Raw genomic sequence first — 56,406 nt, 5'->3', positions numbered from 1 at the left:
TGAGCGTAGGTCAGTCCGCCGGCCTTGAGGTTCTCCAGCACGCCGGCGTAGTCGCTGGCGTTGACCACGATGGCGACGTCCTTGTGGTTCTTGGCCGCCGAGCGGACCATGGTCGGGCCGCCGATGTCGATGTTCTCGATGGCGGTCGGCAGGTCGCAGCCCGGCTTGCTGATGGTGGCTTCGAACGGGTAGAGGTTGACCGCCACCAGGTCGATCGGCTTGATGCCATGTTCGTTCATGATGGCGTCGTCGATGCCACGACGACCCAGGATCCCACCATGAATCTTCGGATGCAGGGTCTTGACCCGACCGTCCATCATTTCCGCAAAACCGGTGTAGTCCGCGACTTCCACTGCGGCGACACCATTGTCCTGCAGCAGCTTGAAGGTCCCGCCGGTGGAGAGGATCTCGACGCCCAGCTGTTGCAGCTCGCGGGCGAATTCGAGGATCCCGGTCTTGTCGGAGACGCTGATCAAGGCGCGGCGGATCGGCTGGCGGGTGGTCTGGTCGGTCATTTCAATTTCCATCAAAAGCAAGGGAAGTCAGCAAAAAAGGCGACCGTTTTTTATGCGGGCGCCTTTCTGGTTTGATTGAATGCTTACAGCAGATCGTACTGCTTGAGTTTCTTGCGCAGGGTGCCGCGGTTTAGGCCCAGCATCTCACTGGCCTTGGTCTGGTTGCCCTTGACGTAGTTCATCACGCTTTCGAGCAGTGGCGCCTCGACTTCGGAAAGCACCAGGTTGTACACATCCGTGACGGCAGCGCCCTCAAGGTGGGCGAAATAATTGTGCAGCGCCTTCTCGACACTCCCGCGAAGGGTCTGACCCTCTTCGCTTGGCGTATTGAGGTGCTGTTTCAAATTCACGTTGTCGCTCACGGGTGTTATTCCACTCACTAAAGTCTCGGTCATCATCGTCATGCGGCCACCCCTTCGTCCCCTGTCAGGCTCTTGTAACGTTCAGCGAAGAAGGCCTGAACGTCGGCGCATTGTGCTTGCGTACCATCCAAACGATTGAAGCGGGCGCGAAACTCCCTGGCGCCCGGCAGGGTTGCGAGATACCAGCCCACATGCTTGCGCGCGATGCGCACGCCCATGACTTCTCCGTAGAAGGCATGCAGCGCGGCCAGATGCTCCAGCAGAATTCGTTCCACCTCGGACATTTGCGGCGCAGGCAGCTTTTCGCCGGTGCGCAGGAAGTGTTCGATCTCACGGAAAATCCAGGGCCGCCCCTGGGCAGCCCGGCCGATCAACAGGCCGTCGGCACCGGTCGCGTCCAGCACGTACCGCGCCTTCTCTGGCGAGTCGACGTCGCCGTTGGCGAACACCGGTATCGACACCGCCTGCTTGATCGCGGCGATGGTGTCGTACTCGGCCTCGCCGGTATACAGGTCGGCACGGGTGCGGCCATGGACCGCCAACGCCGTGATTCCCGCTTGTTCGGCGATCTTCGCCACCGTCAGGCCATTCCTGTTCTCCCGGTCCCACCCGGTGCGGATCTTCAACGTCACCGGCACATCGACTGCAGCGACGACCGCCTGCAGGATCTCGGTAACCAGGGCCTCATCCTTCAACAGCGCCGAGCCGGCAGCCTTGTTGCAGACCTTCTTCGCCGGACAGCCCATGTTGATGTCGATGATCTGTGCCCCCAACGCCACGTTGGCCCGGGCCGCTTCCGCCAGCATCTGTGCATCGCCACCGGCGATCTGCACCGAGCGGGGCTCGGGATCGCCTTCGTGGATCATGCGCAGACGTGACTTGCGGGTGTTCCACAGGCTCATGTCGCTGGTGACCATTTCCGAAACCACAAGACCGGCGCCCAGCCGTTTGCATAACTGACGAAAGGGCTGATCGGTGACACCCGCCATGGGGGCGAGAATCAGACCGTTCTGCAGTGTATATGGGCCGATGCGTACCGCCGACATAGGACTTCCCTGAAGTGGGGCCGGATCATGAGACTTCGAAAAAGGGTTGGCATGATACCCGCTCTCGATGACTGGATAAAGATGGAATTGGATAAAATCTGAACAGCTACTTTGTTATCGCCAGCGGTTTGGTCCGGCTGGGGTGGGTCAGAAACCCGCCGTCAATCGACTGGCCCCGGTGGCTTCACTCGGGCGAGTGGAAGCTCAGGCTGTAGTTCACTGCCTTGGGGCCTGGGTCGAGGATGTCCAGGGCGATGTGAATAGGGGTCTGGGGCGGCATTTCCCCCAGGCCCTCGAGATCGCCACCCAGGTACTCTCCGGGCTTGAAGCGGCGGCTGGCGATCAAGTGCCCGTTAAGGTCGGCGAAGCGCAGTTCCAGCAGCGGAAAAGGTTGGGAGAAGGGCGCACGATTGTAGATGATCGCGTCCACCACCAGGGCGCCGCTGAAGTCCGGATGACTGCGTACCACCAGGTTGCTGCTCTTGATCTTGGCGATGTCGACTTTGGATGGCACGTCGCAGCCGATGGTCGGGCAAATCTGCAGGAACCACGGGCGGTACTGGTCCTGGCGGGCCAATTCCTCGAAATGGTAAGCGATGTACTGGCCCGCCAAGGCCCCGGCGGCCAGCAGGATCAACAGGCTCCACAGCAGGCGCCGACCCCAGGGCGAGCGGCGCTTGCGCCAGTCCAGTTGCAACGGATCGTCGTCAAGGTCCTGGAGAACTTCGGCGCGTATTCCGGGTTCCTGACGTTCGCGTTTCTTGCGCGGCAGGGCCGGTTCTTCGTCGATATCGTCAATATCGTCGGTGGCGGACAGGCGCTCGAGGCGTTCGTCGGGTTCATCGTCCGGCGCCAGGTGCAGCGGCGCGCCAGGCACTTCGTCCGGCTCCAGTGGTTCAAGCGTCAGGGGCAGCGACAGGGACGGCTCGGTACGGGGTGGCCGGACCGGCTCATGGGGGGCGAAAGGCTCGATGGGGACCTGGGCCACTGCTTGCGCGCGCTCAGCGGGAGTGTCGCTGTACAGGCTGTCGGACCAGGGCTCCTGCTCGCTGGAGAGGTGGTCCCGCTGTGCGCTCAGGTTATCTTCACGGCGTCGCCCGAAGGAGTCCGGTGCGCGTTTGTCACGCCGTTCCAGGCGCGCCAGTTCCTTGTCCAGGTCATCCAGGTCCAGCTCCGCGGCGGTCCACTGTTTCTGGCTGATCGCCCTGGGCGGTGTTTCGACGGCTGCGGGCCGCAGGGGTGCGGCGACGGTGGGGGCGGGCTCCCTGGCGGTCCGTTGTTCCAGCAATTGCCGTGCGGCATTGAAGACTTGCAGGCACGAGCCGCAGCGAACCACCCCGCGGGCCACGCTCAATTGAGCATGGCTGACGCGAAAACTGGTGTGGCAATGCGGGCACTGGGTGACGAAACTGTCAGTCATGCGGCAATCCGGTGGATACAGGCGGCCATTCTAGCGCCGACGTCCGGTGATGCGCACCCAGCCATCACGATTGGCAATAGGGTCCAGGTCAAAGTCGGCGGCATAAGCGGCGGCGACTTCCTCGCCCTGTTCAGCCAGGATGCCCGACAGCGCCAGTCGCCCGCCCGGCTTGACCAGGCCCGACAGTTGCGGCGCCAGGGAGACCAACGGTCCGGCGAGGATGTTGGCCACCAGTACGTCGGCCTGGACCTGAGGCAGGTCCTGCGGCAGATAGAGAGGGAACAGCGCTTCGGCAATGTTGTTGCGCCCGGCGTTGTCGCGGGACGCTTCCAGGGCCTGGACGTCGATGTCGGTGCCGACCGCCTGTTTGGCACCCAGCAGCAGCGCGGCAATGGCCAGGATGCCCGACCCGCAGCCGAAGTCGAGCACATCGCAGCCCTTGAGGTCCTGCCCGTCGAGCCATTCCAGGCACAGCGCGGTGGTCGGGTGGGTACCGGTGCCGAACGCCAGGCCCGGGTCCAGCAGCAGGTTGACGGCGTCCGGCTCCGGCGCCGCATGCCAGCTCGGTACGATCCACAGCCGCTGGCCAAAGCGCATCGGCTGGAAATTGTCCATCCAGCTGCGTTCCCAGTCCTGATCTTCGATCACTTCGCTGTGATGTTCGGGCAATGGGCTGCCGGTCAGCAGTTCCAGATGGGCCAGCACGCTGGCCGCTTCGGTGCCACCTTCGAACAACGCCAGCAAGTGGGTGTGGGACCACAACGGAGTGGTGTTGAGTTCCGGTTCGAAGATCGGCTGGTCTTCGGCGTCCATGAAGGTGACCGATACGGCGCCTACTTCAAGAAACGCGTCTTCGTAGGTTTCGGCTTGTTCCGGGCTGATGGCCAGACGTACTTGCAGCCAAGGCATGGCGGGCACCTTTGGAAATAAATCTACAGGAAGCAGACTGGGTGGCCTGTGTGGCCACCAGGCTGCGAAAGCTGCGCAGTGTACGCCAGGTCGCCGTCAAAGTGGATAAGCGAGTCAGCGCGCCTGGCGTGGTGTTTCGGAATATATATGTATGACATGCGTGCGCTGGCGGGCGGATAAGGTGCGGGTTCACACAACAGGGAGGAATGTGATGGACAACACGGCCGAGCGGCAAAGAAACGTGAGCAGTACAGGGCCGGTACCTTCCCCGAAGGCGGCAACGGTACATACCATTCTGGAGCGACTGGCTCGTTGGCAAGCGGCCATCGATGCGCGATTGCAAACCCAGATGGGCGTGCTGGAGGTGCTGGAAGAGTACCTGCTGGTTGAACTGCGTACCCATTATTACCAAGGCAACATCGATCCACGCTTCATCGACACCCTGCTCGATACCGTGCTGCAACGCATGATCGACCAGCAGCCAGTCATGCCCGACGAAGAACAGGACGCGCCTTATCGTTGGCCGGGGGCGGCTGATCGGGGGATAGCGGTCGAGCGACAGGAGGTCATTACCCAAGTGGTGGAGAGCGTCGCTTCGAACTTTATCGACCACTACGGGGATTATCTGCGACGGCACTGGAAAATGGCCGGGGAGGAGACTTCTTTGGTGGCAGTGGTCCAGCGCAGGCTTGAGGATCACCTGAGCAGTGCCACCACAATGTTCCAGCCGGAGCGATTGGCGGGCCTGGAGGTCGATGACCTGCGGGGTAAACTGGAAACACTCCAGGATGGTTGGCGGCGGATGAGTGCGTTGACGGCGTTGGCGAGCGCTTCGGAGCGTCAGGCGCTGCAAGCGATCGCTCGTTTGCAACTGCCTGACTGGTTGCGTGGGTTGGGCGAAGCTGACCGCAGACGGCTGAAAGTTTTCCAGGACCAGACTTCTCAGGCACGGGCGCAGGTGGACAGCTTGCTCGATGGCCTGGGGTCGTTGCAGGCGTTTGCCCGGCAATTGGCCAAGGACTATGTCAGGCAGGAATTGGATATGGAGGTTGAGCCTGACAGCATCCGGGTGCAATTGCAGTGGCGTAGCGTGATGGGCCAACCGGTACACGCCCACAACTTGAGCGAGCTGCTGGCGGCCGGGCCGGTCAGGTCGGACGCTGTCTCGGTGTTCCTGGTGGAAAACGGCGCGATGCTGCGCAACCAGCCGCTTTCGCCAGCGTTCATCACCCAATTGCTGGCGGACATCGATGCTCCGGCGGGGTATTTGCCAGCGCTGGTCGAGCGTTATGGCCAAGAGGACTTGAAAGATGCTCTGCTCGATTGGTTCATGGCGCGGCTGCAGCAAAGTGCGTTCATTGCCCGTTGCGCAGGTCACCTCAAGGCGGCCAACCACGAGGCGGTCATGGCGCTGTGGGAGGGGCAGGTAGCCAGCGCTTTGCGGGTCAGCAGCCTGATACTTCCGAACGCTTTACGGTGTGACGATCTTCTTTTGTTCCATCGCCACGATCTGCAAGGCGACCTGCTGCTGTATGCCCCCGATAAGCCGGATGGCCAGGAGTGGGTCGAGCTGCCTTCGTTGCGGGCGGTGAACTTGGAAATAGGCGGATGGACACGTAGCGAAGCCGGTCGCGAGTACCTGCTGCAACGGATTTCTCCCGTTGAGCGGGGCAGGACCCGGGAATACTTTGCCGGCGTAGCGGACCAGCCGACGACCTGGGACTCGAGCCGCGATCCACGGGGAGCGGTGACCGGTTTCAGGGCTTGCCTTGAAAGCCTCGTTGCAATGGGGCTGGACAACAATCTGGCACAGGTGGAACGGGACGAATCGCCGCGCTGGTACTCTGCGTTGCCGCTCGATGCGCGGCGCAACATCAGTAGCCTGAGCCAAGAGGTCCTGCTCCATCAGGAGGTTTTCAACCAGCAGATTGCCGATTACGAAATCTTCGCGGACTACGCCAAGCGTGTCGTCACCCAGGCCATTGCCCCCTATATGCGCAGCAAGGGGGTGCAGGAGCCGGTCGACCCCGCAACGGTACTCATCGACTACAACCCGGGATTGGCGGATGGCAAAGCCAAGGTCGCCAGCCTGCTGGACCTTGCCATCTACGGGTACGACGATAATTCGGGTATCGACCGGCCCGAAAAGGGTGTGCGTTCGTCGGTAGGGCAGGACCTGGGGCAAGTCCGCAGTGCGGAGCTGGCGTCCTATCTTCGACGGGCGTACCTGGGCGAGCAGTATGCACGGGAGATCCGTGCCAAATTTCTCGATGCCGGTGCTCCTGAATACTCCGCGCGCCGCGCCGCTTACCGCAACCTGCTGCTGACCCGGATGGACCGTGACCTGCGGGTCGCCATGGGGCAACTCCAGTTAAGTGCGAGCGAATTCTGGTGGCTCACTCGACAAGTCACCCTCCTGAGCGAATCGGTGCCGGCGTCGGGCCCGGTGTATCCAGGGGCCGTCGTACAGCACGAGGGGGTGATCAGGTTTTCCATCGCTGGTCATATCGTGATGGGCGTATACGTCTTCACTTATTTCGATCCGAAGAGCGTGTATTGGTTGTACACGCCAGACGCGCCGGACGGTGTCACGTTTCGCCGATACCAGGATTTCTCCGCAAGCGTCGCCGCGCGCCTGCAGGACTATATGTTGGCGCGTGTCGCGCTGGGCGCCCGCACGGCCGTCAGGCGCTCGTTGATGGAGCTGGCGAAGACACGCTCCAGCGTCGACACCTTGCGCGAGTTCAATCGAGTACGCGATATCCAGACAGAGTTCGATGCTTACATCGAGCGTGCTGTCACCGATGTGGAAAGCATCACCCGCAGTCGTGCCGAAGTCATCCGGCAGCAGGTCATCAAGGGGTTGCTGTTTGCTTCGGCGCCTGTTTGCCTGGTCTATCCGCCTTTTGCCCTGCTGCTGGATGCCGCCTTGATCGCCGCCAGCGTCAAGCAGGCCGCCGAGGTTCATTGGCAGGGAGATACGAATCGTGCGCTGGGCCATTGGCTGATGGCCTCCTGGGGCACCTTGTTCGCCGCGCTGGGAGCCGGGGTCGCCGCTACGCTAGTGGGATGGGCGGCGAGTAACCTGAAGCTTGTGGTGCAGAGCCTGTCTCTTTCCAGGCAGCGCTTGAGAAGCGTGGCGTCGCTCGCCCGGGAGGCAGGGCCAATCATCCCGCCCATTCGCTTCAAGCCGCAGCAGGCGGTGGCCAAGCCCCCCGGGCATCTGGAGCGGGTAACCACGGAGGGGATTTACCAGGGCACCTATCGCAGCCCGTCCAGCGCATCGCAGCCGTTCGAGACCTATTACATACGCAGTCGGGGCCGGTATTACCAGGTGAAGCAAGATCGTCGTTTCGGCGGTTTGTGTCTGGTGGATTCCAGTCGTCCCGGGGCGTTGTATAACTTGCCCATCCGCAGGCTGGGCAATGGCAAGTGGGTGCACAACGCGGTCGGCTTGCGAGGGGGAAATGAGCAAGCGGTTTTCCTTGGGCGAGTGAGCGATCTGCGGGAGGCGTTTCCCGGCCATGTTTTCCCGGATGTATCGAGGGGCGCGTTGCAGGGTGAGGTGGTGGTGGCGAGGTTCAACGCGGCTGTGGCGGACAACTATCTGTTCTCCCTGAACGCGCAGACATGTGTGATCGCGTCGTTGTACAACCCCACCACAAGGGCGGGGGCGGTCATTCATTTCGATCACAATATCCGTGCGCTTATCGAGCGCAGCCTTCGCGATGTCATGCCGCGCCTGGGCGGGACCGCGCAGGATGTCCGCGTCACCCTGGTGGGCGGGGACTGGCTGACGGGGGCCGACATTGGCGGGCGGGTCAGGTCGGCAATGAGGCGCCAGGGCCTGCAACCTACCTGGGACCATTGGTCTTACTCGTCCTGCTTCGGCAATACCTATGGAGTTTCACTGGATCTGAACAGTGGCCTCACATCGGTCTTCAAGACCTCCCGCAGCCAGGTCGAGCGCTACTATATACCGGTGCTGGCACGGGCGAAGAAGAGTATGGACCCGGTATCGATGCGCGCGCGCGGGTTCATGACGCGCGTGCGCAACGATCCTCTGGTCGCCAATGCCAATGGTGTCGTCAGCACGCCCCAGGGCAGGCCGGCGACGGCGGCGCAGATCGAAGCCCAGGCGTTTTCCGTGGTGACGCTGAGCTGAGCCATTGCGGCTTTTCTGAAAGCAGGCAAAAAAAGACCCCGGCCAATGGACCGGGGTCTTTTACATCACTTGGGGCATCAGTGCTGGTTGCCCAGCTTGTGTTCCAGGTAATGGATGTTGACGCCGCCTTCGCAGAAGCCTTTGTCACGTACCAGATCGCGGTGCAGCGGGATGTTGGTCTTGATCCCGTCAACCACGATTTCTTCCAGCGCATTGCGCATGCGCGCCATGGCTTCGTCGCGGGTCGCCCCGTAGGTGATCAGCTTGCCGATCAACGAATCGTAGTTCGGTGGAACGGCATAACCGCTGTACAGGTGCGAGTCGACGCGAACGCCGTTGCCGCCCGGTGCATGGAAGTGCTTGACCGTGCCTGGGCTTGGCATGAAGGTTTTCGGGTCTTCGGCGTTGATCCGGCATTCCAGCGCGTGACCGCGGATGACCACGTCATCCTGGGTGAACGACAGCTTGTTGCCGGCGGCGATGCTGAGCATCTCCTTGACGATGTCGATACCCGTGACCATTTCCGAAACCGGGTGCTCCACCTGAACACGGGTGTTCATTTCGATGAAGTAGAAGCGACCGTTCTCGTACAGGAACTCGAAGGTACCGGCGCCGCGGTAGCCGATGTCGATGCAGGCCTTGACGCAACGCGCCAGGACTTCCTGACGGGCCTTCTCGTCGATGCCCGGTGCTGGCGCTTCTTCGAGGACCTTCTGGTGGCGACGTTGCAGCGAGCAGTCGCGGTCGCCCAGATGGATGGCCTGGCCCTGGCCGTCGGACAGCACCTGGACTTCGACGTGGCGTGGGTTGGTGAGGAATTTTTCCAGGTAGACCATCGGGTTACCGAACGCCGCGCCTGCTTCGGAGCGGGTCAGCTTCGCCGAGGAAATCAGGTCTTCTTCCTTGTGTACCACGCGCATGCCACGACCGCCGCCGCCGCCGGCGGCCTTGATGATCACTGGGTAACCGACTTCGCGACCGATGCGCAGAGCGGTTTCTTCGTCTTCAGGCAGCGGGCCGTCGGAACCCGGAACGGTCGGTACGCCGGCTGCGATCATGGCGTGCTTGGCCGACACCTTGTCGCCCATCAGGCGGATGGTCTCGGCTTTCGGGCCGATGAAGGCAAAGCCGGAATTCTCGACCTGTTCGGCGAAGTCGGCGTTTTCCGCCAGGAACCCGTAGCCTGGGTGAATGGCGGTGGCGCCGGTCACTTCGGCAGCGGCAATGATCGCCGGGATGTGCAGGTAGGAGTGCGCGGCAGAAGCCGGGCCGATGCAGACGGATTCGTCCGCCAGGCCCAGGTGCATCAGCTCTTTGTCGGCCTTGGAGTAAACGGCGACGGTCTTGATGCCCATCTCTTTGCAGGCACGCAGGATCCGCAGGGCGATCTCACCGCGGTTCGCGATCAGGACTTTTTCCAGCTTCGCAGTCATCAAAGGCTCTCCGCGGTTCAAACGATGGTGAACAGCGGTTGGTCGTACTCAACCGGCTGGCCGTCTTCAACGAGGATGGACTCGATCACACCGCTGGTTTCAGCTTCGATGTGGTTCATCATCTTCATGGCTTCGACGATGCACAGGGTGTCGCCTTTCTTCACGGTCTGGCCCACTTCAACGAAGGATGGCGAGGTTGGCGAAGACTTGCGATAGAAGGTGCCCACCATTGGCGAACGAGCGACAGTGCCGTTGAGCGCTGGAGCGGCGGCCGCAGCTGGAGCAGCGGCCGGAGCAGCAGCGGCCGGAGCGGCTGGCGCTGCGGCGGCTGGAGCCTGCATCGGTGCCGGAGCGTAGAACTGCTGGGCTGGAGTCTTGCTATGACGACTGATGCGTACGGACTCTTCGCCTTCCTTGATCTCCAGCTCGTCGATGCCGGACTCTTCCAGCAATTCGATCAGTTTCTTAACTTTACGGATATCCATGAATCATCAACTCCCAAGGGTCGGTCAGGGGCGTTTAACGCTTGTTGTTCAAGCTGTTGCCTGTTTTTCAAGCTGCTCTAGGGCGGCCTCCAGGGCCAGTCGGTAACCGCTGGCGCCAAGGCCGCAGATCACTCCCACCGCTACATCGGAGAAGTAGGAATGATGGCGGAAAGGTTCGCGTTTGTGCACGTTGGACAAATGCACTTCGATGAATGGGATGCTCACTGCCAGCAACGCGTCACGTAATGCGACACTTGTATGCGTAAAAGCTGCTGGATTGATCAAAATGAAGTCCACGCCTTCGCTACGGGCGGCATGGATGCGGTCGATCAATTCGTATTCGGCGTTGCTTTGCAGATAGAGCAGATGATGGCCGCCGGCGCGGGCCCGCTGCTCCAGGTCCTGGTTGATCTGGGCCAGTGTTACGGCTCCATAGACGCCCGGTTCACGGGTGCCCAGCAGGTTCAGGTTGGGTCCGTGCAGGACTAAAAGGGTCGCCATCTGCTGTTCCTTATTATCTGTGAGCAGGTATCAGAACCCGGCGACTATGCCGCAAACCCTTAATGACTGTCCAGTTCTCGGCAATAGCCGGCACGATGAGCGATGTTTGCGAAAAATTTATGACCATGGTTCTGGGTTTGGTCACCGTGGCCCTGTGGGAGCTTGCTCGGGCTGTACGGATTTTTGACCGGGTACATATCCATTGCTGCGGTAACGGCGGCTTAGGGTTCCGCCCTGACGGCGGGTTACTTTGAAAAGCGCAAAAGTAACGAAAACGCTCTTGCCCCACCACTACGCAATGCCTGCGTTCGGCCTTCGTGGTTAACGGGGCATCCAAGATCAAGATCAAAAGCCAAAGCGAGGCAGCTTGCCGACCTATTTCCCCAGCTGTACCTGAGGACACACCACCTGTGGGAGCAAAGCTCGCTCGCGATGGCTGTGGCACATTCGACACTCATGCAAGCTGACCCACCGCTATCGCGAGCAGGCTCGCTCCCACAGGAGATTGGCGGTGAGTATGGATGTTGTGTTCAGCCTGGATCTGGGGTGGGAGCGGGCTTGCTCGCGAAGAGGGCGGCACATTCGACGCCTATGCAAGCTGACCCACCGCAATCGCGAGCAAGCCCGCTCCCACAGGAGATTGGTGGTGGCCGTTGAGTCAAACACGAAACGCCTGCACCGCCGTGTGCAGGCGCCCACCCAGCATCAGTAGGTTTTCGCCCTGTTCCCGTCCCTGGCCGATACGCAGCAGGTTCTCCCCGCCCAACTGGTGAATGCGCTCGCTGTGATCGCGGATTTCGCTGACGGCGCCGCTCTGTTGGGCGGTGACTTCGGCGATGCGCACGGCGGTGTCGGCGATGGTCTGGATGGCGTCGACGATTTTATCCAGTGCGCCGTCGGCCGCTTGTGCCTGGTTGGCGGTGGCTTCGGCGTGTTCGACTTGGGCGCGCATGCCATCGACTGATTGACGCGCGGCCTGTTGCAGGCGGGCGATCAACGCCTGGATTTCGGCCGTGGCTCCCGCCGTGCGTTGGGCCAGGGAACGGACTTCCTCGGCCACCACCGCAAAGCCCCGGCCCATCTCGCCGGCGCGGGCGGCTTCGATGGCGGCATTGAGGGCCAGCAGGTTGGTCTGGTCGGCAATCGAGCGAATCACCGTCAGCACACCGCCGATGGTGGCCGATTCTTCCGCCAACTGTTCGATCATCTGCGCGTTGCCTTGTACTTCGCCCACCAGTGCATGCAGTCCGGTAAGGCTCAAACCTATGACTTTCTGCCCTTGCTCCACCGCATGCCCGGCGCGGCGGCTGGCGTCGGCGGCCTGGCTGGCATCGCCGGCCACTTGCTGAATCGTCGCTTCGAGTTCGCTGAGGGAGTCGCGGATCAGCGCCGTATCGTCGGCCTGATATTCCGCGCCGCTGTGCATGTCGGCGCTGAGATCGGCCAGGGCCCGGCTGCTGCCGGCGACCTGCTCGGCGTTCAGGTGAATGGTACCCACCAGATCCGCCAGATAGGCCCGCAGCCGATTGAGTGACGCTTGGATGTCTTGCAGCTCACGGTTGCTGGCGCCCACATGGATGTCGCGGCTGAAGTCGCCTTCGGCCCAGGTCGACAGGGCTGGCGCGAGGTGCGTCAGGGTCCGCGCCAGGCGTCGTTGCAAGGTGTCGATAAGCAGTGCGATCAACAGAATCAAGCCAATCATCAGTCCCTGGATCAATCGGACCTCGCCTTGGATCTGCCCGTGTTGGGTACGCACCACTGGTTCCAGGGCGTTGATCGCCTGTTGCACGTCGGCGGTTTTCACATGGGTTGCATTGCTCAGTTCGGTGCGCTTCTGGATCAACTCGCGGGTGCGCGCCAGTTCCGTGGGGTAGCGACCGAGCAGGCTGTTGAGTTCGCGCTTGAGAGCGATGCCGGCGTCTTCGGCGACGGCTTTTTCCTGGTTTTCCAGGCCCATCAGCGCGGCGAAATCATCGCCGGCGGAATCACTGCTGCTTGTCACCCCCAGCAATGGCAGGCTGTCCAGTTGACCGGCCTGCGCACGGATACTGGCCACTTCCCGCTCGACATCAGTGGCCAGTTCGCTGCGCCCGCTGCTGACCAGCTTGTCCCGTGCCAGGGACAGCCGCCCCAGGTGCTGCGATGCGCTGAACAGCAAAGGCAGGTAGCTCGGGGCACCGTTGGCGTACCGGGCGAGCTGGTCCAGGTTGGCGCCCAGTTCACGCTCGGCCTGCAACAGCAGGGCTTGGGGATCGCCGGCCAGCTTGCCGGCGGCCAGCAGGTCGGTCTTGCTGAAGTCTTCCAGGCTCGACAGGCTTGGCCTGAGGGTTCGGGCCAACGCCGGGGGAAATTGATCCAGTTCTTTTTGCAGGGTGTCGAGGGACTGGCTGGCGGCGCTGAGGCGCAAGGTGTCGCCACTGGCCAGATAATCCTCGATGTTGCGCGTCACCTCACCCTGGAATTGCCGGGACAGGCCCAGGTAGCGCTCCATCAACAGGTAAGGACGTTCCAGGGCGACTTGGGACCACCATAGCGTGGCGCCGAGGCCCAGGCAGACGGCCAATAAGAGCAGGGTATTGAGGTTGGTCAGCAGTTTCAGGCGCATTCAAGGTCTACCGGGGGCAGAATCGTAAGTGCCTGAATTTATTGCGCTTGGGTTACAAGTTTATGACTGAATCGGTTGATTCCGATGAAAAGGTGGCACTTTGCCTTGCGTTTTGTACCCGGTTGCGACCGGCGTGCTTGGCGCGATACAGGGCTTCATCCGCCTCACTGGCCATCATCAGGCTGTCGGACTCCTGGCTCATCTCTACTACACCGGCACTGAACGTGCACCACAGGTCCTGGGGCTGGGCCGGGTAGTGGATTTCAGCAAAGCGTTGGCGGATTTCATCCAGCACCGAGCAAGCGTCGTTGATGTTGGTGTCCGGCATGACAATGGCGAACTCTTCGCCACCATAACGGCCGATGAAATCGGTCTTGCGCAGACGCTGCTTGAGAAACAACGCCAGGCTCTTGATCACCCGGTCCCCCATGGGATGGCCATGGCTGTCGTTGACCCGTTTGAAATGGTCGATGTCCAGCATGGCGAAGCTCAGCGGCTTGCCTTCGCGGCGGGCTCGGAAGCAGCAGTCTTCGAGCAGTTGCAGGATGTGGGTGTGGTTGTACAGGCCGGTGAGGCTGTCACGCACCATCCGCGCCTTGAGGTTGCGGGCCCGGGCCGCGCGATTGCGCACGGTGGTGATCAGGTGGCGGGGCTTGATCGGTTTGGTCAGGAAGTCGTCGCCGCCTTCGCTCATGGCATCGAGCTGCTTGTCCAGGTCGTCTTCGGCGGACAGGTAGATGATCGGTACGCTGACATAGCGGTCATTGTGACGGATCACCTTCGCCAGTTCCGTACCGGTGCAGGCGGGCATGTACATGTCGAGAATGATCAGGTCGGGCTGGAAATCAGCCAGTTCGGCCATGGCCTGGATCGGTTCGATCAACGTGCGGGTCACGATGCCGGCACTGTTGAGCAGGCGCTCGGTGTGCAGGGCCTGGGCGCGGGAGTCATCGATGATCAGCACTTTATAGGGTTCGTACTGGGCGACGCAGGTCAGCACCTCGATCTTTTCCAGCAGGCTCGAGGCCTCGAGGGTGCCGGTGAGGAATTCCTGCCCGCCGGCGCGCACGGCCGCCAGACGGGTCGGGGTATCGGTTTCCAGCAGGCTGAAGAACAACAGGGGCAACGGCTGTTCCAGGCCTTGCTGGGCTTCGGCCGCCAGTTTCAGACCGATGCCGGGGCCACTGAAGTCCACGTCCATGACAATCGCCGCCGGCAGCCGCTCGACCATCGAGGCACGAAATGCCGCGACACTGTCCAGCGCCTGGGCGCTGAGGCCGAAGAACTCCAGTTGCTTGGCCAGGCGCTCGGCACGGTCATGGTCTTGCAGCAACACATAGATGGGTTTGCGCAACGGTGGCAGAAAGGTCTGTTCGAGCTGGTCCCCATGACGCAGGCCGGTACGGGACAGGCGCTGCATCAGACGATTGATCTCGGTGATCAGTTGACTGCTCAACCGCCCGCGATTGGCATCCACCGCTTGCAGTGACTGGCTGATGCCGTGGGCCAGTTGGGAGTGCTCCGGCTGTTCGAAACGCTCGGCAAAACGCAGCAGGCGCAGATTGGCCTCGCTGAGCTCCAACAGGTCGGTGCTGGACCACTCGCTGCGTTGCAGGCGCTGCCAGATCTCCAGGATCTGACGAGCCTGATGAATTACCCGCTGGGCAAAGTGGTGCTTGAGGCGCTCACGGCTGGGGTCTTCTGGCTCGGTCATTATCCTGACTACTTAGTTAGATACATGCTGAGGTCGACTGGTGGCTCTATGCTAGCATCTCTTTTCATACGCATGAGTGTCGTACGTCAATAATCTACCCGGCAGCGACATTCAGTTTATGACCGGTCGGTTTCGTAGGCCGATGGCCGCGCTTCCTTTATAGTTGCCATCCGACTGCCTTGCCTGGGCCAGCATGATTTACGCGGGATTTATCGCGTTTCAAATCAGGCACGATGGCGTAGGGTTGTGGTCGAACCGTGAACTCAAGTGATTGAAGGGACATCGCCATGCTGGACTGGAAAAACCGCGCGGGCAGCGCACCTGAACGTGCCGCCGAGCCGAAATCGGCCGCCCGCAGCTACCTGGGTGGGCTGTTTTTCAGCCGCGCGCTGGCCACGCTGATCGGCCTGTATCTGCTGGTGACCATTGCCATCGGCTGGTATTGGAGCCAGGAGCCTGCGCTGTTTCCCGTGCAGCAGAATGCCCAGGCGGCAGCCGAGAGGGATGGCCGGCAAATGGTGGTCGGCTACACCACCGTCGAGACTCTCAAGACGGTGGCCGGTACCTTGCTGACCAAGCCGGGCGGCTACATTTCCAACGACCGTTTTCCACCCGGCCTGTGGATGGACAACATGCCGAGCTGGGAGTACGGCGTGCTGGTGCAGGTCCGTGACCTGAGTCGCGCCTTGCGCAAGGACTTCGCCCGTTCCCAGTCCCAGTCCGCCGAGGACGCCGACCTGGCCAAGGCCGAGCCGCGTTTCAACTTCGATAACCGCAGTTGGGTGCTGCCCTCCAGCGAGTCGGAGTACCAGGAAGGCATCAATTCCCTGAGCCGCTATCAGGCGCGCCTGTCCGATCCAGCCCAGAAAAGCGCGTTGTTCTATGCCCGTGCCGACAACCTGAACAACTGGCTGGGGGATGTCGGTACTCGCCTGGGGTCGCTGTCCCAGCGCCTGTCGGCCAGTGTCGGCCGGGTCAAGCTCAACACTTCGCTGAAAACCGAAGTCCCGGCCCCGGGCCAGGTACCGCAGGTGGATGAAGAAGTGGTCGAGACCCCATGGCTGCAGATTGATAACGTGTTCTACGAAGCACGCGGCCAGGCCTGGGCCTTGTCCCATCTGCTACGCGCCATCGAAGTCGACTTCGCCGATGTGTTGGCGAAGAAGAACGCCACGGTCAGCGTGCGGCAGATCATTCGTGAGCTGGAGGCCTCCCAGGAGCCGGTCTGGAGTCCGATGATCCTCAACGGCAGCGGTTTCGGTGTCTTGGCGAACCACTCTCTGGTCATGGCCAACTACATCTCCCGGGCCAACGCGGCGGTGATCGATTTGCGGCAATTGCTGAACCAGGGCTGACCCATGAGCGAAAGTCCCCGGGAGGCCGCTCACCGAGTGGCCTCGGATGCCGAGCTGATCGCTTGGGTCGATGAACACGACAACCTGCTTGGCAGCCTGGTGCGTTCGGACTTGCGCGAGCGTGGCCTGATCGGGCGTGGTACCTACATCATGCTGTTCAACTCGGCGGGTGAGCTGTGCGTCCACCGGCGAACCCTGAGCAAGGCGATCTATCCGGGCTTCTGGGACGTAGCGGCGGGCGGGATGGTGCAGGCCCACGAAACCTATGCCGAGTCGGCGGCCCGTGAACTGGAAGAGGAGCTGGGCGTGAGCGGGGTGCCGCTTACCGCCCATGATCATTTCTACTTTGAAGACCCGGGCAGTCGTCTGTGGTGCTCGGCGTTTTCTGCGGTGTGGGACGGCCCCTTGGTATTGCAGCCTGAAGAGGTGCTTGAAGCGCGCTTCATGCCGATCGAACAGGTACTGGATGAAATCCGGCACAAGCCTTATTGCCCGGACTCATTGGCGGCGCTTGAGCGCTATCTGCGCGGTGTCGCAAAGAAGCTGTAAATTGGCGCGGATTGGCCCTTAGCAAGTCGGCTTTTTGCCGTTACACTGCGCGACTTTTCAAGCTGAACCGACGTCTTGCGGTCCAGTAGCGCTGCCCCTGCCTGAGTGGGGCTTCGCGGTCGAGGCACTTTCCCCGACCAGTCTTTGTCCTCCCAAGAGGATTGCCGGTGGCCAAAAAAGCCGCATCCTTCGCCGCCCTGGGCGGCCTGGTATTTTCTACCGACGCCGGTCGTCATTGCCCCGATTGCCGTCAGCCGGTGGATGCCTGCATCTGTAAACAGACCGTCATCCCCGCAGGTGACGGTATTGCCCGTGTGCGCCGTGAAAGCAAGGGCCGTGGCGGCAAGACGGTGACCACGATCACCGGTGTGCCATTGGCCGAAGATGCGCTCAAGGAACTGGCCACCACGTTGAAGAAACGCTGTGGCACCGGTGGCGCGTTGAAAGACGGCGTCATCGAGATCCAGGGCGACCACGTTGAGCTCTTGCTGGCGGAACTGGTCAAGCACGGTTTCAAGGCAAAGAAATCCGGCGGCTAGCAGCCTCTGTGAAGACCGCTCCGGCTTGATCCGAACCCGATGTCCGAGGTCGCCCATAGGGTTTTCACAGAGCCTGTTCTGAACGGGTTTCTAAACTCAGCGCTGCCAGCAGGGTCTACCCTGCTTGCAGGCAAATCGTCATTTCCATTCTCTAGACTGCGCCAGCCTCCGACCGGATGGTGCATTTTGACTTCTTTATAGGGGACTTCGATGTCCGTACGACGCACACGCAAAGACGATGGCAGCCAATGGACAGTTGCGGACAGCCGCAGTGTTTATGGGATTCGCCATTGGGGGGCCGGGTATTTCGCGATCAATGACGCCGGTCGCGTCGAAGTTCGTCCGAACGGTCCCGACAGTTCGCCCATCGATCTGTTCGAGCAGGTCGATCAACTGCGCCAGAGCGGCCTGTCGTTGCCCTTGCTGGTGCGCTTCCCCGACATCTTGCAAGACCGTGTGCGCCAGCTCACCGGTGCCTTCGACAGCAACATCGCGCGCCTGGAATACCAGAGCCAGTACACCGCGCTCTATCCGATCAAGGTCAACCAGCAGGAAGCGGTGATCGAGAACATCATCGCCACCCAGAATGTCTCCATCGGCCTGGAAGCCGGCTCCAAGCCGGAGTTGCTGGCGGTGCTGGCCCTGGCGCCGAAGGGCGGGACCATCGTCTGCAACGGTTACAAGGACCGTGAGTTCATCCGCCTGGCGCTGATGGGCCAGAAGCTGGGCCACAACGTGTTCATCGTGATCGAGAAAGAGTCCGAAGTCGGCCTGGTGATCGAAGAGGCCGCTTCGCTCAAGGTCAAGCCACAGGTTGGCCTGCGGGTGCGCCTGTCGTCCCTGGCGTCGAGCAAATGGGCCGACACCGGTGGCGAGAAGTCCAAGTTCGGCTTGTCCGCCGCACAGCTGCTGTCAGTGGTCGAACGTTTCCGCGCGGCTGGCCTGGACCAGGGCATTCGCCTGCTGCACTTCCACATGGGCTCGCAGATCGCCAACCTGGCGGACTACCAGCACGGCTTCAAGGAAGCGATCCGTTACTACGGCGAACTGCGCAACCTTGGCTTGCCGGTGGATCACATCGACGTCGGCGGTGGCCTGGGCGTGGACTACGATGGTACGCATTCGCGCAATGCCAGTTCGATCAACTACGACATGGACGATTACGCCGGTGTCGTAGTCGGCATGCTCAAGGAGTTCTGCGATGCCCAGAGCCTGCCGCATCCGCATATCTTTTCGGAAAGCGGTCGCTCCCTGACTGCGCACCACGCGATGCTGGTGGTGCAGGTGACCGACGTGGAGAAGCACGTCGACGACATGCCGGTGATCGACAACAAGCAGGAACTGCCGGAAACCGTGCAGTGGCTGGTTGACCTGCTGGGCCCGACCGATATCGAGATGGTCACCGAAACCTACTGGCGCGCCACCCACTACATGAGCGACGTGGCCACCCAGTACGCCGATGGCAAGCTGACCCTGGCGGAAAAAGCCCTGGCCGAGCAATGCTATTTCGCCGTGTGCCGCCGCCTGCACAACTCGTTGAAGGCGCGCCAGCGCTCCCACCGCCAGGTGCTGGATGAACTCAACGACAAGCTCGCTGACAAATACATCTGCAACTTCTCGGTATTCCAGAGCCTGCCGGACACCTGGGCCATCGGCCAGGTGCTGCCGATCCTGCCGCTGCATCGTCTCGACGAGGAGCCGATGCGCCGTGCCGTGTTGCAAGACCTGACCTGCGACTCCGACGGCAAGATCAAGCAGTACGTCGACGAGCAGAGCATCGAGACCAGCCTGCCGGTCCATGCCCTCAATCCAGGCGAGGATTACCTGCTGGGAATCTTCCTGGTGGGTGCCTACCAGGAAATCCTCGGCGATATGCACAACCTGTTCGGCGACACCGATTCGGTGAACATCTACCAGAACGCCGACGGCAGTGTGTACCACGCCGGTATCGAAACCCACGACACCATCGAAGACATGCTGCGCTACGTGCACCTGTCGCCGGAAGAATTGATGACCCACTACCGCGACAAATGTGCCAGCGCCCGTATCAGCGCCGCCGAGCGCACCCAGTTCCTCGATGCCTTGCGCCTGGGGTTGACGCGTTCGTCGTACCTGTCGTCCTGATGCGAACACGGACCTGTTTGTCCGGGGACATGATTAACACCTGTGGCGAGGGGATTTATCCCCGCTGGATCGCGTAGCGCCCCCAAGACCGAGCTCTGCCGCCCAACGGGGATAAATCCCCTCGCCACAAAGCCTCTTCAGGTTTCTACTTGATTGATCAGCGCCGCCCTTCGGGCTGTCAGAAAACTCACCATATATTGTGTGTTTTTTCGGATAGTTTCGGAGGGCGTTTTTATTTGTGCGGCTGTTAATTCCGAGCGCCGGGTCATTTACTCAATACTGTCCTCATTTCATGTAGTCCCTTTCCTAACTTGTACTTGGGCTCTCTACTCCGCCATGGCTCTCAGCGAGAATCCCCGGCCGCCCCTCCTGTAGAGATACGCCGATGTCCGATCCAGCCAACGAGCCGTCACTTCGTCTGGAGATAGCCGGTCTGCCCGAACCCTTTGTCGTGTCGGCCTTCATGGGTAGCGAAGCCATCAGCGAACCTTTTGCCTATGAGGTGGAGTTGTCGCCCGGCGACACGCCGCCGGACCTGGCGGGCTTGTTATACCGCAGCGTCTGGTTGAGTTTCGGGGAGGCGGGCGGGGGCATCCACGGTCAGCTTCACGAGCTTGTGCAGCAGCGTCCCGACGCCGGCTGTCGCCTGCGTATCGGGCCGAAGCTGGCCTGCCTGGCGCAGCGCTTCAACCAGCGGGTACTGAGCGACTGCACGGTGCCGCAGATCATCCGCCAGGTGCTCAAGGGCCATGGCATCGGCGGTCGCCAGCTGTGCCTGGACTTGACGGGAGAATACCCGCCGCAGGATTTCTGTACCCAATACCGCGAGTCGGACCTGCAGTTTCTCCAGCGGGTGTGTGCCCAGGCAGGCATCCACTTCCATTTCGAACAGGCTCGGGACGGACATTGCCTGGTGTTCTCCGACAACGCGGGCGGCTTTACTCCTGTCGACGAGGCAGCCTACGGGACGACTCCTGGAGTTCAGGTTTTCAACGTGCAAACCAGCGCGTCGGGGGAACAGGTCGCCCAAGGCAGCAGTGATCTGATGGGACTGTACAGCGGGCAGGTGCTGTTGCTCACGGCCCATCCTTTCAGCGACTGGAACCAACGCTGGCTGCTGACGAAGGTGGAGCACCGAGCTGGGGCGTGGGGGTATGGTAACCACTTCCAGGCCGTTCCCTGGGAATTGCCGTTTGTGGCGACCGGCCTTCCCGCCAGGCCGCGCATGCTGGGCCGGCAGCGCGGGTGGGTGGTGGAAGTGGACGAGCCGGTGCCGCAGATGGCCGGGCGGGTGGCGGTGCAGTTCGATTGGGTCTATCAGGGGGAGGGGGCCAGTCCCAGTCATTGCTGGCTGCCATTGGCACCCGCGCTGGCCGTCCGCGGAATGGGCACTTTGCGGGCGGGCACCGAGGTGTTGGTCAGTTTCTGCGAGGGCGACCCGGATCGGCCCATGATCAGCGCGCTTCTTGATGCGCCGGCTGCTGCAGAAATAGCCGATGCAGCGCCCCCTGACTCGACGCCCCATGAAGCACCGTGGCCATCCGGAGCCGATCCGGCGTTGCTATCTGCGATCCAGGCGGCCGAGCCGCTGGTGTTGCTCTGCCTGTTGCCCGGGGGCGGCAGCTTCAGTGCCTGTAATCAACCGATATGCACCTGCCGACTGGTGACACGGCGCGACACGGGTGCCGCACCATGAGCGCTGCAAGCCTGGCCGGAACAACGCCTCAATGGTTGCTGCTCGACATTCCCGGCGTCCCCGGGGCGGCGCGGCGTCTACAAGAGCAGTTCGCGCAAGCGCGGTGCTTTGCCTTGTTCGAGGACACCGAATGGCATGGGCTCAAGGAGCACGGTCCGCTGCTGGTGGACTTGCAGCAAGCGCCGGCGCTGGCGAGCCTGTGCCATGTCGATGCGGATGCCTGGCCGGGGCTGTTGTTGGTGAGCGAATCGCCGGCGTCGCAGTTGCTGGCGCATCTGCGACGCATGCTGACCGTGACCTTGGGTCCTCACCACAAGGCGCTGTTGAGCTATTACAACCCCCACACCGCCAGCTATTTCTTCGACGGCTGCGACCCCGGGGAGCTCAGTTGCTGGCTCGGGCCGATCCGCCTGCTGCGCTGGTTCGGCGGTACCTGGGCCGACCGGGCCATCGGCAGTCAGGGCTGGCAGCAACTGTCCAACCCGGGGCTGCCCGTGGCGCCGCTGGAGAATGAGCACAGCCTCAGCGATCGACAACAGCACAAATTGCAGCAATGCCTGCTGGAGCGTCATGCCTGGCACTGGTCTCGTGCCACCGGACGAGAGTACCGAGCGCTCTGGGATTGCCTGGAGCAGGGCTTGAAACTGGGGTTTACCGAACGGGAAGTACTCGACGGCTGGCTGTGGCTGCGTCTGCAACACCCCGACGTCCGGCCGCCGCCAGCGCTGGTCGGCGGCTCCCAGCGCGAGCGTCTCGAACATCTGCGACGATTGTGGCAAGGCAATGAGGGGTGAGGCGCTATTGGGCCTGGGCTGCGAGCCAGCGACCCTGGCGGTGCAATTGCCAGGCGAAACCACCGAGGGTCAGGCTGCGCAACGCCATGAATAACAGGAAGGTGATCCATAGGCCATGGTTGCCCAGCGCTTGCAGGGCCCAGGCAAAGGGCAGTACCAGCAACAGGGTCAGCAGCATGCCGTTGCGCATTTCCCGGGCGCGGGTGGCGCCGATGAACAAGCCGTCGAGCACATAGCTCCAGACAGCGATCAGCGGCAGGGCGGCAAGATAAGGCAGGTAGCGGTAGGCGGTGTCACGCACGTCGGGGATGTCGGTCTGCATATCGACGAACAGATGCCCGGCGAGCAGGAACAGCAGCGCGAACCCGATGCTTGCAATCAATGACCAACCGCACGCCACCACCAATGAGCGGCGTAGCGCCAGGCGGTCGCGGGCGCCAATGGCGTGGCCGCACAGCGCCTCGACGGCATGGGCGAGGCCGTCCAGGGCATGGGCCGTCAGCAACAGCCCGTTGAGCAGCAGCGCGTTGGCCGCAACGGTTGCATCCCCCAGGCGCGCGCCTTGTACGGTAATCAGGAAAAACACCGATTGCAGGGCCAGGCTGCGAATGAAAATGTCCCGGTTCACCGCCAGCAGCGGTCGCCAGTTCTGCCATACCCCCATGGCAGCCCAGACAATCTGCCCGGGCCAGGCCCGCAGAGTCTTGTGGGCCAGGGCCAGGCCGACCAGTGCCCCGGTCCACTCAGCGATCACCGAGGCCCGGGCTGAACCGGCCACGCCCCAGTCCAGACCAAGCACGAACCACAGGTTCAAGGCGATGTTCACCAGATTGGTGCTCAGCAGAATCGCCAGCGGTGCCCGGGCGTTCTGGGCCCCGAGAAACCAACCCACCAGCGCATAACTGGCCAGCGCCGCCGGAAGGCCGAAGAGCCGTGTGTAGAAGAAGTCCCGGGTCAACTGATTGAGTTCGGCGGACGGCTGCATGAAGTGCAACGCCACGTTGCTCAACGGCACCCCGACGATTCCGAGCGTCACCGCCAACCCCATCGCCAGCAACAGGCCTTGCAACAACACTTGCCGCAACGTTGCGCCATCGCCACGCCCTGCCGCCTGGGCGGCGAACCCGGTCGTGCCCATGCGCAGGAAACCCACGGCCCAGGCCAGTACCGTATACAAACTCGCCCCGACCGCCACCGCGCCCAACTGATGGGCATGGGGCAAATGGCCAATGACGGTGCTGTCCACCAGCGCCACCAGCGGCACGGAAATGTTCGAAAGAATCATCGGCGCGGCCAACGCCCAGACCCGACGATGGGTGAGATGGTCGCGCCAGTCGGCGAGCAGGTTGGACATGGGGGCTCCTTGGTGGAGCGCAATTGTAGCGGGTTTGTAGCGAGGGGATTTATCCCCTCGCTACAAGAGGTGATGTGTTTTTCGTTAGCGAGGGTCGACGTTGTCCAGCGCACGGTTGGCCAGTAAACCGCCCAGTTCGATCAACTGTTGGATGCCCAGGGCGATGTGGCGTCTGGAGCCGTCCAGCTCGAAGGCCAGGTCACAGGCCATGGCATTGGCCGAGGCCAGGGTTTCGCTGAGGTTGGCGAGCAGGCATTCGGTGTCGATACCGTTGACCACGGTGAAGAGCTGGCCTGGGGCGGTTTTGGCTTCGGTCGGTTCGGGTTTGAGGTAGTAATCGAGGGCGCGTTTGCTGGCTTTGTCGAAGGCTGTTGGGTCGAGGGGATCGCAGGGGGATGTCGGATCGGTGCTCGGTGGGTTGGGAGTTACCTTGAACATGATGAAGCTCCTTGATGAGTGGAGCCGTCATCCATCGCTGCTAAACGAGGTGGGTGGCGGCTGTACGCGGGTTAGCAGACCAGGCATCAAGGAACCCGGCGCACCGAAGTGCCCCACGCATAGCCGCCATAATGCTGAAAAACCAATACTGATCGATTGTTCAGATAGCGACACTGGCGTGCCTTGATGTTATCCGAGCTGCTAAACCCGATCGCTGAGTTGTCAGCGACGGGGAAACAATAAAACCCGGCCCCAAGGCGCACAAGCCGGCGGATTCTGGCGTAGTTGTAGGCAGCGGCGCAAGGCGATGTAGCCGGGGCCTACACCTGAGGGAGTGGAATAAACAGAGGGCTTTTGTGGCGAGGGAGCTTGCTCCCGCTGGGTGGCGCAGCCGCCCCAAACAGAACTGGCGCGGGCGTCCAGGCACACCGTATCAGCTGGTTTTACGACGGCTGCGCCGCCGAGCGGGAGCGAGCTCCCTCGCCACAGGGTGATGTGTTGCTTCGGTTAGCCTGGGTCGACGTTGTCCAGCGCACGGTTGGCCAGCAAGCCGCCCAGTTCGATCAACTGCTGGATGCCCAGGGCCACGTGGCGGCGCGAACCATCGAGATCGAAGGCCAGGTCAGCGGCCATGACGTTGGCGGAGGACAGGGTTTCGCTGAGGTTGGCGAGCAGGCATTCGGTGTCGATGCCGTTCACAACGGTGAACAGTTGGTCTGGCTTGGTTTCAGGCTGTTCGGGCTTGAGGTAGAAGTCGAGGGCGCGTTTGGCGGCTTTGTCGAAAGTCGTTGAGTCGGTGGGATCGCCGGGGGATGTTGAATCGGTGATCGGTGGGTTGGGGGTTACCTTGAACATGGTGAATCTCCGTGATTGGTTGAGCCACCACGACCTATCGCTAAACAAGTAAAGGTGGCGGCTGTACGCGGGTTAGCGATCCGGGTCACAGAAACCCCGGGTAGACCAGAAGGTCTCCCACGCACAGCCACCATGACGAGATTGCAGGAATAGAGCGTCTGCAATCGAGACTGGGCATTGTTGCGTCTGTATATGAAGCCGGATCGCTAAACCCGATCGCTGATTTGTCAGCGACGGGAAAACAATAAGACCCGGCCCCAAGGCGCACAAGCCGGCGGATTCTGGCGTAGTTGTAGGCAACGGCGCAAGGCGGTGTAGCCAGGGCCTACACCTGAAGGGGTGGAGTAAACAGAGGGTTTTTGTGGCGAGGGGATGAATCCCCTCGCCACAGGGAATCACACTGTCCCGGGGCAGGTGGTGATCCTTGAGTCAGTGAATGATCCAACTCAACAACCACAGCCCCAACACCAGCCAGATAATCCCCAGCACAATCGAGGCGCGCATGAAGGCGCGGATCGCCGAGTACAGCAGCATCAGCCCGAGGATCAGCGCAATGATGCTGATGATCGAGGTGTCCATGCCCAACGCCCGCGACAGGCCGTCGACGAAGTTGCCGCCGGCATTGGCCAGGGTGTTGAACAGGCCGCTGAGCAGGTCGACGATGAAACGGATTATCGAACCAAGTGCCTGGCCGAGCCATTCGAAAAAGCTTTCTACCTGCATGTTTGCATCCTGATGGAAGGGAATCGAGTCGAGCCTCGGGCTCCTGATTGTAGGAGCCATTGGCGCCGCGATCGTTCGATTATGGGGCAAATTGCCGCTTCGTATCGAGACGCTTGCCTTCCCCCGTCATCCCCCGGAAGCTATGGGCATCCAGGAGAGCCCGATGAACCTTGTTGAACTGACTGAACGCCTGCACGCCATTCGTGATCGCAACGAATGGCGTCCATTCCACAGCCCGAAAAACCTGGCCATGGCCGCCAGTGTAGAGATGGCCGAACTGGTGGAGATTTTCCAGTGGCTGACCGAGGACCAGTCGCGCCAGCTGCCGGCTGACAAACTGGCCCACGCCGGGCAGGAGGTCGGTGACATCATCCTGTACCTGTTGCTGCTGTGCAGCGAATTGGGCTTGGACATGGACGCCGTGGTGCGCAGCAAACTGGCCGACAGCGAGCGGCGGTTCGGCCAATGAGCGACCGTCATTTCGATCAGCTCGCCACGCGGTTTGCCGAAAAAATCTATGGCGGGGCCAAGGGCGCGATTCGCCTGGCGGTGCTCCAGGCCGATCTGCTCGAAGTGTTGCCGGAGCGCCCGTTGCGTGTGCTCGACATCGGCGCCGGCCTGGGCCATATGTCCTTGTGGCTGGCCGAGCGCGGTCATCATGTCACCCTGGCGGAACCGGCCGCACCCATGCTCGAAGGCGCCCGCCAGCGGTTTGCCGATGCCGGCCAGGAGGCAACCTTTATCCAGGCGCCTTGGCAGGAACTGCCGGGCCAGCTCAGCGAGCCGTACGACCTGGTGCTGTGTCACGCGGTGCTGGAGTGGCTGGCCGAGCCTCACACGATTCTGCCGGTGTTGCATCAACTCACGGCACCCGGCGGCTGGCTGTCGCTGGCGTTCTACAACCGTGACGCGCTGGTTTATCGGAACTTGCTCAAGGGGCATTTCCGCAAGCTGCGCAACAACGACATGGCCGGTGAAAAACAGAGCCTGACGCCGCAACAACCTCTTGATCCGCGAGTGTTGGCGGCGCAACTTGAGGGTGTGTGGCAGGTCGAAAGCCAGAGTGGCGTGCGGGTTTTTCACGACTACATGCCGGTGGAGTTTCAAGGTCGTGTAGAGCTGTCACAGTTGCTGGACATGGAGCTGGCCCACCGTCGCCATCCTGCGTTTGCCGGGCTGGGACGTTATCTGCACTGGATCTGCCGTCCCCTCTGATCGGAGAGTGAAATGCAAGGCCGTACAGCGTTACTGATGTTATGTCTGGGGCTGGCGGCCTGCCAGGGCACCAACCCCTATGTCGCCACCTCCAGGCCGCTGCCGCCGGCCCCGCCCGAGGCTGCTACGGTGTTCGACCGCAGCGCATACCCGGCGGCACCCCGTGACTATGGGCGCTATCGCAGTTGGGCCTGGCTCAACGGACGCCTGCCGGCGGGTACCGCGTGGGCAGATTCGGCCCAGGTGGCCGAGGCGGTGAGCAACGCTCTGGACCAGCGCGGCCTGCGTCCGCTGCATGACAACCGGCCGGCCGACCTGTTCGTCAGTGCCGACCTGCGGCTGGAGACCCGCCTGCGCCAGGTTCGGGAAGATTATGATTCGGGCTACTACGGAGGCTACAACCGCTACGGTCCTGGCTACGGCATGTACAACACCGTGCCGGTCGTGCGCACGTATCAGGAACAGGTTGTGGTGGTTCGCGTCGACCTGTTCGACGCCCGCAACGGCCAACCGGTGTGGAGTGCCAGTGCCGAAACCCCTCAGCGTGGCAGGCCGGGCGATAACACCGATGCTATTCGCGAGGCGGTGGAAAAAGCCATGTCGGCCTATCCGCCCAGTTGATTACGCAACAGGAGAAGCGTGATGTTCCATCGTCTTGCTCTACTGGGCCTTGCCCTGCTGCTCGGCGCCTGTGCGACCAACCAGGTCAACCATGATTTCGATACCAGCCGCGACTTCGCGGCCTATCGCAGCTGGAGCTGGAAAGAACCGGCGTTGCAGTACCGTCCCGATGATCCGCGGATCAAGAGTGACCTGACCGAGCAGCGGATCCGTCAGGCCGTGACCGATCAACTGGACCAGCGCGGCCTGCGCCCTGCCACCGGTGGGCGTGGCGATGTCCTGGTCCAGGCCTATCTGATCGTCGAGGACCGCCAGCAACAAGTGACCACCCACTATGGCGGCGGTTGGGGCGGGCCCTGGAACGGCTACTGGGGCGGGCCGATGTACAACGAAACCCGCAACGTCAGCTACAAGGTCGCGACCGTGCAGATCGACTTGCTCGATGGCAAGGACGGCAAGCTTGTCTGGCGTGGCAGCGATGAGCAACTGCTCAGCAGCTCACCCAACCCCGCTGACCGCGACAACGCGGTGCGCGAGACGGTCGGGCGTATCCTGGCCAACTATCCGCCGCGGTGATCACCGCTATCGCGAGCAGGGGATTTGTGTCGAAAGCAGATGTTTGGTCGCTGCAGATCCAATGTGGGAGCGAGCCTGCTCCGGGCGGCGATCCGACGATGACGGCAGTCCATTAAACATGGATGCAGGCTGACCCACCGCCTGGCTCAGGCAATCGGCTGCCAGCTCCCTGTCATGTGCTCCAGATTCCCCGACCCCACCAACTGCAAATCCCCACTGGACCCCGCTGAGCTCGCCAGCAGCGTCACTTCGCTGGGCAGGCGTACCGGTTTCTTGAAGCTCACCTCGATTTCGAGGTTGGCTTCGGGCAGGTGATCATCCAGTGCGGCCAGGGTCCGGGCTTTGTTCCACAGACCATGGGCGATGGCGGTGGGGAAGCCGAACATTCGCGCACTGATGGCACTCAGGTGGATCGGGTTGTAGTCGCCGGACACCTTGGCGTATTGCCGGCCGATGTCGGCAGGGGCTGTCCAGCGCGTCACTTCGGTCAGCGCCGGAGTCATCTGCGGTGGCGGCTCTACCAGCGCACCGTCAAGCTGTACGCCCTTACAGAGCATCTCGCTCTCGGCTTCCCACAGCGGTCCCAATTGATCCTCGATGCGGGTCACGAGGTTGAACACCGCGCCCTTGGGGTGGGGCTGCAGCTGTTCGACATTGACGCTGGCCCTTACCTGGCTGACGCCGCCCATGGGACGGAGCACGCGGATGCGGTTGCTCAGATGGATCAACCCCAACAGCGGGAACGGGAAGTCCCGGGCGGTGAGCAATTGCATCTGCAGGGCGAACGCCAGTACGTGGGGATAAGTCGGCGGTAGCAGTCCATTGTCGACAAAGCCACAGACCTTGCGATAGGCCACCAGGCGCTGCTGATCCACCTGGAGCACCTGGCGCAACCCGGTCTCCGGCAAGGTCTTGCCGGTGATCTTGCGACGAGTCGCGGCCTTCGCATAGAGCCCGGACATGCCCGGCGCGCTACTGACCTCATGCCATTGGATCGTCATGTTCAGGCTCCCAAAAGGCTTTGTCCGCAGACCCGCAGCGCCTGCCCGGTGACCGCCCCCGTGCCCGGCTGCGCGAGCCAGGCCACGGCTTCGGCGACGTCCTGAGGCAAGCCACCCTGGCCCAGGGAGCTCATGCGTCGCCCGGCTTCGCGCAGGGCGAAGGGGATTTCGGCGGTCATCCGGGTTTCGATGAAGCCGGGGGCCACGGCGTTGATGCTGATGCCTCGCGCCTGCAACAGCGGCGCCCAGGCCTGGGCCAGGCCGATCAACCCGGCCTTGCTCGCGGCATAGTTGGTCTGGCCGCGATTGCCGGCAATGCCGCTGATGGAGGCCAGCAAAACGACCCGGCCATTGTCCCGCAAGGTGCCGCTGTCGAGCAGGGCCTTGGTCAGTACCTGCGGTGCGTTGAGGTTGACCGCCAGCACTGCGTCCCAGAACTCTGGCGTCATGTTGGCGAGGGTCTTGTCCCGGGTGATGCCGGCGTTATGCACGACGATATCCACGCCGTCTGGCAGGTGTTCGATCAACTGGCTCGCAGCGTCTTCGGCGCAGATGTCCAGGGTCACGGCGCGCCCGCCCAGGCGCGCGGCGAGGGCGTCGAGATCGGCCTTGGCCTGGGGCACGTCCAGCAGGATCACGTCGGCGCCGTCACGGGCCAGGGTTTCGGCGATGGATGCACCAATTCCGCGGGCTGCGCCGGTGACCAGTGCCTTGAGCCCGGTGAGCGGTCGCGTCCAGTCCTGGACCTGGGCCTGGCAAGCGTTCAGGCGAATAACCTGCCCGGAAATGAACGCGCTCTTGGGCGACAGGAAGAACCGCAGCGGGCCTTCCAACTGGGTTTCGGCGCCGTCACCGACATACAACAGTTGCAGCGTGCCGCCATGGCGCAGTTCCTTGGCCAGCGAGCGACTGAACCCCTCCAGCGCTCGCTGGGTACTGGCGGCGAAGGGGTCCGTGAGATTTTCCGGGGCGCGACCGAGGATGACCACATGGGCGCTGCGGTCGAGATTTTTCATCAGCGGTTGGAAAAATTCCCGCAGTTGCTTGAGCTGATCGGCTTGGGCCAGATGGCTGGCGTCATACACCACGGCCTTGATTTTCGGGCCGTGGCCAGGGATCCACTCGGTGGCGAGGGTCGGTTCGGCGCCATAGACGAAAATCCCATCGGTCAGGCGCTTGGCGAACGTACCGATCGGCTCGATCAGCGGCCCGCCGCCCAGCAGCAGGGCGCCCTCGATAGGCCGCAGCCGCCCGGCCTGCCAGCGTTCCAGACGAACCGGCGAGGGCAGGCCAAGGGCACCGACCAGGCGCAGGCCAATGGGCGAATTGGCGAAGTCGATATAACGGTCAGACATGGAACGTACTCCGGCTGATGAGCTCCCAAGTGTGGACCATGATCGGCAATCAGTCGTTCGATTGGCGAGATAAAGCCTAAGCTTGTGCGCAGACAAAATTGGTTTTCGTGACCATCAGCGCATTGGAACCTACTCGGGGAGTTCTTCATGACACAGCCACGCCGCGTCGCGATCATCGGTGGTAATCGCATTCCTTTTGCCCGTTCCAACGGGGCTTATGCCACCGCCAGTAACCAGGCACTGCTGACGGCCGCCCTCGAGGGCCTGATCGAGCGCTACAACCTGCATGGCCTGCACATCGGTGAGGTGGCCGCCGGCGCGGTGCTCAAGCATTCCCGGGAGATGAACCTGAGCCGGGAGTGCGTGCTCGGCTCGCGGCTGTCACCCACCACCCCCGCCTATGACGTGCAACAGGCCTGCGGCACCGGGCTGGAGACGGTGCTGCTGGTGGCCAACAAGATTGCCCTGGGCCAGATCGACAGCGCGATTGCTGGCGGCGTGGACACCACCTCGGATGCGCCCATCGCCGTCAATGAAGGGCTGCGCCGGATCCTGCTGCAAGCCAATCGCGCCAAGACCACCGCCGAGAAAATCAAAGTATTCCTGCAACTGCGCCCCCAGCACCTCGTCCCCGAACTGCCGCGTATCAACGAGCCGCGCACCGGCCTGAACATGGGCCAGCACTGCGAGCTGATGGCCCAGACCTGGCAGATTCCCCGGGAGGAACAGGATCAACTGGCCCTGGAAAGCCACCAGAAAATGGCAGCGTCCTACGCCGAAGGCTGGCAGAACGATCTGATGACGCCGTTTCTCGGCCTGACCCGGGACAACAACCTGCGCCCGGACCTGACCCTGGAAAAGCTCGCCTCGCTCAAACCGGCCTTCGAAAAGAGCGCCAAGGGCACGATGACCGCCGGCAACTCCACGCCGTTGACCGACGGCGCTTCGTTGGTGTTGCTGGGCAGCGAGGAATGGGCCAAGGCGCGAGGGTTGCCGATCCTGGCGTACCTGCGTGACGGCCAGACCGCCGCGGTGGATTTCGTCAATGGTGCCGAAGGACTGTTGATGGCGCCGGTCTATGCCGTGCCCCGGCTGCTGGCGCGCAACGGGCTGACGCTGCAGGACTTCGATTACTACGAGATCCACGAGGCATTCGCCGCCCAAGTGCTATGCACGCTCAAGGCCTGGGAGGATGCGGACTATTGCAAGACCCGCCTGGGCCTCGACGCGCCTTTGGGGGCCATAGATCGCAGTCGATTGAACGTGAAGGGCAGCTCCCTGGCCGCCGGTCACCCGTTTGCCGCCACTGGCGGGCGCATTGTTGCCAATCTTGCCAAGTTGCTCGATGCCGCAGGACGGGGCCGTGGACTGATCTCCATCTGCGCCGCCGCCGGCCAGGGGGTGACGGCGATTATCGAGCGTTGAGCAGCGTCTCGCTCTGCCGGTTGACCAACGCTCTTTGACGGCTGGCGTAACGCTCGGCCAGGATCGAGCAGACGATCAACTGCATCGGGTGGTAGATCATGATCGGCAGCAGGATCAGTCCCAGGCCTGGGTTGTTGCCGAAGATCAGCGCTGCCATCGGCACCCCGGCGGCCAGGGATTTCTTACTGGCGCAGAACACCGCGGCGATTTCATCGGCATTGTTGAAGCGCAGGGTTCGGGCGGTGCGGGTGGTCATCCAGAGGATGATTGCCAGCAGCACTGCACTGCCGGATACCGCGCTGAGCAGCACGCCGTTGCCTTGCTGTTGCCAGATCCCGGACACCATGGAATTGCAGAACGCTGCATAGACGAGCAGCAGGATCACCAGCTTGTCGATGATGCTGGTGTAGCGCTTGTAGCGGCCGAAAAAACCGGCCAGCCAGCGCCGCAGGAACTGCCCGAGTACCAGCGGCAGTAGCAACATCATGCACAGGTCGAGCAGGGTCGAACCCAGGTCGATACCGCCATCGCCGCGACCGACCACCAGACTGACCAGCAGCGGTGTCAGGAAAACCCCCAGCACGCTGGACAGGCTCGCGTTGAGAATCGCCGCCGGCACGTTACCCCCCGCACTGCCGGTGAGGGCCACCGAGGAAGAAATGGTCGAGGGCAGGGCGCACAGGTAAAAGAACCCCAGCATCAGCAGAGACGGCACATGACTGCCCAACAGCTTGTTGCTGGCGAGCCAGATCAAGGGGAAAACGCCGAAGGTAAACACCTGCACCATCAAGTGCAGCCGGGTGTTTTTCAGGCCGTGTCGGATCTGCTCGCCCGACAGGTTGACCCCGTGCAGGAAAAACACCACGAAGATGCCGATATTGACGACCCACTCGGCATGCATCGCGCCGCCGGTGGCGCCAAAGCCCGGAAAGAAATACGCCAGCAACGTGGCGAGCAACATGCCGCACAGGAACCAGTCGGTCACCATGCGCTTGAGGTGTCTGAAAATAGCCATAGGGCACCGCAGGTTGTCAGGGGAGATGAGTTAGCCTAACGTCGGTCCTGACAGTCGTCTTGCGACATAAGGCCAATCAATGCCGACTAACGGACAACAACAGCTCGAACGTCGCATTCCCGACCTGACGCAATTGCCCAGGCCGCTGTATGCCCGTGTCGAGAGCTTGAGCGCCGGTTCGTGGACCCAGGCCCATCGGCATGACTGGGTGCAGTTTTCCTACGCCATCAGCGGCGTTCTCGGCGTGCACACCGCCGCCGGCAGTTTCTTCGCGCCGCCGCAGTGGGGGATCTGGATCCCGGCCGACCTGGAGCATCAGGTCGTGACATCGATGCGAGCGGAGATGCGCAGCCTGTATATCCACCGCGACAGCTGCCCATGGGCCGATGATCGCTGCCGGGTGTTGGAAGTCACGCCGCTGGCCCGGGAGTTGATCAAGGTATTTTGTCAGTGGCCGGCCGATTATCCACAGGGCGATACGCAGGAGGCACGGCTGGTGCAGGTGCTGCTGGATCAGTTGGCGTTGTTGCCGGAAGTGGGCTTCTCCCTGCCGTTGCCACGCCATGACCGGCTGCTGGGGTTGTGTAACGAACTGATCGAACAACCTGAGCGCAACGTGACCCTGCACGTGTGGGCGGAACGTCTGGGCACCTCGGAGAAAACCCTGATGCGCCTGTTCCAGCGTGAAACCGGCCTGAGCTTTCGTGCCTGGCGCCAGCGCATGCGGCTGCTGTCGTCCCTGAGATTGCTGGAGGAGGGCGATAGCGTGACCGGTGCGGCGTTGTCGTGTGGGTACGATTCCACGTCTGCCTTCATTGCGGCGTTCAAGGGGATGTTCGGGGTTACGCCGGGGGAGTTGTTCAAGCCCTGAATCCGTTCACCGGATTTCAGTCCGGCGAAAATTTTGTCGCAAATGCAAAGGCATCCGAACGCCAACGGCGCTTCGACTGTCAGCTATGATTCGGCCTGGTCGATTATCGGCACAGTGTGTGCATCGAAGGTTCATAGGTCGGTAACCCCTCCCCGTGGAGGAAGGATTGCCGTATAACGGCTGTCATTCGCGTGTTTGGTCATAAAGGACCCAGAATAAAAGCTGATGAAGACTCCAAAACGCATTGAACCCCTGATCGAAGACGGTCTGGTCGACGAAGTGCTGCGCCCTCTCATGAGTGGTAAAGAAGCAGCTGTTTATGTGGTGCGCAGCGGCAATGAGCTGCGTTGCGCCAAGGTCTACAAGGAGGCGAACAAGCGAAGTTTTCGTCAGGCGGCCGAGTATCAGGAAGGCCGCAAGGTCCGCAACAGTCGCCAGGCCCGTGCCATGGCGAAAGGTTCGAAATTCGGGCGCAAGGAAGCCGAGGATGCCTGGCAGAACGCCGAAGTGGCGGCGCTGTTCCGCCTGGCCAATGCGGGTGTGCGAGTACCCAAGCCGTACGACTTCCTCGAAGGCGTGCTGCTGATGGAACTGGTGGCCGACGAATATGGCGATGCGGCACCGCGTCTGAACGATGTGGTGCTGGAACCGGATCAGGCCCGTGAATACCACGCGTTCCTGATCTCCCAGATCGTGCTGATGCTGTGTACCGGTCTGGTGCACGGAGACCTGTCGGAGTTCAACGTACTGCTCACGCCGACCGGTCCGGTGATCATCGATCTGCCACAGGCCGTGGATGCTGCGGGTAACAACCATGCCTTCAGCATGCTGGAGCGGGACGTCGGCAACATGGCCTCCTACTTCGGCCGTTTTGCACCGGAGCTCAAGCGCACCCGGTATGCGAAGGAGATGTGGGCGCTGTATGAGTCTGGCACCTTGCACCCGGGCAGCGTGTTGACCGGCGAGTTCGACGAGCCGGAAGAACTGGCGGATGTCGGCGGGATCATGCGCGAGATCGAAGCCGCTCGCCTCGACGAAGAACGTCGCCAGGCCGTACGCGCGGCGGACGACGCTCCCCCCGGCAAAACCGAAGAACCGCCTCCGCCCTGGATGCAATGACCCGAAACCCGGCCAAGGCCGGGTTTTTTGTGAGCGGATCTCGGTGAACACACCCTCGACGCTCGCCACCAATCCCTTGTGGGAGCGAGCCTGCTCGCGATAGCGGTGGGTCAGCTTGGATGGATGTTGACTGTGCCGCCGTCTTCGCGAGCAGGCTCGCTCACCCTGATCTCGGGTGAGCAGAACATCCGTGTTCACCGCCAATCCACTGTGGGGCTGGGTTTCAGGCATTGGCCGTTTCCTTGCAGCATCCCGACGCCAGTTCCTTGAGAATCGGGCAGTCCGGGCGGTGGTCGCCGTGGCAGTGTTCCACCAGGTCCTGCAGGGTGTCGCGCAGTTCGGCCAGTTCGCGGATTTTCTGGTTCAGTTCGTCGATGTGTTGCCGGGCCAGGGCCTTGACATCAGCGCTGGCCCGTTGCCGGTCCTGCCAGAGGGTCAGCAGCTTGCCGACCTCTTCCAGGGAAAAGCCCAGGTCCCGGGAGCGTTTGATAAAGGCCAGGGTGTGCAAGTCATCGGTGCCGTAGACCCGGTAGCCGCTGTCGGTGCGATGGGCCGCCCTGAGCAATCCGATGGACTCATAGTAGCGGATCATCTTCGCACTCAGGCCGCTCTGGCGCGCCGCTTGGCCGATGTTCATCGTTTGTCCTCCAGGTGCTCGGGGGTCCAGAATTTCAACAATAACGCATTGCTCACCACGCTGACGCTCGACAGCGCCATGGCCGCGCCGGCCAGCACCGGGTTGAGCAGGCCGAAGGCCGCCAATGGGATGCCGATCAGGTTATAGACGAACGCCCAGAACAGGTTCTGGCGGATCTTGGCGTAGGTCTTGCGGCTGATCTCCAATGCCGCCGGCACCAGTCGCGGGTCGCCGCGCATAAGGGTGATGCCGGCGGCGTGCATCGCCACGTCGGTGCCGCCGCCCATGGCAATGCCGATGTCTGCGGCGGCCAGGGCCGGGGCGTCGTTGATGCCGTCCCCGACCATTGCCACCACGGCGTTTTTCTTCAGCTCAAGGACAATGGCGGATTTGTCTGCGGGCAGCACTTCGGCATGCACGTTGACGATCCCCAGTGACTGGGATACCACCTGGGCGCTGCCACGGTTGTCGCCCGTGAGCAAATGGCTGGTGATGCGCCGCTCGTCCAAGGCTTGCACGGTCGCGAGCGCGCCAGGCTTGAGGGTGTCGCCGAAGGCAAACAGCCCCAGCACCCTTGATGTCGCGCCTTGTTCGATCAACCAGGACAAGGTCCGGCCTTCGGTTTCCCAGGCCTGAGCCGAGTCGGCCAGCGAGCCGGCGTTCAGGCCCGACTCGTCCAGCAGGCGCCGGTTGCCCAGGGCCAGCCGGCGCCCATCGAGGCTGCCGGCAATGCCGCGTCCGGGCAGGGCCTGGCTGTCGCTGACAGCCGGCACGCTCAGGCCACGCTCGGCGCAGGCGTCCAGCACGGCTTTGGCGAGGGGGTGTTCGCTGCCGCGTTGCAGGGCGCCGGCCAGTTGCAACAGGCTGGCTTCGTCACCGTCCAGGGCCTTTGAATGAGCAATGCGCGGAGTACCGGAGGTCAAGGTTCCGGTCTTGTCGAACACCACCGTATCGACTTCATGGGCACGCTCCAACGCCTCGGCGTCCTTGATCAGGATTCCGTGGCGCGCTGCCACGCCCGTGCCGGCCATGATCGCTGTGGGTGTCGCCAGGCCCAGGGCACAGGGACAGGCGATCACCAGCACGGCGACGGCGTTGATCAGCGCGGTCTCCAGTGGTGCGCCATAAAGCCACCAGCCGACCAGTGTCGCCAGGGCCAGCAGCAGGACCACCGGCACGAAGACCTGGCTGACTTTATCTACCAGCTTCTGGATCGGAGCCTTGGCCGCCTGGGCGTCTTCCACCAGGCGGATGATGCGCGCCAGGACCGTCTCGGTACCGAGAGCCTGGGTGCGCACCAGCAGGCGACCTTCGCCGTTGATGGCGCCACCGGTGACCTTGTCGCCGGGTTGTTTGGGCACCGGCAGGCTTTCGCCGTTGATCAGCGCTTCGTCGGCGTGGCTCTGGCCCTCCAACACTTCACCGTCCACCGGAAAGCGTTCGCCGGGCTTGACCAGTACCAGGTCATTTACGCGCAGGGCGCTGATGGCGACATCCCGCTCCTGGCCATCGATCACCTGGATCGCTCGCTCCGGCCGCAACGCTTCGAGGGCGCGAATGGCGCTGGCGGTCTGGCGCTTGGCGCGGCTTTCCAGGTATTTGCCCAGCAAGACCAGGGCAATCACCACCGCCGACGCTTCGAAATACAGGTGCGGCATGCTGCCGGGGCGGGCAATGGCCCATTCATACAGGCTCAAGCCGTAGCCGGCGCTGGTGCCCAGGGCCACCAGCAGGTCCATGTTACCGGCCCCGGCCCGCACGGCTTTAAAGGCCGCGACGTAGAAGCGCGCACCGAAGATGAATTGCACGGGCGTGGCGAGGGCGAACTGCGCCCAGGCCGGGAGCATCCAGTGCACACCCAGCGGCTGCAGCAGCATCGGCAGCACCAACGGCACAGACAACAGGATCGCCAACACCAGGATCAGGCGCTCACGATTCAGCTGACGGGGCTGAGTGTCATGGGGCTGCTGGGCTTGCCAGACACTGGCTTCGTAACCGGCGCGCTTCACTGCATCGATCAGGATTTGCGGATCGACCTGTCCGAGCAGTTCGAGGTGGGCCCGTTCGTTGGCAAGGTTGACGCTGACACCGCTAACGCCGGGGATTTTGCCCAGAGCACGTTCGACGCGTCCCACGCACGAGGCGCAGGTCATCCCCCCGATATTCAGTTCCAGGGTTTGGACAGGCACATGGTAGCCCGCTTGTTCAACGGCCTCTATCAAGGCCGGCAAGCTCTGCTCGGAGGCCTGGACCCGCGCCTGCTCAGTCGCCAGGTTCACACTGACGGCACGGGTTCCAGCGACTTTGTTCAAGGCCCGCTCGACCCGCCCGGCGCAGCTGGCGCAGGTCATGCCGGCAATCGGCAGGTCGAAAGTGGTGGATTCGGACATGGGTCAGGCTCCTGTAGTGAATGACTACAGGATCAACCTTGCCATGCTGGCAAGGTCAAGCGCCAATCCAAAAACCTCTTCCAGCCTTTGGGGGAGAGGTCAGTAACCGAGCCCGGCCTGCTTGAGGTACATCCCTTGTTCATTCATGGCGATACGGTACTTCAGGATGTCACCGGCCCTGATCGTAATCTCTTGGGAACCCGGTGCGAGCATACCCGGATTGCAACCCGGTGCCTGCCCAGGCAACAGCTTCAGGCGCAGGGAGAACCGGCCCGCGGGCAAGTTGAAGGAGGTGCTGTCTTCCTGGAAGAGCCGGGCGGTGAGCTGATCCTGGATGTAGATGCCGATCTCGCAGGACGTCGACACTTCCAGTCGTTCCCGGGAAATGATCAGCACACCGTAATCTTCGCCGGCGGCTGAGGCCTGGGGGGCCATCGCTGAAAAACCTAACATGCAAAACAGGCTGAACGCTGACCAGCGCATGGCCGAACCTCCGGTGTGGAATCCTTGATAGTGGCAGCTTGGCCGAGCGCGACGGCAATTGCCAGCCCGGCAGTTTTCATCAGAACTTGACCTTGCCACGATGGCAAGCTTGAAACTGCCGGCAACTTCCATCGCCAAGGAGTCACCCGATGCAAACTTTCAATGTCCAGGGCATGTCCTGCGGTCATTGCGTCAAGGCCATCACCCAGGCTGTACAGGCCAGGGATCCGGCGGCCGATGTGCAAATCGACCTGGGCGCCAGGACCGTCCAGGTCCAGAGTTCGTTGCCGGCCAACACCCTGATCGAGGTCATCCGGGAAGAAGGCTATGAGGTCAGCTTCGCCTGAATATTTTTTAATCGTTAGCGACCTATCGGAATGTTCAAGAGCGCCCGGCAGGGCTAGACTGTCGGGCTGCTGACTGATGCCTGACGGACGCCCGATGAACCTTCGTACCATTCTGATTCTTGGCGCCTTGAGCGCTTTCGGTCCTTTAGCGATCGACTTCTATCTGCCTGCGTTCCCGGCCATGGCAAGCGCCTTCGGCACGGATGAAAAACACATCCAACTGACCCTGGCCGCCTATTTCCTCGGCCTGTCCATCGGACAGTTGGCCTACGGGCCGGTGGCGGATCGCTTCGGGCGGCGGACTCCACTGCTGGTCGGGGTCGGTCTGTTCACCCTGGCCTCCCTGGCCTGCGCCTATGCGCCAAGCCTCGAATGGCTGATCGGCGCGCGCTTCGTCCAGGCCCTGGGTGGATGTGCCGGAATGGTGATTTCCCGGGCCGTGGTCAGCGACAAATGCGATGCGGTGGGGTCGGCCAAGGTGTTCTCGCAACTGATGCTGGTGATGGGCCTGGCGCCGATTCTCGCGCCGATGCTTGGCGGGTTGCTGGTGAACCTGCATGGCTGGCAATCGATTTTCATCGGCCTGACCCTGTTCAGCGCTGTGGCGGCGACGGCCGTGGCCCTGTGGCTGCCCGAGAGCCTGCCGGCCCATGTGCCTCGACAACCACTGTCGGGGGCGTTGCGCCAGTACGGCAGGCTGTTGACCGACTCGGTGTTCCTGGGGCATGCCTTGACGGGCGGGATCGCCATCGCCGGGATGTTCGCGTACATCGCCGGTTCGCCTTTCGTGTTCATCAAGCTTTATGGCGTACCGGCCGAACACTTCGGCTGGCTGTTCGGTACTAACGCGGCAGGCTTCATCCTGGTGGCGCAGGTCAATGCCCGGTTGCTATCCAAGCGTGGCCCGGCTTTCCTGCTGAGCCGTGCGGTGTGGGTCTACTTCACCGCGGGGTTGAGCCTGCTGGCCGTCAGCGCCTTGCACCCTGAGCATCTATGGCCATTGCTGATTCCATTGTTCATCTGTATCGCCAGCCTGGGGTGCATCCTTCCCAACGCTTCTGCCTGCGCCATGAATGGTCAGGGGGCCCGGGCCGGCAGTGCCTCGGCGATGCTGGGATCCCTGCAGTTTTCCGTGGCCGCCGGGGCCGCCGCGCTGGTAGCGGCCCTGCACGACGGCAGCGCGGTGCCCATGGCGATGGTCATCAGCCTGTGCGGGCTATTGGTGGTGAGCGCGGCCATGCTGACCCGCCGCCTGCAAAATGCCCAGGCGCTGGCACACGCCAGCCGCCAGGGCTGATTCAGCAGGCCGTGCGTTGTTGCCGTTCGGGGAAGTGATGCGGCGCGTGAATGCGCGCTTGCAGGGTGGTGGCGAAGGCCTTGGCTTCGGCCTCGGTGCGGAAGGTGACGGCGTGCTGGTCAAGACGCACTTGCCATTGGGATTTTGCCACTTCTTTTATCAGGATCTTCATTGCTGACCTCCTCACGTAAAAGATTGCGTTGCAAAGGCCTCGAGTGTAGACCGGAATGCAATCGCAATTGTGACAACGGTCAATTCTCGGACTGACGGTTCGATCTTTTTTGACGAGCAATCATTGTGGTTAGGAATTTATTTGTGGCGAGGGGATTTGAGGGCCAGTCTGGGCGATCAGAAACCTTCGAGCACGATCTTGCCCTTGGCTTTCCCGCTTTCCAGCAGCGCGTGGGCCCGGCGCAGGTTTTCGGCATTGATGGTGCCGAAGTGCTCGCCGACGGTGGTCTTCAAGGTGTCGGCGTCGATCAGCTCGGCAACACGGTTGAGCAGGTTGTGTTGTTCGATCATGTCGGCCGTCTCGAACAGCGAACGGGTGTACATGAACTCCCAATGCAAGGACAGGCTCTTGCGCTTGAGTTTGGTCACGTCCAGGGACTTGGGATCATCGATCAATGCCAGTTTGCCTTGGGGCGCCAGGGCCTCGACCAACTGCTCCAGGTGCTGGTCGGTCTGGGTCAGGCTGGCGACATGGGTAACCTGTGGCTGACCTGCTTCCTTCATGACCACGCTCAGTGGTTGGCTGTGATCGAGCACCAGATCGGCGCCCAGGCTTCGCACCCAATCCTGCGTCTGCGGACGGGAGGCGGTACCGATGACCTTCAGTGCGGTGAGCTGGCTGGCCAGTTGCGTCAGGATCGAGCCCACGCCTCCCGCTGCGCCGACAATCAACAGGCTTTGGTCCGAAGCGCCTTGGCCTTCCTGGATCTGCAGCCGCTCGAACAACAGTTCCCAGGCGGTAATGGCGGTCAGTGGCAGCGCCGCCGCTTCGGCGAAACCGAGGGTCCTGGGCATGTGGCCGACAATGCGTTCATCCACGACATGCAGTTCGCTGTTGCCGCCCGCGCGAGCAATGGAGCCGGCATAGAACACCTTGTCACCGGCCTTGAACAAGGAGACTTCGTTGCCCACGGCCTTGACCACCCCAGCCACGTCCCAACCCAACACCTTGGCGGCGCCTTCTTCGGGCTGGACGTTCTGACGGACCTTGGTGTCCACCGGATTCACCGAAATGGCTCTGACTTCGACCAGCAGATCCCGGGGGCCAGCGACCGGGTCGGGCAACACGATATCCTGCAGCGATTGCGGGTCGGTGATCGGCAACGAATGGTAGTAGGCGATGGCTTTCATGAAGCGGGCTCCGTGAGGTGAGTTCGATGGCACCCATGTTTAGCTATTTATCGACGCGATAAAACCGGCTAAAAGAACAGGCTCTTTCAAAATTTTTTTGATAATGGAGTCGCCATGCTTCGATTCGATGACCTGCAGCTGTTTGTCCGGGCGGCGGATCTGGGCAGTCTTTCTGCCGCTGCCAGGGTCATGGATCTGTCGGCCGCGGTGGCCAGCGCCGCGTTGAAACGCATCGAGCAGCACCTCGGTGCCCGTCTGCTGGCGCGCTCCACTCGTAGCCTGCGCCTGACTGCCGAAGGGGAAAGTTTTCTCGAATATGCCCGGGCGGCGTTGGGCAGCCTGGATGAGGGGCGACGGCTGTTGACCAGCGGCCAGGACCAAGTCAGCGGTGTCCTGCAGCTATCCGCGCCGTCGGACCTGGGACGCAATCTGCTGCTGCCCTGGCTGGATGACTTCCAGCGCGAACATCCCAGGCTCACGGTACGGCTGCTGTTGGGTGACCGTATTGCCGACCTGTTCAAGCAACCGGTGGATATCGCGTTGCGTTACGGGGAGCCGGAGGATTCCAGCCTGGTGGCCTTGCCTGTCGCGGCGGACAACCGGCGGGTGTTGTGTGCCGCGCCGGACTATCTGGCCCGTCATGGCGAACCCCACCAGCTCGAACAACTGGCACAACACAATTGCCTGTTGTACATGCTCGGTACCCGGGTTCATGACCGTTGGTGCTTTCACGACGGCAAGCGGGAAGTGAGCCTCACCGTCAGCGGCGACCGCTTCAGTGACGATGCCGATGTGGTGCGGCGCTGGGCAGTGGCCGGTGCGGGCGTTGCCTACAAATCATGGATGGACGTGTCGACCGATGTGCTGGCCGGGCGTCTGAAGATCCTTCTGCCGCACCTGCATTGCGAGCGCGCGCCGCTCAATCTGCTGTGCGCTCACCGGGCGCAGCTGAGCAAGCCCGTCAAGCTTTTGCGGGAGATGCTCCAGGCCCGGTGTGGTGAATTGACGGCGCAATTTCCGCTCTCGACGGCAATCGGCCAATAGTCGCGGGCAAATAGAGAATTTTCCCTCACGAACAATCGCCTCCAAAGGTTTCCGGAGGACAGGAAAGCTTGATCTGCACGCTTATACTAGCGGCCGCCTGAATCGGCGCGGCATCGCGCATCAAGAGCAGTAGACGAATGATTCAACAGGGAGTGAATACATGGAACATGCACCTTGCATCAGCCAGATCGCCACGCTGCTGGCCGACCCCAAGCGCAGCGCAATGATGTGGGCCTTGATGGACGGTACGGCCCGGCAGGCCGAAGAACTGGCCTTGTTGGCCGGGTTGTCGCCGTCCTCGGCCAGCGCCCATCTGGGACGCCTATCCGCCGGTGGCCTGTTGAAGGTGGAAGCCAGGGGACGCAAGCGGTTTTTCCGCCTGGCCGCGCCGGAGATCGGTGCGGCGGTCGAAGCCCTGGCCAGCGCGACCCTGGCCAGCGCGCCACGGCAGATTCCGGATGTCTTCAAGCGCGGCGTCATCTCGAACAAGGCGCCGTCGGCCCCCGCCTCGTTGTTGCGAGCCCGGCTCTGCGACGATCATCTTGGTGGCACTCTGGCGGCCGATTTGTACCAGCGCCTGCTGGACGCAGCATGGATCGAGCAATGCGAGCAGCGGGTGATCGTCACTCACAAGGGGGCGAGCCAGCTGGCCGGGCATGGCCTGTTCATCCAGGCCCTGGCCCATCGCAATGCCCGCATCGCCTGCGCCTGCCCGGACTGGAGCGAACGCCGGCCGCACCTGGGGGGCGCGCTGGGGGCTGCGTTGCTGCAACTGTTCATGCAATCCGGCTGGCTGAGCCTGCCCAATGACTCGCGAGCCTTGCAGGTGACCGTGCTCGGCCAGCAGGAAATCCATCGATTCGCCCGGCAGGATACGTTGGAAATGGCGCTCTAGGCCTGTCAACAGGTCGCATTCAGCAATAGCCACCCGCGAGGTTCGCGCACACTCGCCCGGGAATCTATCGGACTGGGGGATGCACCATGGACAATCACGGGTACAGCGCGGCGGAACGCCTGGAGCGACTGCCCATCAGTGGCTATCACCGAATCATCTTCATCATTATTGCCTTGGCGTTCTTCTTCGACTCCATGGACCTGGCGATGATGACGTTCCTGCTCGGCTCGATCAAAACCGAGTTTGGCCTGAGCACGGCCCAGGCAGGTTTGCTCGCCAGCTCCAGCTTTTTTGGCATGGTGGTGGGCGCTTCGCTGTCGGGCATGCTGGCGGATCGGTTCGGTCGCAAACCGGTGTTCCAATGGAGTATCGTACTGTGGGGCATCGCCAGTTATCTCTGCTCCACGGCCCAGGATGTCGAGACCCTGACGCTGTTTCGTGTCCTGCTGGGCATTGGCATGGGTATGGAGTTTCCGATTGCCCAGTCGATGCTCTCGGAACTGATCCCGGCCAAGCGCCGGGGCCGCTACATCGCCTTGATGGACGGCTTCTGGCCGCTGGGCTTCGTCGCGGCGGGGGTGCTGTCGTATTTCCTTCTGCCGGTAGTCGGCTGGCGCGATATCTTCCTGGTCCTGGCGGTGCCGGCGGTGTTTGTCCTGGCGATTCGTTTCTTTATTCCCGAGTCGCCCCGTTGGCTGGAACAGGCCGGGCGGGATGACGAGGCGGATGCCGTGCTGCGCCGAATCGAAGACAAGGTCCGGGCTTCGCTGGGCCGCCAGGACTTGCCGGAGCCGGTTCGCCTGCCGAGGCTGGCGAGTACGCCGGGTACTTTCTTCTCGGCGCTGGCGCAGATCTGGTCGCCGCTGTATCGCCAACGCACGATGATGATCTGGAGCGTCTGGTTCTTTGCCTTGCTCGGCTTCTACGGGCTGACGTCCTGGCTCAGCGCGTTGTTGCAGCAGTCGGGGTTCGCCGTGACCCAGTCGGTGTATTACACCGTGCTGATTTCCCTGGGCGGGATTCCCGGTTTCCTGATGGCTGCCTGGCTGGTGGAGCGCTGGGGGCGTAAACCGGTATGTGTCATCACCCTGTTGGGCGGCGGGGCGATGGCCTTTCTTTACGGGCAGAGTGCGGTATTCGGTGGCAATGTCGGGCTGCTGATCGGCAGCGGATTGCTGATGCAGTTTTTCCTGTTCGGCATGTGGGCGGTGCTCTATACCTACACACCGGAGCTGTATCCCACCTCGGCACGGGCAACGGGCTCGGGTTTCGCCTCGGCGATTGGTCGTATCGGTTCGCTGCTGGGGCCACTGGTGACCGGGCTGGTCTTTCCGATTACCGGGCAGGGCGGCGTGTTCGGCCTGGGCGCGCTGTGCTTCGTGGTGGCGGCGGCTGTGGTCTGGTTGTTCGGAATGGAGACGCGGGGCAAGACGCTGGAGGAGTTGAGCGAGGGGAGGGGACGGTAACCAATTGAGCATGGCCCCTTGTGGGAGCGGGCTTGCTCGCGAAAGCGGTGTGTCAGCCGATATTTATGCCACTGACGTTGGGCATTCGCGAGCAAGCCCGCTCCCACAGGAGAGCAGGGGTAGGGCTTAAGGCTTCACCAACCGCGCGTCCAGACTGTTCTGCGCCAGGCGTCTGGCCTGGTCCTGGGTCATGCCCAGATGGGTGTGCAGGGCGTGGAAGTTTTCGGTGACGTAGCCGCCGAAGTACGCCGGGTCATCGGAGTTCACTGTCACCTTCACGCCACGTTCGAGCATGTCGAGGATGTTGTGCTGCGACATGTCGTCGAACACGCACAGCTTGGTGTTGGACAACGGGCATACCGTCAACGGAATCTGCTCGTCGATGATCCGCTGCATCAACCGCTCGTCTTCGATGGCCCGGACACCGTGGTCGATGCGTTGGATCTTCAGCAGGTCCAGGGCTTCCCAGATGTATTCGGGTGGACCTTCTTCGCCCGCGTGGGCGACGGTCAGGAAACCTTCGTTGCGGGCCCGGTCGAACACCCGCTGGAACTTGCTGGGCGGATGGCCCATTTCCGAACTGTCCAGGCCGACTGCGACGAAGGCATCGCGGAACGGCAGCGCCTGGTCGAGGGTTTTCTCGGCCTGTTCTTCGCTCAGGTGGCGCAGGAAACTCAGGATCAGACCGCTGGTGATACCCAGTTGCTGTTCACCGTCCTTGAGGGCGGCGGCGATGCCGTTGAGGACCACTTCGAAGGGAATACCACGATCGGTGTGGGTCTGCGGGTCGAAGAACGGCTCGGTGTGGATCACGTTCTGCGCCTTGCAACGCAACAGGTAGGCCCAGGTCAGGTCGTAGAAGTCCTGGGAGGTGCGCAACACGTCGGCGCCCTGGTAATACAGGTCGAGGAATTCCTGCAGGTTGTTGAAGGCGTAGGCCTTGCGCAAGGTGTCGACGTCGCTCCAAGGCAGGGCGATCTTGTTGCGCTCGGCCAGGGCAAACAGTAGCTCGGGCTCCAGCGAACCCTCCAGGTGCAGGTGCAGTTCAGCCTTGGGCAGGGCGTTCAACCAGTCGTACATGCTCTGTTCTCATCAGTGAATCGATGGCGGGCATTCTACAGGGGCTTGCCGCAATGTCTGGAAAAAACCTGACCGGCCGATCCACTGTGAAGGCAGGACTCGCCCGCGAAGAGCCCTGCGCTGACCTGAAAGTGAGTGTCACTGCCGACGAAACGTTCACGGCCCCCTACAGTCTAGTAGGTCATACCTCGTGTACGGTGATAGGCCTGTGATGCTCACGTTGATCAAGCAAGAAAAGCTGCTGGTGCTGGCCCTGCTCGCCGCCGCCGTCGCCTACCCGCTGGAGCACTGGCTGTTGGGCAGCGGGCAGGCCGTGGCACTGGTTGGCGGTCTGATACTGATCGGCTTCATCGTCGCGGCCTCGATGCGTGTGGCCCACCACGCCGAGTTGCTGGCGGAAAAGGTTGGCGATCCTTACGGCACCATGATCCTGACCCTGTCGGCAGTGCTGGTGGAAGTGGTGATCCTGGCGATCATGATGAGCAACGAAGCGTCACCGACCCTGGTGCGCGATACGATCTATTCGGCGGTGATGCTCGACATCAATGGCATTCTCGGGCTTGCGGCGCTGATGGGCGGGCTCAAGCATGGCGAACAGGTCTACAACGATGACTCGGCGCGCAGCTACAGCGTGATGATCCTTACCGCCATGGGCGTGTCGATGGTGGTGCCGGAGTTCATTCCCCAGGAGAACTGGAAGCAATATTCGGCGTTCACCATTGGCGCAATGCTCGTGCTGTATACACTGTTCCTGCGCATGCAGGTGGGACCACACAGCTACTTCTTCAGCTATAGCTACCCGGAAAAACGCCGTCGCAAGGAGCCGGTGGAAAACGAGCCGCCGCCCATCAGCCTGGCGTTTTCCATTGGGGCGCTGGTGTTTGGGGTGGTGGTGATCGGTGCGTTGGCCGAGGTCATGTCCAAGGCTATCGACCTGGGACTGGAAGGATCGGGAGCGCCGCCGGTGGTCACGGCCATTCTGGTGGCGGCCATTTCCGCGGCTCCGGAGATTCTCACCGCCCTGCGCGCTGCCCTCGCCAACCGCATGCAGTCGGTGGTGAACATCGCGCTCGGGGCCTCGCTGTCGACAGTGATCCTGACGGTGCCGGTGATGGAAGCCATGGCGCTTTACACCGGCCAACCTTTCCAGATGGCCATGACCCCGGTGCAGACGGTGATGATCTTCATCACCCTGATTGTCAGCGCGATCAATCTCAACGACGGCGAAACCAATGCCATTGAAGGCATGACCCACTTCGTGCTGTTTGCGACGTTTATCATGTTGTCGCTGCTCGGCCTTTAGGTGCTGCGCAGAGCCAGATGTGGGAGCGGGCTTGCTCGCGAAAGCGGAGTGTCATTCACCTTTGATGTCGACTGAAACACTGTCTTCGCGAGCAAGCCCGCTCCCACATTAATTTTCTATGTGGTCAGTTTCCGGCGATCAGCTCCCGCGCCGCCTGGCTGTGATCGGCGATCAAGCCTTTCAAATCCAGGCCTTCGACCTGACCGTCGATCACCCGCCATTGCCCGCCGACCATCACCCGATCCGCTCGATCCGCGCCGCACAGCAGCAGCGCCGAGACCGGATCGTGACTGCCGCAGAAGCGCAGTTCGTCGAGCTTGAACAACGCCAGATCTGCCTGCTTGCCGACGGCCAGTTCGCCGATGTCGCTACGCCCAAGCAGCTTGGCCGACCCCCGGGTTGCCCAACCGAGTACCTGCTCCGGTGTGATCGCTTGCGCGCCATAACGCAGGCGTTGGATGTACAGCGCCTGGCGGGTTTCGAGGATCATGTTCGAGGCATCGTTGGAGGCCGAACCGTCCACGCCGAGACCGAGCGGAGCGCCGGCGGCGGTCAGTTCGAGGGTGGGGCAAATACCCGAGGCCAGGCGCATGTTGGAGCTTGGGCAGTGGCAGATACCGGTGCCGGCGGCGCCGAGCCGGGCGATCTCCTCGGGATTGAAGTGAATGCCGTGGGCCAGCCAGGTACGCGGACCGAGCCAGCCGACGCTGTCCAGGTAATCCACGGTGCGCAGGCCGAAGCGTTGCAGGCAGAAGTCTTCTTCGTCGAGGGTTTCGGCCAGGTGTGTGTGCAGGCGGACGTCCCGTTGATCCGCCAGGGCGGCGCTGGCTTGCATGATTTCGGGAGTGACCGAGAACGGCGAGCAGGGCGCCAGGGCAATCTGGATCCGCGCCCCATCGCCCCGTTCGTGGTAGCGGTCGATCAGCCGCTGACTGTCGTCGAGAATCACTTGGCCTTGTTGCACGGTCTGCTGCGGCGGCAGGCCGCCGTCGGCTTCGCCCAGGCTCATGGAACCTCGGGTCAACATCGCTCGCATGCCCAGTTCGCGCACACTTTGCACCTGCACATCGATGGCATTTTCCAGACCTTCGGGAAACAGGTAATGGTGATCGGCCGCCGTGGTGCAGCCCGACAAGAGCAATTCGGCCAAGGCCACCTTGGTCGCCAGGGCGAGTTTTTCCGGCGTCAACCGCGCCCACACCGGGTAGAGGGTTTTCAGCCATGGGAACAGCGGCTGGTTCACCACCGGTGCCCAGGCACGGGTCAGGGTCTGGTAGAAGTGGTGATGGGTGTTGATCAATCCCGGAAGCATCACATGCTCACGGGCATCGAAGACATGGTCACAGGGTTGGGTGGGGGATTGGCCGATACTCAGCAGTTCGACGATTACGCCGTCCTGCAGGACCAGGCCGCCACGGGCGTCGAGGCCGTTGGCAGTGAAAATGGCGAGGGGGTTCTTTAACCAGGTACGGGTCGCAGGCATGGTGGCCGGCTCCTCTGAAAGTGGGTTCAGGTTAGCCAGCTCAGTGATGCCCTGTCTGCTGATCCAGGGTCGCCGCAAGGGGCGAGGTGCGGAGTTTACTCAGGTCGCGGTGTACATATCCAGTGCCCAGCATCGACCAGCTGTGGGAGCGGGCTTGCTCGCGAAAGCGGAATGACATTCACCATCAATGTCGACTGAAACACCGCCTTCGCGAGCAAGCCCGCTCCCACAGGGAAGGTTCGGTTTTTACCAGGGAATCGTCTCGCCCTTGTAGTTGACGAAGTGATGCCCACCCCGGCCGGCAAAGGCGTTGACCTGATCGATCAGGCCACGGGTACTGGTTTCGACGTCGATGTCTGCCCCCTCACCGCCCATGTCTGTTTTCACCCAACCCGGGTGCAGCGACAGGACGGTCAATGCCTGATCGCCCAGTTGGCTGACGAAACTGTTGGTCATGGAGTTGAGGGCCGCTTTGCTTGCTTTGTACAGCGCCAGTTCCGGGGCGTCGGGCATGGTCACGCTGCCCAGCACCGAGCTCATGAACGCCAGCACGCCGCTGCCGTCGCGGATCTGCCCGACGAAACGCTGGGCCAGGTTGATCGGGGCCACCGCGTTGGTGAAGAACAACTGGCCGACCTCGGCCAGGGTCGCGCCGTTGGGACCCTGGTTATCGGGGCCTTTGACGCCGGCGTTGACGAACAGCAGGTCGAAGGTTTCGTCCTTGAGCTGTTGACTCAAGGCGATCACGGCTTGCTGGTCGTCCATGTCGAGTTTTTCGATCCGCACCGGGCCCAGCGCCTTCAACGCCTCTGCATTCTGTAGGTTGCGCACGGTGGCGATCACGTTCCAGCCATCGCTCAGCAATGTCTTCACCAGGCCAAGGCCCAAGCCCCGGGAGGCGCCGATGATCAATGCGTTTCTTGCCGAATTCATGGAAGGCATCCTTGAAAGAAATGGTCACGGATTTAATGGACAACGTTGTCCGAGCCGTTGTTTCAGCTCATGACGCAACGCGTCGAGTTCGGTCATGCGGGTTTCGATCAGGTTCAGTTTGTTTTGCAGCAGATGAGCCACGGCGAGGTCCGGGTCGGGGGCCTGCCGCACGGTGGCAACGCTGCTGCCAATCTCACCGAGGGTAAAGCCCAGGCGTTGGGCTGTCTTGATATAGAGCACCAGTTGCACCATGTCTTCGGGGTAGTCGCGATACCCATTGGCGCTGCGTCCCGCCGCAATCAACCCGAGCTGCTCGTAGAAGCGCAGCGTGTCGCGGCTGACGGCACAGGCTTGGGCCAGTTCACCGATTCGCATGGCAATCTCCAGAAAGCTTGACCTTGGAGCATACCCCAGGCTTTAGGCTTTTCGCTCCTTGATTATATGGAGCAATGCCTATGTGGACTTCACCGCAATATCGTCGCGTGGTGCTCGGTAGCGCCTGGTACGACCTGATCGTAACCGCAGCATTTGCCACGCCATGGACCTTTGCCGCCCTGCACGGCTGGTTGCTGGGCATGACCCAGATGCTCGACCTGCCTGGCGCGCTGCCGCCGTTTGCGCCTATGCACCTGTTGATGGCCAATCTGCTGGGCTCGATCGTTTGCGTATGGTCGGTGCTGCGGATTCGCGATCCGCGACCGCTGTACGGACGGTATGACGCGGCGGGGCGGTTCCTGTTTGCGTCCTGGATGTTTTACGCGCTGCTGCACGGCGCCAGCGCGCTGGTGTGGATTTTTCTGTTCCTCGAATTAGTGTGGGGTGTTGTCCAACTGTTACCCGTGCGTGGCGAGAACACGAGTTCAAATTGGAGGCATGATCACTCGTTAACGAATGGTTAAAAAGTGAACAAGCGCCTGGGAGCCATGTTCTTCTTGGGGTCGAGTGAGCCATGAACGGGTTATCCACAGCTTGCTCCACAATTATTGTGCGCAAACTGGAAACTTGGGCATAAGCACCGGGCGGCTTTTGTCTAAAGGTGATAACTCGCTGCAAGCGTTTGTTTTGCTAGTTTATTTCAGGCTTGGACAAAGATTTGGATAAAAAATGAGCAACCCTCGCAAACCCGCATGACAGAAGGGTTACAGGCGAATGTGCTCAGGTTATCCACAAGCAGGCGCACAGCAGATGTGGGCAAATCAAGCTGAACGCTCCAGTAGAATCCGTCCGCGGCTCAAATCGGCCAGTTTCTTTTGCAGCGTATCGATCTGGCCTTCCCCCACCGCCAATTGCAGTTCAACGCCGTTGGCGGTAAACCCTTCCGTATGGATCAGGCCGCCGCATTCGGCCACCCGCAGTTTTACCAGGGCCAGTTCCGCGAACCCGCAGGTGCAGTGCAGGGGCACACGGCTGATCAGTTCAAGCTTTTCGGCATTTTGCAGGCACTTGTTCGCACCACCGCCATAGGCACGGGCCAGTCCACCGGTACCCAACTGAATCCCACCATACCAGCGGATCACCAGCACCACGACCTGATCACAAGCCTGAGCTTCGATAGCCGCCAGGATCGGGCGCCCGGCGGTGCCCCCTGGTTCACCATCGTCGTTGCTGCGATATTGATCGCCCAGCTTCCAGGCCCAGCAATTGTGCGTGGCGTTCAGGTCGCTGTGTTGTTCGATAAAGGCTTGGGCATCGGCGGGGCTGGTAACGGGGGCTGCGAAGGTGATGAAGCGGCTTTTGCGAATTTCTTCGCGGTATTCGCAAAAGCCGACGAGAGTAAAGGGCATGAGCGTCTTAGAGGGTGGGTGTCAGGCCGCAGCCTTTGAGAATGATGCGGATAAGGTTGTCACCGGCGTCGGTCATGTCTTGCTTGCTCAGCTTGCTGCGGCCGGTCACGCGGCAGATCTGGGTGGCGAAATCGGCGTAGTGCTGGGTGCTGCCCCATAACAGGAAGATCAGATGCACCGGGTCGATCGGGTCCATCTTGCCGGCGTCGATCCACGCCTGGAACACCGCCGCGCGGCCGTTGAACCAGGCGCGGTAGTCCTGGTTGAAGTATTCGGTCAGGCACTCGCCGCCGCTGATCACTTCCATGGCGAAGATCCGTGACGCCTGGGGTTGGCGACGGGAAAACTCCATCTTTGCGCGAATATAGCGGGTCAACGCCTCGGCCGGGTCATCCTCGGCGGTGAGGGTATTGAAGGTGCTGTCCCACAGCTCGATGATGTTGCTCAGCACCGCCACGTATAGCCCGAGCTTGTTGGTGAAGTAATAGTGCAGGTTCGCCTTGGGCAGTCCGGCGTTCAGCGCGATGGTATTCATGCTGGTGCCTTTGAATCCGTGCCGGGCGAATTCATCTTCGGCAGCCTTGAGGATGGTCTCTTCGTTCTTCTGACGAATGCGGCCGGTGGTCTTGCCACCGTGGGCTGGGACTTCAAAGGTCATGGGCGTTTCCGGGCTGGGTCTGTGGGCAAGCAAATGCGTTGATAGCGCACCGGCACCGATCCGACAAGTATTGTTGCCACAAAAGGCGAACGTGTCAGCGGGTTGCCGCCAGGCTCTCGAGAAAACTCTCCAGCACCAGATGAGGACGGCGGCCCTTGCGTGTTACCGAGGCCAGGCTCAGGTCATAGAATCGCGTCGAGGGTTTCAAGGCTCGTAACCGGCCTTGCTGGACCCAGACGTTGGCGTAGTGATCCGGCAGGTAACCGATATAGCGACCGGTGAGAATCAGGAACGCCATGCCTTCGCGGTCCGATGCGCTGGCGGTGCAATTGAGCGCTTGGTAGTGGGCCTGGATGTCGGCCGGCAGGCGAAAGGTGGGGGCAATGGCATCCTGGCTGTTGAGGCGGGCTTCATCGAGCTGCAGGTCGTCCACATAAAACAGTGGATGCCCGACTGCGCAATACAACAATGAACGTTCGCTGTAGAGCGGCTGGTATTCCAGCCCGGAAAGGGCGCTGGCCTGAGGGACCACACCGACGTGCAGGCGCCCGTCGAGAACCCCTTGCTCGACTTCGTTGGGGGCGATCATGCGAATCTGGATTTGCACATCGGGCCCGCGCTCCTTCAATTGGGCCAGGGCATGAGTGATGCGCATGTGGGGAAGGGTAACGAGGTTGTCGGTCAGGCCGATGTTCAGTTCGCCGCGCAAGTGTTGATGCAGTCCGTTGACCTCGGTGCGAAAGCTTTCCAGGGCGCTTAGTAGTTGCAGGGCCGACTGATAGACCTCGCGACCTTCTTCGGTCAGCGAGAATCCCGCACGCCCACGCTGACACAGACGCAGGCCCAGGCGCTGTTCAAGATCGCTCATCTGTTGGCTGATGGCCGAACGGCCGATACCCAGCACCGTTTCCGCCGCGGAAAATCCCCCGCATTCCACTACGCTACGGAAGATGCGCAGCAGACGAATATCAAAGTCGCTGACCTGCGCCAGCGGATCGGGGCGGCGAACGCTCATAGTTTAGTAATCTACTTTCTGAAGGTTAGAAAAGTTGGATTTCACCGACTTTATCGTCGTGGCAACTTAGTCGCAACCAGGCTTTTGCCCCGATACCGTTCAAATCTTGCGAGGTTTTGTCGATGAACATGCCCGAACACGCGACCAGTTCTCTGGCCAGTCAGCTCAAACTCGATGCCCACTGGATGCCTTACACCGCCAACCGTAATTTTCAGCGCGACCCGCGGCTGATCGTCGGTGCCGAGGGCAGCTGGCTGATCGATGAACACGGGCGCAAGGTCTATGACTCGCTGTCGGGTCTTTGGACCTGCGGCGCTGGGCACACCCGCAAGGAAATCCAGGAGGCGGTCGCCAAACAATTGGGTACCCTCGATTACTCTCCAGGATTCCAATATGGTCATCCGCTGTCGTTCCAACTGGCGGAAAAAATCACCAGCCTGACGCCGGGCAGTCTCAATCATGTGTTCTTTACTGACTCCGGTTCCGAGTGCGCCGATACGGCGGTGAAGATGGTTCGCGCCTACTGGCGTCTCAAGGGCCAGGCCACCAAGACCAAAATGATCGGCCGTGCCCGCGGCTACCACGGCGTGAACATCGCGGGTACCAGCCTGGGCGGTGTCAGTGGCAACCGCAAACTGTTCGGCCAGGCGATGGCGGACGTCGATCACCTGCCCCACACCTTGTTGGCGAGCAATGCCTATTCTCGTGGTATGCCGAAAGAGGGCGGCATTGCCCTGGCCGATGAGCTGCTGAAGCTGATCGAGCTGCACGACGCTTCCAATATCGCGGCCGTCTTCGTCGAGCCGTTGGCCGGCTCAGCCGGTGTGCTGGTTCCGCCGGAGGGCTACCTCAAGCGCCTGCGGCAGATCTGCGACCAGCACAATATCCTGCTGGTCTTCGATGAAGTAATCACCGGTTTCGGTCGCACCGGTTCGATGTTTGGTGCAGAGAGTTTCGGTGTGACGCCTGATCTGATGTGCATCGCCAAGCAAGTCACCAACGGTGCGATTCCCATGGGGGCGGTCATTGCCAGCAGTGAGATCTACCAGACCTTCATGAGCCAGCCGACGCCTGAGTACGCGGTGGAGTTTCCCCACGGCTACACCTATTCGGCGCACCCGGTGGCGTGTGCGGCGGGCCTGGCGGCGTTGGATCTGCTGCAGAAGGAAAACCTGGTGCAGAGCGTGGCCGAAATCGCGCCACATTTCGAGAACGCCTTGCATGGGATCAAAGGTGCGAAGAATGTGATCGACATCCGCAACTTCGGCCTGGCCGGCGCCATCCAGATCGCTCCGCGGGACGGCGATGCGATCGTGCGTCCGTTCGAGGCCGGCATGGCGTTGTGGAAGGCCGGATTCTATGTGCGCTTCGGTGGCGACACCTTGCAGTTCGGGCCAACCTTCAACAGCAAGCCACAGGATCTGGATCGCCTGTTCGACGCGGTCGGTGAAGTGCTGAACAAGCTCGACTGACGTCTTCTCTATCAACTTCAATGACAGGCGTCCGGTCGCGGGCGTCTGTGGATAAAAAAATTCTGGAGTCCCCATGAGCCTCATCCCGCATCTGATCAATGGCGAGCTGATAAGCGACAACACGCGTACAGCGGACGTTTTCAATCCATCCACTGGCCAGGCTATCCACAAGGTGTCGCTGGCCGATCGCGCGACCGTTCAACAAGCCATTGATGCCGCCACCGCAGCATTCCCGGCCTGGCGCAAGACACCGGCGGCCAAGCGCGCCCAGGTAATGTTTCGTTTCAAGCAATTGCTGGAACAGAACGAGTCGCGTATCGCGCAAATGATCAGCGAAGAACACGGCAAGACCCTGGAAGATGCCGCCGGAGAGCTCAAGCGGGGTATCGAGAACGTCGAGTTCGCCTGTGCGGCTCCAGAAGTCCTGAAGGGCGAATACAGCCGCAACGTAGGGCCGAACATCGATGCCTGGTCGGATTTTCAGCCGTTGGGCGTCGTGGCGGGTATCACCCCGTTCAACTTCCCGGCGATGGTTCCACTGTGGATGTATCCGCTGGCGATCGTTTGCGGTAACTGCTTCATTCTCAAGCCATCCGAGCGTGACCCGAGCTCGACACTGCTGATTGCACAATTGCTGCTGGAAGCCGGATTGCCTGAGGGCGTACTGAGTGTCGTACATGGCGACAAGGTTGCCGTGGATGCGCTGATCGAGGCGCCGGAAGTGAAGGCGTTGAGTTTTGTCGGCTCGACGCCGATTGCCGAATACATCTACGCCGAGGGGACTCGTCGCGGCAAACGCGTCCAGGCATTGGGCGGGGCGAAGAACCATGCGGTGCTGATGCCGGATGCCGACCTGGACAACGCAGTCAATGCGTTGATGGGGGCGGCCTATGGTTCGTGCGGCGAACGTTGTATGGCGATTTCGGTGGCTGTCTGTGTGGGCGACCAGGTGGCGGATGCGCTGGTGGCCAAGCTGGTGCCGCAGATCCAGGCGCTGAAAATCGGTGCCGGTACTTCCTGTGGCCTGGACATGGGGCCGTTGGTAACCGGCCAGCATCGCGACAAGGTCAGCGGCTATATAGAGGACGGCGTTTCGGCCGGTGCTTCGCTGGTAGTCGACGGCCGCGGCCTGAGCGTGACAGGCCACGAAGACGGCTTCTTCCTGGGTGGTTGCCTGTTCGATCGCGTAACGCCAGAGATGCGCATCTATAAAGAAGAAATCTTTGGTCCGGTGCTGTGCATTGTCCGGGTCAACAGCCTGGAAGAGGCCATGCAGCTGATCAACGATCACGAATATGGCAACGGCACCTGCATCTTCACCCGCGATGGCGAAGCGGCGCGCTTGTTCTGCGATGAGATTGAAGTGGGGATGGTGGGCGTCAACGTACCGCTGCCTGTGCCTGTGGCGTATCACAGCTTCGGCGGTTGGAAGCGTTCGTTGTTTGGCGACCTGCATGCCTATGGTCCGGATGGCGTGCGTTTCTATACCCGTCGCAAGGCCATTACCCAACGCTGGCCACAACGCGCCAGCCATGAAGCTTCGCAGTTCGCGTTTCCCAGTCTGTAATGGATAAACAAGAAGGCCGGCGCTCAAGCGTCGGCCTTCTTGTTTATGGGTTTTTTGACCGATATGACAGAAACATGAAAATAGGTGTTGACGGCAGATTCTGAGTCTCTATAATTCGCCCCACTTCCGGCGCAGTCGAAACGGAAAACTCCTTGAGTTTCAATGAGTTAGATGTTTTCTGGCAGCGCAGGTCTTCAGTTCATCGAAGTCCGGAAGAAGTCGGCAGGGCAGGTGGTTTGGCTCGGTTTGACGGTTCGATCTTCTCGGTCGAAAGCGGTAAAAAAGAGGTGTTGACAGCAGCGACTAACGCTGTAAAATTCGCCTCCCGCTAACGAGAGATCGAAAGCGCAAGTGGTTGAAGTTGTTGAGGTTTCCGAAGCGAAACTTTGAAAATTTCTGAAAATAACCGC

At 61.7% G+C, this 56,406-nt stretch carries 52 protein-coding genes and 1 pseudogene (1 of these 53 only partly in view); 23 read left to right on the top strand and 30 right to left on the bottom strand.

Annotated elements, in window-relative coordinates; genetic code table 11:
- The 5 genes from purH to prmA all read right to left on the bottom strand — a co-directional run.
- A protein-coding gene (purH, locus tag FBX99_RS04840; RefSeq protein WP_144928551.1) for a bifunctional phosphoribosylaminoimidazolecarboxamide formyltransferase/IMP cyclohydrolase crosses the window boundary here: on the bottom strand, positions 1-515 show its 5' end (the start). Its footprint begins 1,093 nt before the window's first position; only the first 515 of its 1,608 coding nucleotides appear in the window; it begins with the start codon at positions 513-515; its stop codon lies beyond the left edge, outside the window.
- An 83-nt stretch (positions 516-598) separates the two neighbouring features.
- A complete protein-coding gene (fis, locus tag FBX99_RS04835) occupies positions 599-919 on the bottom strand; it encodes a DNA-binding transcriptional regulator Fis (protein ID WP_024781407.1) in 321 nt (106 codons plus the stop codon).
- Positions 916-1,923, bottom strand: a complete 1,008-nt coding sequence (gene dusB / locus FBX99_RS04830; protein ID WP_144928553.1) for a tRNA dihydrouridine synthase DusB — start codon at positions 1,921-1,923, stop codon at positions 916-918. The genes fis and dusB overlap by 4 nt, the downstream gene beginning before the upstream one ends.
- A gap of 184 nt (positions 1,924-2,107) precedes the next feature.
- Positions 2,108-3,343: a DUF3426 domain-containing protein gene (locus FBX99_RS04825; protein WP_144928555.1), complete on the bottom strand. Its 1,236-nt coding sequence runs from the start codon at positions 3,341-3,343 to the stop codon at positions 2,108-2,110.
- A 30-nt stretch (positions 3,344-3,373) separates the two neighbouring features.
- The gene (prmA, locus tag FBX99_RS04820) at positions 3,374-4,252 is read right to left on the bottom strand and encodes a 50S ribosomal protein L11 methyltransferase (protein ID WP_055127223.1); all 879 of its coding nucleotides are present in this window, start codon (positions 4,250-4,252) and stop codon (positions 3,374-3,376) included.
- Positions 4,253-4,463: 211 nt separating this feature from the next.
- On the opposite strand from prmA, the gene FBX99_RS04815 reads away from it, so the two are divergent.
- Entirely contained in the window at positions 4,464-8,417 is a 3,954-nt protein-coding gene (locus FBX99_RS04815; RefSeq protein WP_145130795.1) for a dermonecrotic toxin domain-containing protein, read from the top strand.
- A 77-nt stretch (positions 8,418-8,494) separates the two neighbouring features.
- On the opposite strand, the gene accC is transcribed toward FBX99_RS04815, so the two are convergent.
- The 5 genes from accC to FBX99_RS04785 form a co-directional block, all read right to left on the bottom strand.
- Entirely contained in the window at positions 8,495-9,850 is a 1,356-nt protein-coding gene (gene accC / locus FBX99_RS04810) for an acetyl-CoA carboxylase biotin carboxylase subunit (protein WP_144928559.1), read from the bottom strand.
- Between the two features lie 17 nt (positions 9,851-9,867).
- On the bottom strand, positions 9,868-10,335 hold the full coding sequence (gene accB, locus FBX99_RS04805; RefSeq protein WP_144928561.1) for an acetyl-CoA carboxylase biotin carboxyl carrier protein: 468 nt from the start codon (positions 10,333-10,335) through the stop codon (positions 9,868-9,870).
- A gap of 48 nt (positions 10,336-10,383) precedes the next feature.
- Positions 10,384-10,836, bottom strand: a complete 453-nt coding sequence (gene aroQ / locus FBX99_RS04800; protein ID WP_144928563.1) for a type II 3-dehydroquinate dehydratase — start codon at positions 10,834-10,836, stop codon at positions 10,384-10,386.
- Positions 10,837-11,494: 658 nt separating this feature from the next.
- Positions 11,495-12,262, bottom strand: a complete 768-nt coding sequence (locus FBX99_RS29490) for a methyl-accepting chemotaxis protein (protein ID WP_371923841.1) — start codon at positions 12,260-12,262, stop codon at positions 11,495-11,497.
- Positions 12,263-13,493: 1,231 nt separating this feature from the next.
- Positions 13,494-15,155 (bottom strand): diguanylate cyclase, encoded by a 1,662-nt coding sequence (locus FBX99_RS04785; RefSeq protein WP_144930760.1) that lies wholly within the window; start codon positions 15,153-15,155, stop codon positions 13,494-13,496.
- 287 nt (positions 15,156-15,442) lie between these two features.
- Between FBX99_RS04785 and FBX99_RS04780 the strand changes: the two genes are divergently transcribed.
- From FBX99_RS04780 to FBX99_RS04755, 6 genes are all read left to right on the top strand, one after another.
- The gene (locus tag FBX99_RS04780) at positions 15,443-16,510 is read left to right on the top strand and encodes a DUF2333 family protein (RefSeq protein ID WP_144930762.1); all 1,068 of its coding nucleotides are present in this window, start codon (positions 15,443-15,445) and stop codon (positions 16,508-16,510) included.
- A 3-nt stretch (positions 16,511-16,513) separates the two neighbouring features.
- Positions 16,514-17,059 carry an NUDIX hydrolase gene (locus FBX99_RS04775; RefSeq protein ID WP_145130785.1) on the top strand — a complete coding sequence of 182 codons (546 nt, stop codon included), beginning with the start codon at positions 16,514-16,516 and terminating at the stop codon, positions 17,057-17,059.
- 167 nt (positions 17,060-17,226) lie between these two features.
- Positions 17,227-17,598, top strand: a complete 372-nt coding sequence (locus FBX99_RS04770; protein ID WP_024781395.1) for a translation initiation factor Sui1 — start codon at positions 17,227-17,229, stop codon at positions 17,596-17,598.
- A gap of 210 nt (positions 17,599-17,808) precedes the next feature.
- On the top strand, positions 17,809-19,722 hold the full coding sequence (speA, locus tag FBX99_RS04765) for an arginine decarboxylase (RefSeq protein ID WP_144930764.1): 1,914 nt from the start codon (positions 17,809-17,811) through the stop codon (positions 19,720-19,722).
- 385 nt (positions 19,723-20,107) lie between these two features.
- Positions 20,108-21,418 carry a type VI secretion system Vgr family protein gene (locus tag FBX99_RS04760; RefSeq protein WP_144930766.1) on the top strand — a complete coding sequence of 437 codons (1,311 nt, stop codon included), beginning with the start codon at positions 20,108-20,110 and terminating at the stop codon, positions 21,416-21,418.
- Entirely contained in the window at positions 21,415-22,212 is a 798-nt protein-coding gene (locus FBX99_RS04755; protein WP_144930768.1) for a DUF4123 domain-containing protein, read from the top strand. The genes FBX99_RS04760 and FBX99_RS04755 overlap by 4 nt, the downstream gene beginning before the upstream one ends.
- Positions 22,213-22,216: 4 nt before the next feature.
- Here the strand turns inward: FBX99_RS04755 and FBX99_RS04750 are convergent, their stop codons facing one another.
- From FBX99_RS04750 to FBX99_RS04730, 4 genes are all read right to left on the bottom strand, one after another.
- The gene (locus FBX99_RS04750) at positions 22,217-23,566 is read right to left on the bottom strand and encodes an MATE family efflux transporter (protein WP_144930769.1); all 1,350 of its coding nucleotides are present in this window, start codon (positions 23,564-23,566) and stop codon (positions 22,217-22,219) included.
- 84 nt (positions 23,567-23,650) lie between these two features.
- Complete coding sequence (locus tag FBX99_RS04745; RefSeq protein ID WP_144930771.1) at positions 23,651-24,004, bottom strand: DUF6124 family protein; 354 nt, start codon at positions 24,002-24,004, stop codon at positions 23,651-23,653.
- Positions 24,005-24,511: 507 nt separating this feature from the next.
- Positions 24,512-24,859, bottom strand: a complete 348-nt coding sequence (locus FBX99_RS04740; protein ID WP_144930773.1) for a DUF6124 family protein — start codon at positions 24,857-24,859, stop codon at positions 24,512-24,514.
- Between the two features lie 429 nt (positions 24,860-25,288).
- Positions 25,289-25,582 carry a hypothetical protein gene (locus FBX99_RS04730; protein ID WP_024780721.1) on the bottom strand — a complete coding sequence of 98 codons (294 nt, stop codon included), beginning with the start codon at positions 25,580-25,582 and terminating at the stop codon, positions 25,289-25,291.
- Positions 25,583-25,745: 163 nt separating this feature from the next.
- Here FBX99_RS04730 and FBX99_RS04725 point away from each other — a divergent pair, with 163 nt between their 5' ends.
- Genes FBX99_RS04725 through FBX99_RS04710 form a run of 4 tightly spaced genes read left to right on the top strand, consistent with a single transcriptional unit; the run spans position 25,746 to position 27,994 of the window.
- On the top strand, positions 25,746-26,051 hold the full coding sequence (locus tag FBX99_RS04725; RefSeq protein ID WP_144930777.1) for a MazG-like family protein: 306 nt from the start codon (positions 25,746-25,748) through the stop codon (positions 26,049-26,051).
- Complete coding sequence (locus FBX99_RS04720; protein WP_144930779.1) at positions 26,048-26,797, top strand: methyltransferase domain-containing protein; 750 nt, start codon at positions 26,048-26,050, stop codon at positions 26,795-26,797. The genes FBX99_RS04725 and FBX99_RS04720 overlap by 4 nt, the downstream gene beginning before the upstream one ends.
- A 12-nt stretch (positions 26,798-26,809) precedes the next feature.
- Positions 26,810-27,418 (top strand): DUF4136 domain-containing protein, encoded by a 609-nt coding sequence (locus tag FBX99_RS04715; RefSeq protein WP_144930781.1) that lies wholly within the window; start codon positions 26,810-26,812, stop codon positions 27,416-27,418.
- 21 nt (positions 27,419-27,439) lie between these two features.
- Positions 27,440-27,994, top strand: a complete 555-nt coding sequence (locus tag FBX99_RS04710) for a DUF4136 domain-containing protein (protein WP_144930783.1) — start codon at positions 27,440-27,442, stop codon at positions 27,992-27,994.
- Between the two features lie 146 nt (positions 27,995-28,140).
- Here FBX99_RS04710 and FBX99_RS04705 read toward each other — a convergent pair whose 3' ends face one another.
- Together FBX99_RS04705 and FBX99_RS04700 are read right to left on the bottom strand one after the other, a co-directional pair.
- The gene (locus FBX99_RS04705) at positions 28,141-28,995 is read right to left on the bottom strand and encodes a MaoC/PaaZ C-terminal domain-containing protein (RefSeq protein ID WP_145130784.1); all 855 of its coding nucleotides are present in this window, start codon (positions 28,993-28,995) and stop codon (positions 28,141-28,143) included.
- Between the two features lie 2 nt (positions 28,996-28,997).
- A complete protein-coding gene (locus tag FBX99_RS04700) occupies positions 28,998-30,350 on the bottom strand; it encodes a 3-oxoacyl-ACP reductase (protein WP_144930787.1) in 1,353 nt (450 codons plus the stop codon).
- A 147-nt stretch (positions 30,351-30,497) separates the two neighbouring features.
- Here FBX99_RS04700 and FBX99_RS04695 point away from each other — a divergent pair, with 147 nt between their 5' ends.
- Complete coding sequence (locus FBX99_RS04695) at positions 30,498-31,775, top strand: acetyl-CoA C-acetyltransferase (protein ID WP_144930788.1); 1,278 nt, start codon at positions 30,498-30,500, stop codon at positions 31,773-31,775.
- On the opposite strand, the gene FBX99_RS04690 is transcribed toward FBX99_RS04695, so the two are convergent.
- A complete protein-coding gene (locus FBX99_RS04690; protein WP_144930790.1) occupies positions 31,762-32,790 on the bottom strand; it encodes a bile acid:sodium symporter family protein in 1,029 nt (342 codons plus the stop codon). The genes FBX99_RS04695 and FBX99_RS04690 overlap by 14 nt on opposite strands.
- Positions 32,791-32,869: 79 nt before the next feature.
- Here FBX99_RS04690 and FBX99_RS04685 point away from each other — a divergent pair, with 79 nt between their 5' ends.
- Positions 32,870-33,661 carry a helix-turn-helix domain-containing protein gene (locus FBX99_RS04685; RefSeq protein ID WP_144930792.1) on the top strand — a complete coding sequence of 264 codons (792 nt, stop codon included), beginning with the start codon at positions 32,870-32,872 and terminating at the stop codon, positions 33,659-33,661.
- 225 nt (positions 33,662-33,886) lie between these two features.
- Complete coding sequence (locus FBX99_RS04680; RefSeq protein ID WP_047702207.1) at positions 33,887-34,780, top strand: PA4780 family RIO1-like protein kinase; 894 nt, start codon at positions 33,887-33,889, stop codon at positions 34,778-34,780.
- Between the two features lie 223 nt (positions 34,781-35,003).
- On the opposite strand, the gene cueR is transcribed toward FBX99_RS04680, so the two are convergent.
- The 3 genes from cueR to FBX99_RS04665 form a co-directional block, all read right to left on the bottom strand.
- The gene (gene cueR / locus FBX99_RS04675; protein WP_144930794.1) at positions 35,004-35,417 is read right to left on the bottom strand and encodes a Cu(I)-responsive transcriptional regulator; all 414 of its coding nucleotides are present in this window, start codon (positions 35,415-35,417) and stop codon (positions 35,004-35,006) included.
- Entirely contained in the window at positions 35,414-37,807 is a 2,394-nt protein-coding gene (locus FBX99_RS04670) for a heavy metal translocating P-type ATPase (RefSeq protein WP_145130782.1), read from the bottom strand. Before FBX99_RS04670 ends, cueR begins: the two co-directional genes overlap by 4 nt.
- A 99-nt stretch (positions 37,808-37,906) precedes the next feature.
- Positions 37,907-38,290 (bottom strand): hypothetical protein, encoded by a 384-nt coding sequence (locus FBX99_RS04665; protein WP_144930798.1) that lies wholly within the window; start codon positions 38,288-38,290, stop codon positions 37,907-37,909.
- 149 nt (positions 38,291-38,439) lie between these two features.
- Here FBX99_RS04665 and FBX99_RS04660 point away from each other — a divergent pair, with 149 nt between their 5' ends.
- Both FBX99_RS04660 and FBX99_RS04655 read left to right on the top strand, forming a co-directional pair.
- Positions 38,440-38,637 carry a heavy-metal-associated domain-containing protein gene (locus tag FBX99_RS04660; RefSeq protein ID WP_144930800.1) on the top strand — a complete coding sequence of 66 codons (198 nt, stop codon included), beginning with the start codon at positions 38,440-38,442 and terminating at the stop codon, positions 38,635-38,637.
- 94 nt (positions 38,638-38,731) lie between these two features.
- The gene (locus FBX99_RS04655; protein ID WP_144930802.1) at positions 38,732-39,934 is read left to right on the top strand and encodes a multidrug effflux MFS transporter; all 1,203 of its coding nucleotides are present in this window, start codon (positions 38,732-38,734) and stop codon (positions 39,932-39,934) included.
- A 1-nt stretch (position 39,935) separates the two neighbouring features.
- Here FBX99_RS04655 and FBX99_RS28845 read toward each other — a convergent pair whose 3' ends face one another.
- Positions 39,936-40,106, bottom strand: a complete 171-nt coding sequence (locus tag FBX99_RS28845; protein ID WP_162843622.1) for a hypothetical protein — start codon at positions 40,104-40,106, stop codon at positions 39,936-39,938.
- Between the two features lie 176 nt (positions 40,107-40,282).
- Complete coding sequence (locus FBX99_RS04650; protein ID WP_144930804.1) at positions 40,283-41,296, bottom strand: zinc-binding alcohol dehydrogenase family protein; 1,014 nt, start codon at positions 41,294-41,296, stop codon at positions 40,283-40,285.
- A gap of 114 nt (positions 41,297-41,410) precedes the next feature.
- Between FBX99_RS04650 and FBX99_RS04645 the strand changes: the two genes are divergently transcribed.
- The 3 genes from FBX99_RS04645 to FBX99_RS04635 all read left to right on the top strand — a co-directional run bounded on the left by FBX99_RS04645 (position 41,411) and on the right by FBX99_RS04635 (position 44,701).
- Positions 41,411-42,340 carry a LysR family transcriptional regulator gene (locus tag FBX99_RS04645; protein ID WP_144930806.1) on the top strand — a complete coding sequence of 310 codons (930 nt, stop codon included), beginning with the start codon at positions 41,411-41,413 and terminating at the stop codon, positions 42,338-42,340.
- Between the two features lie 160 nt (positions 42,341-42,500).
- The gene (locus tag FBX99_RS04640; protein WP_144930808.1) at positions 42,501-43,235 is read left to right on the top strand and encodes a helix-turn-helix transcriptional regulator; all 735 of its coding nucleotides are present in this window, start codon (positions 42,501-42,503) and stop codon (positions 43,233-43,235) included.
- A gap of 86 nt (positions 43,236-43,321) precedes the next feature.
- Positions 43,322-44,701, top strand: coding sequence for an MFS transporter (locus tag FBX99_RS04635; protein WP_144930810.1), 1,380 nt, complete (start codon positions 43,322-43,324; stop codon positions 44,699-44,701).
- Positions 44,702-44,827: 126 nt separating this feature from the next.
- On the opposite strand, the gene FBX99_RS04630 is transcribed toward FBX99_RS04635, so the two are convergent.
- Entirely contained in the window at positions 44,828-45,781 is a 954-nt protein-coding gene (locus tag FBX99_RS04630; RefSeq protein WP_144930812.1) for an adenosine deaminase, read from the bottom strand.
- A 211-nt stretch (positions 45,782-45,992) separates the two neighbouring features.
- On the opposite strand from FBX99_RS04630, the gene FBX99_RS04625 reads away from it, so the two are divergent.
- Complete coding sequence (locus tag FBX99_RS04625) at positions 45,993-47,084, top strand: calcium:proton antiporter (protein WP_144930814.1); 1,092 nt, start codon at positions 45,993-45,995, stop codon at positions 47,082-47,084.
- A 124-nt stretch (positions 47,085-47,208) separates the two neighbouring features.
- On the opposite strand, the gene FBX99_RS04620 is transcribed toward FBX99_RS04625, so the two are convergent.
- The 3 genes from FBX99_RS04620 to FBX99_RS04610 all read right to left on the bottom strand — a co-directional run bounded on the left by FBX99_RS04620 (position 47,209) and on the right by FBX99_RS04610 (position 49,875).
- Positions 47,209-48,567: an 8-oxoguanine deaminase gene (locus FBX99_RS04620; protein WP_144930815.1), complete on the bottom strand. Its 1,359-nt coding sequence runs from the start codon at positions 48,565-48,567 to the stop codon at positions 47,209-47,211.
- 246 nt (positions 48,568-48,813) lie between these two features.
- On the bottom strand, positions 48,814-49,500 hold the full coding sequence (locus tag FBX99_RS04615; RefSeq protein ID WP_144930817.1) for an SDR family oxidoreductase: 687 nt from the start codon (positions 49,498-49,500) through the stop codon (positions 48,814-48,816).
- Between the two features lie 24 nt (positions 49,501-49,524).
- On the bottom strand, positions 49,525-49,875 hold the full coding sequence (locus FBX99_RS04610) for a MerR family transcriptional regulator (RefSeq protein ID WP_055128415.1): 351 nt from the start codon (positions 49,873-49,875) through the stop codon (positions 49,525-49,527).
- An 80-nt stretch (positions 49,876-49,955) separates the two neighbouring features.
- Between FBX99_RS04610 and FBX99_RS04605 the strand changes: the two genes are divergently transcribed.
- Positions 49,956-50,399 (top strand): hypothetical protein, encoded by a 444-nt coding sequence (locus tag FBX99_RS04605; protein ID WP_144930819.1) that lies wholly within the window; start codon positions 49,956-49,958, stop codon positions 50,397-50,399.
- 297 nt (positions 50,400-50,696) lie between these two features.
- Here FBX99_RS04605 and FBX99_RS04600 read toward each other — a convergent pair whose 3' ends face one another.
- From FBX99_RS04600 to FBX99_RS04590, 3 genes are all read right to left on the bottom strand, one after another.
- Positions 50,697-51,284: a YigZ family protein gene (locus FBX99_RS04600; protein ID WP_144930821.1), complete on the bottom strand. Its 588-nt coding sequence runs from the start codon at positions 51,282-51,284 to the stop codon at positions 50,697-50,699.
- A gap of 7 nt (positions 51,285-51,291) precedes the next feature.
- Positions 51,292-51,942, bottom strand: a complete 651-nt coding sequence (locus tag FBX99_RS04595; RefSeq protein ID WP_144930823.1) for a TetR/AcrR family transcriptional regulator — start codon at positions 51,940-51,942, stop codon at positions 51,292-51,294.
- Positions 51,943-52,036: 94 nt separating this feature from the next.
- Complete coding sequence (locus FBX99_RS04590; protein WP_144930825.1) at positions 52,037-52,957, bottom strand: LysR family transcriptional regulator; 921 nt, start codon at positions 52,955-52,957, stop codon at positions 52,037-52,039.
- Between the two features lie 122 nt (positions 52,958-53,079).
- Between FBX99_RS04590 and FBX99_RS04585 the strand changes: the two genes are divergently transcribed.
- Entirely contained in the window at positions 53,080-54,429 is a 1,350-nt protein-coding gene (locus tag FBX99_RS04585) for an aspartate aminotransferase family protein (RefSeq protein ID WP_144930827.1), read from the top strand.
- Positions 54,430-54,502: 73 nt separating this feature from the next.
- Positions 54,503-55,996: a CoA-acylating methylmalonate-semialdehyde dehydrogenase gene (locus FBX99_RS04580; RefSeq protein ID WP_144930829.1), complete on the top strand. Its 1,494-nt coding sequence runs from the start codon at positions 54,503-54,505 to the stop codon at positions 55,994-55,996.
- Positions 55,997-56,190: 194 nt separating this feature from the next.
- Here FBX99_RS04580 and FBX99_RS29015 read toward each other — a convergent pair.
- Positions 56,191-56,406: pseudogene (locus FBX99_RS29015) on the bottom strand (hypothetical protein); the annotation flags it as partial.

The sequence above is a fragment of the Pseudomonas sp. SJZ074 genome, from assembly GCF_007828215.1.
Taxonomy (GTDB): Bacteria; Pseudomonadota; Gammaproteobacteria; order Pseudomonadales; family Pseudomonadaceae; genus Aquipseudomonas.
The sequence above is the reverse complement of the archived record's forward strand: the minus strand, read 5'-3'. Positions and strand labels throughout refer to the sequence as shown.

Coding starts and splice junctions, on each gene's coding strand:
- fis (WP_024781407.1), bottom strand. CDS start 919: ATGACGATGATGACCGAGACTTTAGTGAGTGGAATAACACCCGTGAGC.
- dusB (WP_144928553.1), bottom strand. CDS start 1,923: ATGTCGGCGGTACGCATCGGCCCATATACACTGCAGAACGGTCTGATT.
- FBX99_RS04825 (WP_144928555.1), bottom strand. CDS start 3,343: ATGACTGACAGTTTCGTCACCCAGTGCCCGCATTGCCACACCAGTTTT.
- prmA (WP_055127223.1), bottom strand. CDS start 4,252: ATGCCTTGGCTGCAAGTACGTCTGGCCATCAGCCCGGAACAAGCCGAA.
- FBX99_RS04815 (WP_145130795.1), top strand. CDS start 4,464: ATGGACAACACGGCCGAGCGGCAAAGAAACGTGAGCAGTACAGGGCCG.
- accC (WP_144928559.1), bottom strand. CDS start 9,850: ATGACTGCGAAGCTGGAAAAAGTCCTGATCGCGAACCGCGGTGAGATC.
- accB (WP_144928561.1), bottom strand. CDS start 10,335: ATGGATATCCGTAAAGTTAAGAAACTGATCGAATTGCTGGAAGAGTCC.
- aroQ (WP_144928563.1), bottom strand. CDS start 10,836: ATGGCGACCCTTTTAGTCCTGCACGGACCCAACCTGAACCTGCTGGGC.
- FBX99_RS29490 (WP_371923841.1), bottom strand. CDS start 12,262: ATGCACAGCGGCGCGGAATATCAGGCCGACGATACGGCGCTGATCCGC.
- FBX99_RS04785 (WP_144930760.1), bottom strand. CDS start 15,155: ATGACCGAGCCAGAAGACCCCAGCCGTGAGCGCCTCAAGCACCACTTT.
- FBX99_RS04780 (WP_144930762.1), top strand. CDS start 15,443: ATGCTGGACTGGAAAAACCGCGCGGGCAGCGCACCTGAACGTGCCGCC.
- FBX99_RS04775 (WP_145130785.1), top strand. CDS start 16,514: ATGAGCGAAAGTCCCCGGGAGGCCGCTCACCGAGTGGCCTCGGATGCC.
- speA (WP_144930764.1), top strand. CDS start 17,809: ATGTCCGTACGACGCACACGCAAAGACGATGGCAGCCAATGGACAGTT.
- FBX99_RS04760 (WP_144930766.1), top strand. CDS start 20,108: ATGTCCGATCCAGCCAACGAGCCGTCACTTCGTCTGGAGATAGCCGGT.
- FBX99_RS04755 (WP_144930768.1), top strand. CDS start 21,415: ATGAGCGCTGCAAGCCTGGCCGGAACAACGCCTCAATGGTTGCTGCTC.
- FBX99_RS04750 (WP_144930769.1), bottom strand. CDS start 23,566: ATGTCCAACCTGCTCGCCGACTGGCGCGACCATCTCACCCATCGTCGG.
- FBX99_RS04745 (WP_144930771.1), bottom strand. CDS start 24,004: ATGTTCAAGGTAACTCCCAACCCACCGAGCACCGATCCGACATCCCCC.
- FBX99_RS04740 (WP_144930773.1), bottom strand. CDS start 24,859: ATGTTCAAGGTAACCCCCAACCCACCGATCACCGATTCAACATCCCCC.
- FBX99_RS04730 (WP_024780721.1), bottom strand. CDS start 25,582: ATGCAGGTAGAAAGCTTTTTCGAATGGCTCGGCCAGGCACTTGGTTCG.
- FBX99_RS04725 (WP_144930777.1), top strand. CDS start 25,746: ATGAACCTTGTTGAACTGACTGAACGCCTGCACGCCATTCGTGATCGC.
- FBX99_RS04720 (WP_144930779.1), top strand. CDS start 26,048: ATGAGCGACCGTCATTTCGATCAGCTCGCCACGCGGTTTGCCGAAAAA.
- FBX99_RS04715 (WP_144930781.1), top strand. CDS start 26,810: ATGCAAGGCCGTACAGCGTTACTGATGTTATGTCTGGGGCTGGCGGCC.
- FBX99_RS04710 (WP_144930783.1), top strand. CDS start 27,440: ATGTTCCATCGTCTTGCTCTACTGGGCCTTGCCCTGCTGCTCGGCGCC.
- FBX99_RS04705 (WP_145130784.1), bottom strand. CDS start 28,995: ATGACGATCCAATGGCATGAGGTCAGTAGCGCGCCGGGCATGTCCGGG.
- FBX99_RS04700 (WP_144930787.1), bottom strand. CDS start 30,350: ATGTCTGACCGTTATATCGACTTCGCCAATTCGCCCATTGGCCTGCGC.
- FBX99_RS04695 (WP_144930788.1), top strand. CDS start 30,498: ATGACACAGCCACGCCGCGTCGCGATCATCGGTGGTAATCGCATTCCT.
- FBX99_RS04690 (WP_144930790.1), bottom strand. CDS start 32,790: ATGGCTATTTTCAGACACCTCAAGCGCATGGTGACCGACTGGTTCCTG.
- FBX99_RS04685 (WP_144930792.1), top strand. CDS start 32,870: ATGCCGACTAACGGACAACAACAGCTCGAACGTCGCATTCCCGACCTG.
- FBX99_RS04680 (WP_047702207.1), top strand. CDS start 33,887: ATGAAGACTCCAAAACGCATTGAACCCCTGATCGAAGACGGTCTGGTC.
- cueR (WP_144930794.1), bottom strand. CDS start 35,417: ATGAACATCGGCCAAGCGGCGCGCCAGAGCGGCCTGAGTGCGAAGATG.
- FBX99_RS04670 (WP_145130782.1), bottom strand. CDS start 37,807: ATGTCCGAATCCACCACTTTCGACCTGCCGATTGCCGGCATGACCTGC.
- FBX99_RS04665 (WP_144930798.1), bottom strand. CDS start 38,290: ATGCGCTGGTCAGCGTTCAGCCTGTTTTGCATGTTAGGTTTTTCAGCG.
- FBX99_RS04660 (WP_144930800.1), top strand. CDS start 38,440: ATGCAAACTTTCAATGTCCAGGGCATGTCCTGCGGTCATTGCGTCAAG.
- FBX99_RS04655 (WP_144930802.1), top strand. CDS start 38,732: ATGAACCTTCGTACCATTCTGATTCTTGGCGCCTTGAGCGCTTTCGGT.
- FBX99_RS28845 (WP_162843622.1), bottom strand. CDS start 40,106: ATGAAGATCCTGATAAAAGAAGTGGCAAAATCCCAATGGCAAGTGCGT.
- FBX99_RS04650 (WP_144930804.1), bottom strand. CDS start 41,296: ATGAAAGCCATCGCCTACTACCATTCGTTGCCGATCACCGACCCGCAA.
- FBX99_RS04645 (WP_144930806.1), top strand. CDS start 41,411: ATGCTTCGATTCGATGACCTGCAGCTGTTTGTCCGGGCGGCGGATCTG.
- FBX99_RS04640 (WP_144930808.1), top strand. CDS start 42,501: ATGGAACATGCACCTTGCATCAGCCAGATCGCCACGCTGCTGGCCGAC.
- FBX99_RS04635 (WP_144930810.1), top strand. CDS start 43,322: ATGGACAATCACGGGTACAGCGCGGCGGAACGCCTGGAGCGACTGCCC.
- FBX99_RS04630 (WP_144930812.1), bottom strand. CDS start 45,781: ATGTACGACTGGTTGAACGCCCTGCCCAAGGCTGAACTGCACCTGCAC.
- FBX99_RS04625 (WP_144930814.1), top strand. CDS start 45,993: ATGCTCACGTTGATCAAGCAAGAAAAGCTGCTGGTGCTGGCCCTGCTC.
- FBX99_RS04620 (WP_144930815.1), bottom strand. CDS start 48,567: ATGCCTGCGACCCGTACCTGGTTAAAGAACCCCCTCGCCATTTTCACT.
- FBX99_RS04615 (WP_144930817.1), bottom strand. CDS start 49,500: ATGAATTCGGCAAGAAACGCATTGATCATCGGCGCCTCCCGGGGCTTG.
- FBX99_RS04610 (WP_055128415.1), bottom strand. CDS start 49,875: ATGCGAATCGGTGAACTGGCCCAAGCCTGTGCCGTCAGCCGCGACACG.
- FBX99_RS04605 (WP_144930819.1), top strand. CDS start 49,956: ATGTGGACTTCACCGCAATATCGTCGCGTGGTGCTCGGTAGCGCCTGG.
- FBX99_RS04600 (WP_144930821.1), bottom strand. CDS start 51,284: ATGCCCTTTACTCTCGTCGGCTTTTGCGAATACCGCGAAGAAATTCGC.
- FBX99_RS04595 (WP_144930823.1), bottom strand. CDS start 51,942: ATGACCTTTGAAGTCCCAGCCCACGGTGGCAAGACCACCGGCCGCATT.
- FBX99_RS04590 (WP_144930825.1), bottom strand. CDS start 52,957: ATGAGCGTTCGCCGCCCCGATCCGCTGGCGCAGGTCAGCGACTTTGAT.
- FBX99_RS04585 (WP_144930827.1), top strand. CDS start 53,080: ATGAACATGCCCGAACACGCGACCAGTTCTCTGGCCAGTCAGCTCAAA.
- FBX99_RS04580 (WP_144930829.1), top strand. CDS start 54,503: ATGAGCCTCATCCCGCATCTGATCAATGGCGAGCTGATAAGCGACAAC.